The 57,671-nt window shown below is 54.2% G+C and carries 47 protein-coding genes, 2 pseudogenes and 1 other annotated feature (1 of these 50 running past the window's edge); of the genes and pseudogenes, 43 read left to right on the top strand and 6 right to left on the bottom strand.

Annotated elements, in window-relative coordinates:
* The 27 genes and pseudogenes from rsmH to ABC395_RS17665 form a co-directional block, all read left to right on the top strand.
* Positions 1-447, top strand: partial view of a 16S rRNA (cytosine(1402)-N(4))-methyltransferase RsmH gene (rsmH, locus tag ABC395_RS17795; protein ID WP_413005115.1) — the 3' portion only. The gene continues 504 nt to the left of window position 1, outside the view; the window shows 447 of its 951 coding nt (coding positions 505-951); its start codon lies off the left edge, out of view; it ends in the stop codon at positions 445-447.
* Between the two features lie 13 nt (positions 448-460).
* Positions 461-883, top strand: a complete 423-nt coding sequence (ftsL, locus tag ABC395_RS17790) for a cell division protein FtsL (protein ID WP_103993611.1) — start codon at positions 461-463, stop codon at positions 881-883.
* 35 nt (positions 884-918) lie between these two features.
* Positions 919-3,252: a penicillin-binding transpeptidase domain-containing protein gene (locus ABC395_RS17785; protein WP_413005114.1), complete on the top strand. Its 2,334-nt coding sequence runs from the start codon at positions 919-921 to the stop codon at positions 3,250-3,252.
* Positions 3,253-3,337: 85 nt separating this feature from the next.
* Complete coding sequence (locus tag ABC395_RS17780; protein WP_413005112.1) at positions 3,338-5,290, top strand: stage V sporulation protein D; 1,953 nt, start codon at positions 3,338-3,340, stop codon at positions 5,288-5,290.
* Between the two features lie 100 nt (positions 5,291-5,390).
* Positions 5,391-6,878 carry a UDP-N-acetylmuramoyl-L-alanyl-D-glutamate--2,6-diaminopimelate ligase gene (locus ABC395_RS17775; RefSeq protein ID WP_413005111.1) on the top strand — a complete coding sequence of 496 codons (1,488 nt, stop codon included), beginning with the start codon at positions 5,391-5,393 and terminating at the stop codon, positions 6,876-6,878.
* Positions 6,875-8,299, top strand: a complete 1,425-nt coding sequence (locus ABC395_RS17770) for a UDP-N-acetylmuramoyl-tripeptide--D-alanyl-D-alanine ligase (RefSeq protein ID WP_413005110.1) — start codon at positions 6,875-6,877, stop codon at positions 8,297-8,299. The genes ABC395_RS17775 and ABC395_RS17770 overlap by 4 nt, the downstream gene beginning before the upstream one ends.
* A 174-nt stretch (positions 8,300-8,473) precedes the next feature.
* The gene (gene mraY, locus ABC395_RS17765; RefSeq protein WP_413005109.1) at positions 8,474-9,436 is read left to right on the top strand and encodes a phospho-N-acetylmuramoyl-pentapeptide-transferase; all 963 of its coding nucleotides are present in this window, start codon (positions 8,474-8,476) and stop codon (positions 9,434-9,436) included.
* Positions 9,437-9,439: 3 nt separating this feature from the next.
* The gene (gene murD, locus ABC395_RS17760; protein WP_413005107.1) at positions 9,440-10,828 is read left to right on the top strand and encodes a UDP-N-acetylmuramoyl-L-alanine--D-glutamate ligase; all 1,389 of its coding nucleotides are present in this window, start codon (positions 9,440-9,442) and stop codon (positions 10,826-10,828) included.
* 108 nt (positions 10,829-10,936) lie between these two features.
* Positions 10,937-12,034, top strand: a complete 1,098-nt coding sequence (spoVE, locus tag ABC395_RS17755; RefSeq protein WP_103993618.1) for a stage V sporulation protein E — start codon at positions 10,937-10,939, stop codon at positions 12,032-12,034.
* Between the two features lie 5 nt (positions 12,035-12,039).
* The gene (gene murG, locus ABC395_RS17750; RefSeq protein ID WP_413005105.1) at positions 12,040-13,170 is read left to right on the top strand and encodes an undecaprenyldiphospho-muramoylpentapeptide beta-N-acetylglucosaminyltransferase; all 1,131 of its coding nucleotides are present in this window, start codon (positions 12,040-12,042) and stop codon (positions 13,168-13,170) included.
* A gap of 209 nt (positions 13,171-13,379) precedes the next feature.
* Positions 13,380-14,286, top strand: a pseudogene (gene murB / locus ABC395_RS17745) (UDP-N-acetylmuramate dehydrogenase).
* Positions 14,287-14,301: 15 nt separating this feature from the next.
* A complete protein-coding gene (murA, locus tag ABC395_RS17740; protein WP_413005103.1) occupies positions 14,302-15,588 on the top strand; it encodes a UDP-N-acetylglucosamine 1-carboxyvinyltransferase in 1,287 nt (428 codons plus the stop codon).
* A gap of 84 nt (positions 15,589-15,672) precedes the next feature.
* Positions 15,673-16,617 (top strand): cell division protein FtsQ/DivIB, encoded by a 945-nt coding sequence (locus tag ABC395_RS17735; RefSeq protein WP_413005101.1) that lies wholly within the window; start codon positions 15,673-15,675, stop codon positions 16,615-16,617.
* 382 nt (positions 16,618-16,999) lie between these two features.
* Entirely contained in the window at positions 17,000-18,253 is a 1,254-nt protein-coding gene (ftsA, locus tag ABC395_RS17730; protein ID WP_009671845.1) for a cell division protein FtsA, read from the top strand.
* Between the two features lie 227 nt (positions 18,254-18,480).
* Positions 18,481-19,626: a cell division protein FtsZ gene (ftsZ, locus tag ABC395_RS17725; protein WP_413005099.1), complete on the top strand. Its 1,146-nt coding sequence runs from the start codon at positions 18,481-18,483 to the stop codon at positions 19,624-19,626.
* 203 nt (positions 19,627-19,829) lie between these two features.
* Positions 19,830-20,753 carry a sigma-E processing peptidase SpoIIGA gene (gene spoIIGA / locus ABC395_RS17720; RefSeq protein ID WP_413005097.1) on the top strand — a complete coding sequence of 308 codons (924 nt, stop codon included), beginning with the start codon at positions 19,830-19,832 and terminating at the stop codon, positions 20,751-20,753.
* A gap of 29 nt (positions 20,754-20,782) precedes the next feature.
* Complete coding sequence (sigE, locus tag ABC395_RS17715) at positions 20,783-21,505, top strand: RNA polymerase sporulation sigma factor SigE (RefSeq protein WP_217557866.1); 723 nt, start codon at positions 20,783-20,785, stop codon at positions 21,503-21,505.
* A 255-nt stretch (positions 21,506-21,760) separates the two neighbouring features.
* Entirely contained in the window at positions 21,761-22,543 is a 783-nt protein-coding gene (sigG, locus tag ABC395_RS17710) for an RNA polymerase sporulation sigma factor SigG (RefSeq protein ID WP_009671832.1), read from the top strand.
* 190 nt (positions 22,544-22,733) lie between these two features.
* Positions 22,734-23,030: a YlmC/YmxH family sporulation protein gene (locus tag ABC395_RS17705; protein WP_103993626.1), complete on the top strand. Its 297-nt coding sequence runs from the start codon at positions 22,734-22,736 to the stop codon at positions 23,028-23,030.
* A gap of 187 nt (positions 23,031-23,217) precedes the next feature.
* A complete protein-coding gene (gene pgeF / locus ABC395_RS17700; protein ID WP_413005095.1) occupies positions 23,218-24,072 on the top strand; it encodes a peptidoglycan editing factor PgeF in 855 nt (284 codons plus the stop codon).
* Between the two features lie 48 nt (positions 24,073-24,120).
* Positions 24,121-24,804: a YggS family pyridoxal phosphate-dependent enzyme gene (locus ABC395_RS17695; RefSeq protein WP_413005093.1), complete on the top strand. Its 684-nt coding sequence runs from the start codon at positions 24,121-24,123 to the stop codon at positions 24,802-24,804.
* A gap of 36 nt (positions 24,805-24,840) precedes the next feature.
* Entirely contained in the window at positions 24,841-25,266 is a 426-nt protein-coding gene (locus ABC395_RS17690; RefSeq protein ID WP_009671786.1) for a cell division protein SepF, read from the top strand.
* A gap of 30 nt (positions 25,267-25,296) precedes the next feature.
* Complete coding sequence (locus ABC395_RS17685; RefSeq protein ID WP_042232483.1) at positions 25,297-25,572, top strand: YggT family protein; 276 nt, start codon at positions 25,297-25,299, stop codon at positions 25,570-25,572.
* Positions 25,572-26,351 carry a YlmH family RNA-binding protein gene (locus ABC395_RS17680; RefSeq protein WP_413005091.1) on the top strand — a complete coding sequence of 260 codons (780 nt, stop codon included), beginning with the start codon at positions 25,572-25,574 and terminating at the stop codon, positions 26,349-26,351. Before ABC395_RS17685 ends, ABC395_RS17680 begins: the two co-directional genes overlap by 1 nt.
* A gap of 109 nt (positions 26,352-26,460) precedes the next feature.
* Positions 26,461-26,946, top strand: a complete 486-nt coding sequence (locus ABC395_RS17675; RefSeq protein ID WP_103993630.1) for a DivIVA domain-containing protein — start codon at positions 26,461-26,463, stop codon at positions 26,944-26,946.
* Between the two features lie 70 nt (positions 26,947-27,016).
* Positions 27,017-27,297, top strand: a binding site (T-box leader).
* Between the two features lie 88 nt (positions 27,298-27,385).
* A pseudogene (gene ileS, locus ABC395_RS17670) lies at positions 27,386-30,149 on the top strand (isoleucine--tRNA ligase).
* A gap of 69 nt (positions 30,150-30,218) precedes the next feature.
* On the top strand, positions 30,219-30,827 hold the full coding sequence (locus ABC395_RS17665) for a DUF5665 domain-containing protein (protein ID WP_413005089.1): 609 nt from the start codon (positions 30,219-30,221) through the stop codon (positions 30,825-30,827).
* On the opposite strand, the gene ABC395_RS17660 is transcribed toward ABC395_RS17665, so the two are convergent.
* Positions 30,733-31,470, bottom strand: coding sequence for a TraR/DksA C4-type zinc finger protein (locus ABC395_RS17660; protein ID WP_413005087.1), 738 nt, complete (start codon positions 31,468-31,470; stop codon positions 30,733-30,735). The genes ABC395_RS17665 and ABC395_RS17660 overlap by 95 nt on opposite strands.
* A 143-nt stretch (positions 31,471-31,613) precedes the next feature.
* On the opposite strand from ABC395_RS17660, the gene lspA reads away from it, so the two are divergent.
* From lspA to ABC395_RS17645, 3 genes are all read left to right on the top strand, one after another.
* Positions 31,614-32,111, top strand: coding sequence for a signal peptidase II (gene lspA / locus ABC395_RS17655; RefSeq protein ID WP_413005085.1), 498 nt, complete (start codon positions 31,614-31,616; stop codon positions 32,109-32,111).
* Entirely contained in the window at positions 32,108-33,073 is a 966-nt protein-coding gene (locus tag ABC395_RS17650) for an RluA family pseudouridine synthase (protein ID WP_413005083.1), read from the top strand. Before lspA ends, ABC395_RS17650 begins: the two co-directional genes overlap by 4 nt.
* A 77-nt stretch (positions 33,074-33,150) precedes the next feature.
* Positions 33,151-34,314 carry an aminotransferase A gene (locus ABC395_RS17645; protein WP_413005081.1) on the top strand — a complete coding sequence of 388 codons (1,164 nt, stop codon included), beginning with the start codon at positions 33,151-33,153 and terminating at the stop codon, positions 34,312-34,314.
* Positions 34,315-34,392: 78 nt separating this feature from the next.
* Here the strand turns inward: ABC395_RS17645 and ABC395_RS17640 are convergent, their stop codons facing one another.
* Complete coding sequence (locus ABC395_RS17640; protein WP_413005079.1) at positions 34,393-35,649, bottom strand: N-acetyldiaminopimelate deacetylase; 1,257 nt, start codon at positions 35,647-35,649, stop codon at positions 34,393-34,395.
* A gap of 179 nt (positions 35,650-35,828) precedes the next feature.
* Positions 35,829-36,539 (bottom strand): 2,3,4,5-tetrahydropyridine-2,6-dicarboxylate N-acetyltransferase, encoded by a 711-nt coding sequence (gene dapD / locus ABC395_RS17635; protein ID WP_413005077.1) that lies wholly within the window; start codon positions 36,537-36,539, stop codon positions 35,829-35,831.
* A gap of 423 nt (positions 36,540-36,962) precedes the next feature.
* Between dapD and pyrR the strand changes: the two genes are divergently transcribed.
* From pyrR to pyrE, 7 genes are all read left to right on the top strand, one after another.
* Positions 36,963-37,514: a bifunctional pyr operon transcriptional regulator/uracil phosphoribosyltransferase PyrR gene (gene pyrR, locus ABC395_RS17630; RefSeq protein WP_103993639.1), complete on the top strand. Its 552-nt coding sequence runs from the start codon at positions 36,963-36,965 to the stop codon at positions 37,512-37,514.
* Positions 37,511-38,422, top strand: a complete 912-nt coding sequence (locus ABC395_RS17625; protein ID WP_413005075.1) for an aspartate carbamoyltransferase catalytic subunit — start codon at positions 37,511-37,513, stop codon at positions 38,420-38,422. Before pyrR ends, ABC395_RS17625 begins: the two co-directional genes overlap by 4 nt.
* Positions 38,423-38,549: 127 nt before the next feature.
* Positions 38,550-39,842, top strand: a complete 1,293-nt coding sequence (locus ABC395_RS17620) for a dihydroorotase (protein WP_413005073.1) — start codon at positions 38,550-38,552, stop codon at positions 39,840-39,842.
* Between the two features lie 35 nt (positions 39,843-39,877).
* Positions 39,878-41,056 (top strand): glutamine-hydrolyzing carbamoyl-phosphate synthase small subunit, encoded by a 1,179-nt coding sequence (gene carA / locus ABC395_RS17615; RefSeq protein ID WP_413005071.1) that lies wholly within the window; start codon positions 39,878-39,880, stop codon positions 41,054-41,056.
* Positions 41,043-44,252, top strand: coding sequence for a carbamoyl-phosphate synthase large subunit (gene carB / locus ABC395_RS17610; RefSeq protein WP_413005069.1), 3,210 nt, complete (start codon positions 41,043-41,045; stop codon positions 44,250-44,252). Before carA ends, carB begins: the two co-directional genes overlap by 14 nt.
* Before the next feature lie 121 nt (positions 44,253-44,373).
* Positions 44,374-45,108 (top strand): orotidine-5'-phosphate decarboxylase, encoded by a 735-nt coding sequence (gene pyrF, locus ABC395_RS17605; protein ID WP_413005067.1) that lies wholly within the window; start codon positions 44,374-44,376, stop codon positions 45,106-45,108.
* 51 nt (positions 45,109-45,159) lie between these two features.
* On the top strand, positions 45,160-45,801 hold the full coding sequence (gene pyrE, locus ABC395_RS17600; RefSeq protein ID WP_413005066.1) for an orotate phosphoribosyltransferase: 642 nt from the start codon (positions 45,160-45,162) through the stop codon (positions 45,799-45,801).
* Positions 45,802-46,273: 472 nt separating this feature from the next.
* Here pyrE and ABC395_RS17595 read toward each other — a convergent pair whose 3' ends face one another.
* Positions 46,274-46,780 carry a GNAT family N-acetyltransferase gene (locus ABC395_RS17595; RefSeq protein ID WP_413005064.1) on the bottom strand — a complete coding sequence of 169 codons (507 nt, stop codon included), beginning with the start codon at positions 46,778-46,780 and terminating at the stop codon, positions 46,274-46,276.
* Between the two features lie 67 nt (positions 46,781-46,847).
* Entirely contained in the window at positions 46,848-48,218 is a 1,371-nt protein-coding gene (locus ABC395_RS17590; RefSeq protein WP_413005062.1) for a dipeptidase, read from the bottom strand.
* 260 nt (positions 48,219-48,478) lie between these two features.
* Here ABC395_RS17590 and ABC395_RS17585 point away from each other — a divergent pair, with 260 nt between their 5' ends.
* From ABC395_RS17585 to ABC395_RS17560, 6 genes are all read left to right on the top strand, one after another.
* Positions 48,479-49,348 carry a hypothetical protein gene (locus ABC395_RS17585; RefSeq protein ID WP_413005060.1) on the top strand — a complete coding sequence of 290 codons (870 nt, stop codon included), beginning with the start codon at positions 48,479-48,481 and terminating at the stop codon, positions 49,346-49,348.
* Entirely contained in the window at positions 49,272-50,612 is a 1,341-nt protein-coding gene (locus tag ABC395_RS17580; protein ID WP_413005058.1) for a hypothetical protein, read from the top strand. Before ABC395_RS17585 ends, ABC395_RS17580 begins: the two co-directional genes overlap by 77 nt.
* 274 nt (positions 50,613-50,886) lie before the next feature.
* Entirely contained in the window at positions 50,887-53,994 is a 3,108-nt protein-coding gene (locus ABC395_RS17575; protein ID WP_413005056.1) for an efflux RND transporter permease subunit, read from the top strand.
* Positions 53,995-54,025: 31 nt separating this feature from the next.
* Complete coding sequence (locus ABC395_RS17570) at positions 54,026-54,418, top strand: biotin/lipoyl-binding protein (RefSeq protein ID WP_413005054.1); 393 nt, start codon at positions 54,026-54,028, stop codon at positions 54,416-54,418.
* Positions 54,419-54,518: 100 nt separating this feature from the next.
* On the top strand, positions 54,519-55,295 hold the full coding sequence (locus ABC395_RS17565; protein ID WP_413005052.1) for an efflux RND transporter periplasmic adaptor subunit: 777 nt from the start codon (positions 54,519-54,521) through the stop codon (positions 55,293-55,295).
* A gap of 26 nt (positions 55,296-55,321) precedes the next feature.
* The gene (locus ABC395_RS17560; protein WP_413005050.1) at positions 55,322-57,139 is read left to right on the top strand and encodes a hypothetical protein; all 1,818 of its coding nucleotides are present in this window, start codon (positions 55,322-55,324) and stop codon (positions 57,137-57,139) included.
* Positions 57,140-57,265: 126 nt separating this feature from the next.
* Here the strand turns inward: ABC395_RS17560 and ABC395_RS17555 are convergent, their stop codons facing one another.
* Positions 57,266-57,667 (bottom strand): 2'-5' RNA ligase family protein, encoded by a 402-nt coding sequence (locus tag ABC395_RS17555; RefSeq protein WP_413005048.1) that lies wholly within the window; start codon positions 57,665-57,667, stop codon positions 57,266-57,268.
* Positions 57,668-57,671: the final 4 nt, after the last annotated feature.

Below are 57,671 nucleotides of genomic sequence, written 5' to 3'. Positions count from 1 at the left end.
ATAGCGGGCGCGATTGTAAGAGCCAGGGCCGCCGGCCCGATCGAAACGACGAGCCAGCTCGTCGAGCTCATCAAGGAAGGCATCCCCGCAGCCGCGCGGAGAACAGGCGGACACCCCGCCAAGAGAAGCTTCCAGGCTTTGCGGATTGCCGTCAACGACGAGCTGGGGGCTTTCGAGGACGCGCTGCATCAGTCGGTGCGCTGCCTGGCTCCCGGCGGACGGGTATCCGTCATTACGTTCCATTCGCTTGAGGATCGTATATGCAAACAAATTTTTAGCAGCTATGTGGGACGGTGCACCTGCCCTCCTGATTTCCCCATGTGCGTATGCGGAAACACCGGTGTGGTGAAGCTTGTGAACCGGAAGCCGATTACAGCAGGTTCTGCTGAACTCGAACACAATACCAGAGCCAGATCAGCCAAATTACGAATCGCAGAAAAGCTGTAATCAGGAGGAACTTATGCCGGGATATATCCAAGGAAATTTAGCCGAAAAGTCGACAGCAACCAGTCAACGCGTGACCGTACGGGAAACGAAGAAAGTGATTGTCAAAAACAAGCCGCTGCCTGTTGGAGAGAAGCTCCTGTATTTGCTTCTGGTTATAGTCTGCGTACTCGTTGCGACGGGTATCGTATGGCGCTACACAACCATCTATCAGATCAACAGCGAAATTAAGACGGCGAAGACAGATATTACAACGCTCAAAGCGGAGAACGATGCCAACCAGCAGGAAGTTCAGAAGTTGAAAGACCCGGAAAGACTTGAAGCCATCGCGAAAGAAAAAGGGCTTAAGCCTGCCGGTGACGATCAGGTCAGACAGGTAACGCCTGGTTCGGGTCAAGCCTCCATAGATAAGAAAAGTTCCGTCGCGGCGGGTCGCTAGCGGACAGGTAATTTCGATTTGAGGTGGGGACGTACATGATTAAGAAAATGAAAATGCGCTCACTACTCATTGGAGGGTTTTTTACCCTTCTTTTTATTGTCTTTTTAGGCCGGATTTTGTGGATCCAGGGAGTGAGCGCCAGCAAACTTCTCACCGAAGCGGAGAAAAGGTGGGAAACGGATAGGGTCGTACCGGCCGAGAGGGGAAAGATTCTCGACCGGGAAGGCCGGATTCTGGCCGAGGAGGTTCCCGCTTATTCGGTTTCGCTGAATCCGAAAGTGATCTACCTGACAGGGCTGGCGGACGATATAGCGGCCGGTCTGACGGAGATTTTGAAAGACAACTCGGATTCACCCGACCTCTCCGGTAAAATCAAAGGTCTGGCCACGAAGAAAAGAGCGGTAGACCCCGCGGCTGCACAATCAAGTACAACGAATGCGGCCGGAGACGAGAAGAAAGACAGCAAGAAAGAGGCGAAAAAAGAGCCGAAGCCCGAGGATGCGTATCTTGTTAATGTCGAGGTCAATAACGAAGGCAAAAACATCGACAAAGCGAAGGCGGATCAGGTGCAGCAGCTCGTCAAGACGCTCCAGCAGAAATTGAATGAAAAAGATAAAAAGAAATACGGGACGCAGGCCGATGTGGGGATTTATCTTACGACCGGAAAGAAGCGTTATTACCCGGGCAATTCTTTGGCCGCGCATATTCTCGGATATACAAACCGTGAAGGCAAAGCGAGCATGGGCATCGAAGCGCAGCTGGACGACCAGCTCAAAGGAACACCGGGCTCGCTCAGCTACAACAGTGACAAGAACGGCGTCGAACTCGTTCAAAGCAAATCCGTCTTTGTGCCTCCCGTTAACGGGAATCACGTCAAGCTGACGATCGACAAAAACATCCAGTACTATATAGAGAACGCCCTTTCCAAAGTTATGGATCAATGGCACCCGAAAGGCCTGATGGCGATTGCGGCCGATCCGAAAACGATGGAAATTTTGGGGATGGCCAGCTACCCGAATTACAACCCGAATGAATTTTGGAAGGGCGGAGACCAGATTAATCACAACGTCCAGTCCCAGTATGAGCCGGGTTCCACGTTTAAGCTGGTTACGCTGGCGGCTGCCGTGGAAGAGGGAGTTTTCGATCCGGGCGCTAAATTTAAGTCGGGCTCGGTCCAAGTTCCCGGCCGAAAACCGGTTTTTGATCACAACAGAATCGGATGGGGGCCTATTACGTATCTAGAGGGACTCAAAAGATCCAGTAACGTGGCTTTTGTCAACTTGGGCTATAAAATGCTTGGTGTCGAGCGTCTGAAAGATTATATCGACCGGTTCGGTTTCGGTAAAAAAACAAATATCGATTTGTACGGCGAGGTTGCCGGCCAGACGAATCTTGCCTATGAGGTCGACTATGCGGCGGCTACGTACGGACAAGCATTGACGGCGACGGCCATTCAGGAAGCGGCCGCGTACGGAGCGATCGCTAACGGCGGTAAACTGATGTGGCCTCATGTCGTGAAGGAAATTATCGACCCGAAGACCCAGCAGCCTATTCAGAAAATAGAGCCTAAAGTCGTCGGACAGCCGGTTAGCGCAACTACGGCCAAAAAAGTCGGTGAATATCTGGAACAGGTAGTAGCGGATCAGGTTGTGGGGACCGGTAAAGACGCCTACATCGAAGGCTACCGGATCGCGGGCAAAACCGGTACCGCGAATAAGGTTATCCCCGGACAAAAAGGGTATGCCGCGAATAAGTGGGTCATTTCATTCGCGGGTTTTGCGCCGGTGGAAGATCCGCAGTTCGTTCTTATTATCATCGCCGACGAGCCTGAGCTCGGAAATAACTACCTGCTCGGCCACTATGTGGCGGCTCCGGCTTTTAAAGAAATTATGCAGAATTCCCTCCGATATCTGCGCATTCCATCCAGCAAGCAGCAGGCGCAGGTCACGCCGGTTCAGACGTCCACGCAGAAGGCGGTGGATTTCGGCAATATGACGGCGGCCCAGGCGAAAGCCGCGGCGGAACGCGCAGGGGTGGACATCGAAACCGTCGGCCAAGGGGCCAAGGTTGTAGCCCAGTACCCGAAAGCCGGCACCGAGATCGGTCCTTACCAGCGGGTATACCTTGCCATGCAGGCTCCAGCGGAAATCGCGGTACCGGATATGAAAGGCAAGGCGCTGCGAGACGCGCTTGAGCTGTGCGCGCTGCTCGGTATCCGCACCGCCAGCACCGGCGAAGGCTACGTGGTTTCCCAGGCTTTGCAGGGCGAAGGGACGGAACGCGTGCTTACGCTTCAGCTTCAGCCTCTGGGAGGAGAAGTTCTAACACCGCCGGAAGAGAAGCAGGCCGTCCCGGAAAAGTCCGAATAAGTCGGACGTGCCTGTTCTATCCCCTGCTTGTTCGGAATAGTCATGAGAAGAACAGTCATGACTTGTCTGGAAGGGGAGCGTATCCATGCGAGTGTCCAGCTTTACCGTGCGGCGCCGGTTGTTCGCCGCACTCATTTTGGGAACGGTCTTGTTCGTCGCTCTGATCATCCGGCTGGCGTACGTACAGCTGTGGCTCGGCCCCGGCTTGTCGGCCAAAGCGGAGGATTCCTGGCGGAGGGAGATTCCCTTTGCGGCCAACCGCGGCGAGATATGGGACCGCAACGGGGAGAAACTGGCGTATAACATCAGCACGCCGTCTGTAATGGCCATCCCGGTCCAGCTTAAAGATCCGAATGCAACGGCGGCCAAGCTTGCGGAAGTTTTACAGGCACCCGTCGATTCGATTTACAAGCAGATCACGAAGCGGGAGCGCATCAACGAGATCAAGCCCGCCGGACGGAAAATAACGCTGGAGAAAGCACAGGAGATTAAAGCGCTGAACCTGCCCGGTATTGTGGTAGCGGGGGATAACCGCCGCTATTATCCGTTCGGCAGTCTCGCGGCGCATATTCTCGGTTTCACGGGAACGTACAATCAGGGACTGACGGGTGTGGAGAGCAAGTATGACAAGCTTCTCACCGGTATCAAAGGCAATGTTTCTTACCTGGCAGATGCTGCCAATCGCAAAATGCCGGGTTCCACCGAACAGTATAGTGAGCCTAAAGACGGTTTGAACCTGCAGCTGACGATCGACCAGCACTTGCAGGCGGTGCTTGAGCGGGAACTGGACCAGGCTATGGTGAAATACCAGCCTAAGCATGCCATCGCTATCATGATGGATCCGAACAACGGAGAGATTCTCGCGATGGGAAGCCGGCCGACTTACGAGCCGGGAAATTTTGCGGAATATCCGGTCGAGACCTATAACCGGAATCTTCCGATCTGGATGACGTACGAGCCCGGCTCGACTTTCAAGATCATTACGCTGGCCGCCGCGCTGGAGGAGAAGAAAGTCGACCTGAAAAACGAAAGATTTCATGATCCCGGCGCGATTGAAGTCGGCGGAGCGAGGCTTCGCTGCTGGAAACGGGGCGGGCACGGGAGCGAATCGTTCCTGGAAGTCGTGGAAAATTCCTGCAACCCGGGTTTTGTCGTGCTGGGACAGCGCCTAGGCAAAGAGACACTGTTCGACTATATCAAGCGATTCGGCTTCGGAAGAAAAACCGGAATCGACCTCGGCGGAGAAGAAAACGGAATTATGTTCAAGCCTTCGCAGGTGGGACCGGTCGAGCTTGCGACGACAGCTTTCGGGCAGGGCGTCTCCGTAACGCCGATTCAGCAGATTTCAGCCGTTTCGGCGGCGATCAACGGGGGTAAGTTATTCAAGCCGCATGTCGCCAAATCATGGATTGAGCCCGAAACGGGCCGTGTGATAGAAACGGTTAAGCCGGAGCTGGTGGATACCGTAATCTCGGAAGCGACGTCGAAGCAGGTCCGCGAGGCGCTGGAAAGCGTCGTGGCGAAAGGAACCGGCGGCAACGCGTTCATTGACGGGTACCGGGTCGGCGGCAAGACAGGGACCGCCCAGAAAGTCGTAAACGGCCGATATTCTCCGAATGAGCATATCGTGTCTTTTATCGGATTCGCTCCGGCCGACAATCCGAAGGTGGTTGTTTATGCCGCGGTCGACGATCCGCAGAGCATCCAGTTCGGCGGACTGATCGCAGCCCCGCTGGTCAAAAATATTATGCAGGATGCGCTCCGGTACATGAAAGTGGAGCCGGACAAAAACCAGCTGGCGAAAAAATATAAATATGGCGAAACGCCGATTGTAGAAGTGCCCGATCTGGTGGGAGCCACCGTTCAGGATATCTACGAAGATCTGAACTCCGACTTCCTGATTGCCAAGTCCGGCACGGGAAATACGGTGATCAGCCAGGCGCCGAAGCCGGGGACGAGAGTAGACCGGGGTTCAACAATTCGTGTATACTTATCTAATCCGCCGGAAGGCGCTATGGACAAAAAAGAGGGGCGCTGATTGTTTCGGCGCTTCTTTCTTGTCAGGCTTTTGTCCATACTGATAGAAACAACACATAGAATAGCAAATGAAACGTGCCAATGGTGGGAGGCGATTTGACATGAAGCTGAAGGAATTGGCTTCTCAGCTTTTAATTTGTCAACTCATAGGTGAAGAGACAACAGAAATATCAGGCATCGCTACCGATTCCCGTCAAGTACGCCCCGGTGATTTATTCGTCTGTGTGCCCGGATTCGTATCCGACGGCCACGACTTCGCTCCTAAGGCGGTAGAGCTCGGGGCGGCAGCGCTTGTGACGGAACGGAAACTGGAGCTTGATGTTCCGCAGCTGATTGTGAAAGATGCCAGATACGCGATGTCGGTTTTATCGGCCTGCGTGTACGGGTACCCGAGCCGGAAGATGAAGGTGATCGGTATCACGGGGACGAACGGCAAAACGACGACAAGTTATCTGGTCGAACATATATTACGGGACCAAGGTTTCCGGACGGGGCTAATGGGAACGATTTCCGCCAAGATCGGTTCGGAGTTTACTCCGATGGAACGCACGACGATGGAAGCTTCCGATTTGCAGCGCACCTTCGGTCTTATGGCGGACGAAGGCACCGACTACTGTGTCATGGAAGTGTCTTCCCATGCACTTGATCTGGGCCGGGTCAAAGGCGTCCGTTTCCGCGGAGCCGTTTTTACAAATTTGACGCAGGATCATTTGGATTATCACGAAACGATGGATAAATACGAGGCGGCCAAAGGACTTTTGTTCTCGCGCATGGGGAACGAGTTTACAGGGGACGCCGGGGATAAGCAGTATGCGGTTTTAAACGCGGATGACCCTTCGGCGGATCGCCTGGCCAAATTAACCGCGGCCGAAGTCATTACATACGGAGTTAACCGGGATTGCGACGTTAGAGCATCCAACATACGCATCACGGCCAAAGGAACGGAATTCGACGTGGTATCCTTTGCGGGTACGGAGCCGATGCGCATGAAGCTCGTAGGCTTGTTTAACGTCTATAATGCGCTGGCAGCCATTTCCGTATCCCTTGCCGAAGGACTTTCTCTGTCCCAAATCCGGGAAAGCCTCGGCAGCATGCCGGGAGTGGACGGACGTATGGAGATTGTCGATGAAGGCCAGGAGTTTCTCGTCCTCGTGGATTACGCGCATACGCCCGACGGTCTCCGGAACGCGCTCGGTTCGATACGCGAATTCGCACAGGGGCGGATCAGATGCGTATTCGGATGCGGCGGTGACCGTGACCGGACGAAACGTCCTCTCATGGGGAAAGTGACGGGGGAACTGAGCGATGACGTATATGTCACCTCGGACAATCCGCGGACGGAAGATCCCGGCGCGATCCTGCTCGACATTGTTCCGGGGCTGGTTGAAGCGGGCTTGGATGAAAGCCGCTACAAGCTTCTTGTCGACAGACCGGAAGCGATCCAAAAGGCTATTGAAGAGGCAGGCCCTCACGATGTAGTATTGATAGCGGGAAAAGGACATGAAACCTACCAGGATATCGCCGGGGTCAAGCATGATTTTGATGACAGGCTGATAGCCCGTGCCGCCTTAAGGAGGCTGCATTCATGAAAAAGCTTCCTTTAACGGCTGTAGCCGAACTGGCGGGCGCGAAGCTTCTGATGCCGAAGGAAACGGAGAACGGCTCCGGCGGGATCGTGATTGACGCGGTATCCACGGATACGCGTACGATCGCGCCCGGAAGCCTGTTTGTCCCACTCGTGGGAGAACGCTTCGACGGGCACGAATTCGCGCGGGATGCCGCCGCGAAAGGCGCTTCGGCCGCTTTGTGGCTGGAAAGCCGGCAGGAAGGACGCCCTGAAGGACTGCCGCTTCTTTTAGTGGACGATACGCTCTCCGCCCTGCAGAAGCTTGCGCACGCGTACCGGAAAACATTGAACGTTAAAGTGGTCGGCATTACCGGCAGCAACGGCAAAACGACCACGAAGGATATGATGGGGGCTGTCCTCGGAACGGTATACAACGTACACAGAACCAGAGGCAACCTGAACAATCACATCGGCCTGCCGCTGACGCTGCTCCAGCTTGACGACACGACCGAAGTGGCCGTGGTTGAGATGGGCATGAGCGGGCGCGGAGAAATCGAGCTGCTCTCCGAAATCGCCGAACCGGATATCGCCGTCATTACGATGATCGGGGACGCTCATCTGTTGCAGCTCGGCTCCCGCGAGGAGATTGCCCGTGCGAAGACGGAAATTCTCAGCGGCCTGAAAGACGGCGGCACTTACGTGTTCCACGGGGATGAGCCGCTTCTGCCGCTCGTGCTTCCGGAAATGAAGCAGCCCGCCCGTTTGAGCCAGATCCGTTTCGGGCGCGGTCATACGAACGATTTGTACCCGACTTTTATTCAAATGGACGGGGAGGGCACGCATTTCTCAATCAATCCGCGGGGCTCGGAAAGCGACAAGGATGCGCAAAAGTACTACATTCCGCTTCTTGGCGAACATAATGTCGACAACGCGCTGGCGGCTATCGCCGTCAGCACCGTACTGGGAGTTCCCGATTCGGACATACGCAGAGGATTGGCCGGCATGCAGATGACGGGCATGAGAATCGAAAAGCGTCTGACCCCCGGCGGAGTGACCGTGCTCAATGACGCCTACAACGCTTCCCCCAGCTCCATGAAGGCGTCCATCCGGCTCGTCGAGCAGTTGGAAGGATATCCGCGCAAGTATGTGGTCCTTGCCGATATGCTGGAGTTGGGGGAGGATGAAATCCGGTATCACCGGGAAATCGGCGCCCTTTTGTCGCCCGGCGCATTGGCAGGCGTATATGCTTACGGGCCGCTCGGCAGGCAGATCGCGGAATCCGCGGAAGAATCGTTCGGTCCGGATCGTGTCCGCTGGTTCGAAGATAAAGCAGCGTTAACCGCCGAGCTGCACACCGCATTAAAGCCGGGGGACCTCGTTCTGATTAAAGGGTCCCGCGGGATGAAGCTGGAGGATGTGGCCGAAGCGCTTCTCGCAAAATAGGCGGAGGCGCCGCAACCTGACGGCGTCTGCCGCCGTCAGAGAAGCAGAAGAGCAAACTCATCCGGCATGGACCGGCAGCTGCTGAATCGGCGGGCTAACCGCTTGCCGTCTCTATACCCGAATCGAAACACGGAGCAGCTTTCCGGCAGGAGAGCTTGTAGGAGGATATCAAACGTGGAGTTAAAAGTGATCTTATTCACGATGGGAGTCGCATTTCTGCTCGCTCTTATCATGGGCCCTCTGTTCATTCCGCTTCTTCGGAGACTGAAGTTCGGACAGACCATTCGTACGGAAGGCCCGCAAAGCCATCAGAAAAAACAAGGAACGCCGACCATGGGCGGCATTATCATCCTGATCGCGCTCGCGATTGCGGCGCTGCGGTTTGCAGACAGCAATACCGAGCTTTGGATTTTGCTGATCGCGTCGCTCGGATACGGGCTCGTCGGTTTTCTCGATGACTATATCAAAATTGTGTTCAAGCGCTCTCTCGGACTCACGGCCAAGCAGAAGCTGATCGGCCAGCTGGTCGTATCCGCCGTCGTCTGCGTGCTGCTTGTTACGTCCGGTCACAGCACATCTTTGTTCGTACCCGTGCTGGACGTCTCATTCGACACAGGCTGGCTGTATTTTCCCCTGATGACGATCCTGATGCTCGGAGCATCCAATGCGGTCAACTTTACGGACGGCCTTGACGGGCTGCTTGCGGGTACGAGCGCGATTGCGTTCGGCGCTTTTACGATCATCGCGATGAACAATACTCAACCGGAAGCGGCTATCTTTTCGGCGGCCATGGTAGGAGGCGTTCTCGGGTTTCTTGTGTTCAACGCGCACCCGGCAAAAGTATTCATGGGCGATACCGGTTCGCTGGGAATCGGCGGAGGGCTGGTAGCCGTGGCGATCATGACCAAAGCGGAGCTTCTGCTCGCGATTATCGGCGGCGTTTTTCTGATTGAGATCTTATCGGTTGTCATCCAGGTTATTTCGTTTAAAACGACAGGCAAACGCGTCTTTAGAATGAGCCCGATTCACCATCACTTTGAACTGGTCGGCTGGTCCGAGTGGCGGGTTGTCACCACTTTCTGGGCAGCGGGTCTTGTTCTGGCGGCACTGGGACTATACATGAATGAGGTGTTGTAGCAAATGAAGCATCCGAGTGAGTACCGGGGTAAGAAAGTGGTCGTACTCGGCCTGGCCCGCAGCGGGGTTGCGGCGGCCAAGTTTTTTCATCAAATGGGAGCGGACGTTACGGTCAATGACCGGAAAACGCGAGATACGAGTCCCGAGGCCGACGAACTGGAAGCCTTGGGAATTTCTGTTGTCTGCGGGGGGCATCCGCCTGAACTGGTGGGAGAAGACACGGCCCTCATCGTCAAAAATCCGGGCATTCCTTACGGGGCGCCGCCGGTCGTCCAGGCCGCCGAGCACGGAATCGAAGTGGTGACGGAAGTGGAAGTGGCGTACCATATCTGCTCGGCGCCGATGATCGGGATTACGGGCAGCAACGGTAAAACCACCACCACGACGCTGGTCGGCCTGATGCTGGAGAAGGCAGAGCTGAACCCTATCGTGGCGGGCAACATCGGCCGGGCATTGACGGAAGCGGCGGCGGAAGCGAAACCGTCCGATTGGATGGTCGTGGAGCTGAGCAGCTTCCAGCTTAAAGGCACGCGGGAGTTCCGGCCGAAAATCGCCTGCCTGCTCAATATATACGAAACTCATCTGGACTATCACGGCTCCATGGAAGACTATGTGGCCTCGAAAGCCAAGCTGTTTGCGAATCAGAAGCAGGATGACATTGCGGTGCTGAACGCCGATGACAAGGTATGCGCGGAGCTGGCCGGTGAAGTGGCTTCGGAAGTCCTTTTGTTTTCCAGGCAGCGTGAGCTGGACAAAGGCGTTTACCTTTCCGGGGACGGCGTGCTGACTTACCGGGATGCAGAGGGCGCTACGTTCCCTATTCTACCTGCCAAAGAGCTGGGCATTCGCGGTTCTCACAACATCGAGAACGCCCTTGCGGCATCCGCCGTGGCTTTAAGCGCCGGCGCGCCGGTCGAGGCGATCGCCGACGTCCTGCGGACTTTCCGCGGCGTGGAACACCGTCTCGAATTCGTAGGAGAATTCGGCGGCACCGCCTATTACAATGATTCGAAGGCGACGAATCCGGCCGCCACGACGAAAACCGTCGAATCGTTCGACCAGAGCGTCATACTGATCGCCGGCGGTCTGGATCGCGGATCTGACTACAAAGAAATGATTCCGCTCCTGGCATCGCGCGTGAAAGCCGTCGTAACCCTCGGCGAAACGCGGGAGAAAATAAGCCGTGCTGCCCGTGAAGCCGGATTGACCGCCATCGAAACGGTCGATACTGCTAACAGCACGGAAGCGATGGGCGAAGCCGTTCGGGCTGCGAGCAAGCTGGCGGGGGAGGGAGATATCGTTCTGCTCTCTCCTGCATGCGCCAGTTGGGATATGTTTGCTTCTTACGAAGAACGGGGACGCATGTTTAAGGAGTCCGTGCATAATCTGTAAGGAACGGGTAGTCAAGCCTTCTTCGTCCGCTTCCGGATTGCGGCAGCGTCAGTCAGCCTAGTTTCAGGCTACAGGCACCCGATATTCTTATTCGTAAGAGGTGTCCCTATGGCTAAAGCGCGTTCCGCTCCGGATGTATGGATTCTGGTTTCGACTTTGCTGATTTTGACGATCGGCGTAATTATGGTGTACAGTGCCAGCGGAGTGCTGGCCTTCCGTGAATTTGGCGACTGGTTTTATTATTTGAAAAGGCAGTTGCTGTTCGCCGTACTCGGTATCGTGGCCATGTTTTTTACGATGAACACCGACTACTGGGTCTGGAAAAAGTACGCGAAGGTCGGTCTGCTCATTTGTTTCGGCCTTCTGCTGGCGGTCCTGATCCCGGGCATAGGCGTGGTCCGGGGCGGCGCACGGAGCTGGCTCGGAATCGGGTCGTTCGGAATTCAGCCGTCCGAATTCATGAAAATCGGCATGATTGTTTTTCTGGCCAAGCTGTTGTCCGACAGACAGTCCCAGATCACCCTGTTTACGAAAGGGCTGCTTCCGCCTCTGGGGCTGGTGGGACTTGCCTTCGGATTGATCATGCTGCAGCCGGATCTTGGTACCGGGGCGGTTCTGGTCGGCGCTTCCCTGCTGGTGATCTATACGGCAGGCGCCCGTATTCTTCATTTATCCTATCTTGCCATGGCGGGCGTCGCGGGCTTCGTCGGCCTGATTATCGCCGCCCCTTACCGGCTGCAGCGGATTACGGCTTTTATGGACCCGTGGTCCGATCCGCTGGGAGCGGGCTATCAGTCCATCCAGTCACTGTACGCGATCGGACCGGGCGGGCTGGCCGGACTGGGGCTCGGAATGAGCAGACAGAAGTACAGCTATTTGCCCGAGCCCCAGACGGACTTTATTTTCTCGATCATCGCCGAGGAGCTCGGTTTTATCGGCGGTGCGGCCGTCCTGATCCTGTTCACGATTCTCGTGTGGAGAGGCATGCGCACGGCTATTACGGCACCCGACACGTTCGGCAGTCTTGTTGCCGTCGGCATTGTGGGGATGATCGCCGTGCAGGTGATTATCAACATCGGCGTGGTAATCGGAATGTTTCCCGTTACGGGGATAACCCTGCCGCTTATTAGCGCCGGAGGCTCGTCTCTCACCCTGATGCTGACGTCGATCGGCGTGCTGCTCAACATATCCCGCTATTCGAGGTGAAACGAATGCGTATCGTATTCAGCGGGGGAGGAACCGGCGGTCATGTTTACCCGGCTTTGGCCATTGGGGAACAATGTCTGCGGGTCCACCCCGATTCGAAATTTTTATACATCGGCACAAGCTCCGGCCTGGAGCGCGACATTGTCGCGCGTTCCGGGCTGGATATGCCTTTTGAAGCCGTAGAAATTACAGGATTCCGGCGCAAGCTGGCGTCTCTGGACAATGTTAAAACCGTGCTTCGTTTTCTGCGCGGTGTGGGCCGTGCCAAAAGCCTGCTCCGGGAATTCAAGCCCGATGCGGTGGTGGGCACAGGCGGGTACGTTTGCGGTCCGGTACTTTATGCGGCCGCCAAACTGGGCATTCCTACGCTCGTGCATGAGCAGAATGCCGTCGCGGGACTTACGAACCGTTTTCTGAGCCGCTACGTGTCGACGGTAGCCGTCAGCTTCCGGGGAACGGAAGGAATCTTCCCGCAGGCCAAAAGAGTCGTCTATACGGGCAATCCGCGTGCCACGTCCATGGTGAATGCGGACGCGGCCCGGGGCTTCTCCTCACTCGGATTGGCGGCGGACGCCAGACTCGTTGTCGTTGTGGGAGGGAGCCGGGGAGCCAAAGCCATTAACGACGCGATGGTCGAACTGGCTCCGCTCGTCCATGAACTGCCCGGCGTGCAGTTCGTATTCGGAACGGGCCAGCCTTATTTCGAATCGACCGCACAGCGGATTCAGGAAGCGGCAGGTTCGGTTCCCGCCAATCTTCAAGTGCTGCCGTATATTCACAACATGCCGGAGGTTTTGGCTGCGTCCAAGCTTGTCGTAAACCGCGCCGGAGCGTCTACCATGGCGGAGATTACCGCCCTTGGAATTCCTTCCATATTAATTCCGTCGCCGAACGTGACGAACAATCATCAGGAGCACAATGCACGTTCTCTTTCCGACGAGGGAGGCTCCGTAACGCTGCTTGAGAAAGATTTAAGCGGCAGGGTCCTTTTCGATCAGATTAGCAAAATCATGGACGATTCCGTCCGCTGGGAACATATGGCGAAGCAGTCGGCAAGGATGGGCCAGCGGGATTCCGCCGCACTTGTCTTCCGGGAGCTGGAACGTATCGTATCCGCCGGACAGCGGCGGCCCTAGAAGGCTTCACGATCAAGCTTTTGCAGCGAACCGGATGGGCCTTTGTCACACTCTAACCGATTTAACATAAACTACACTATAACCGTGGCAGACACCTAAGGCAAAGCCGCCCGAACCGGCTCTCGCTCTCGCGGGTAACGTATAACCGGGAACCGAAGAATCCGGGTAAGGGGCTTTACAACCTTGAGTTCTGTGAAGGAGGTTTTCCCATGCACCAGTTAATTTCAGACTTGCAAGCGGCTCAGGTGGGTGAGGTCCTGGAGAACGAGAAGCTGGCACCGTACACAACCTGGAAAATCGGCGGTCCTGCCGATCTGCTCGTTATTCCGCAGGATAAACAGAAGCTGGTTGAGACGGTCCGGCTGCTCGGGCAGCACAAGGTTCCCTGGACTGTAATCGGACGCGGCTCCAACCTGCTTGTGGGGGATAAGGGGATCCGGGGCGTTGTCATTAAATTAAGCCGGGCTCTGGAGACGCTGCGTTTCGACGGCAGCACCGTCTATGCGGGAGGAGCCTACTCGTTTATCAAATTATCCGTCATGACCGGCAAGGAAGGATTAACGGGTCTCGAATTCGCCGGAGGTATTCCGGGGTCGGTGGGAGGCGCCGTTTACATGAACGCGGGGGCTCATGGTTCTGATGTGTCACGCATTCTTAAACAGGCTGAAGTGCTGCTGGACACAGGGGAATTGATCACCATGCAGAACAGCGATCTGCAGTATGCGTACCGGCATTCGGTGCTGCATACACTGCCGGGTATCGTAACGGAAGCGGTCTTCGAACTGCAGCCGGGAGACCGGAAGGAGATCGCGGGCGCGATGGCGGCGTACAAGGACCGCCGGCTCAGAACGCAGCCGCTTCAGTCTCGCCTGCGCAGGCAGCGTGTTCCGCAATCCGCCGGGCAATCATGCCGCCAGGCTGATCGAAGAGGCGGGCTTGAAGGGCACGCGGGTAGGCGGTGCGGAGATTTCTCCGCTGCATGCCAATTTCATTGTGAATACCGGAGATGCATCGGCCGAGGATGTTCTGGCCCTCATTGCTTTGGCGCAGAAGACCGTGCGGGAGAAATCCGGTGTGGAACTGCAGCCTGAGGTACTGGTGGTGGGCGAGAGGTAATTCGGAGGTGAGACATTGGAGAAGTTGGTAATCGAAGGTGGCATTCCCCTCTCGGGAGCCGTACGGATCCAAGGTGCCAAAAATGCGGCGCTTCCTATTCTTGCAGCCAGCATAATGGCGTCTGGAACCCACACGCTGCGCAATGTCCCGAAGCTGCTCGACATTGAAGTCATGCTCGGCATACTCCGTTCCCTGGGGTGCAGCGCCGAGCATAAAGAAGACACGGTTGTGGTGGACACAACCAGTTTGAACAGCACGCACGTTCCGGAAGAACTGATGAAGCAGATGCGTTCGTCCATCTTTCTGATGGGTCCTCTGCTTTCGCGTTTCGGAACCGTCCAGGTCTATCAGCCAGGCGGTTGTGCGATCGGCGAACGCAAAATCGATCTCCATCTGAGAGGACTGCAGGCTCTCGGGGTTACGATCAAGGAATCCGGGAGCACGATTATTTGCACGGCCGAGGATCTGAAAGGAGCCGATATTACGCTTGATTTTCCGAGCGTGGGGGCCACCGAGAACATCATGATGGCGGCCGTTCTGGCCGACGGGATCACAACCATCTCCAACGCCGCACGGGAGCCTGAAATCCAGGATCTTCAAAACTTCCTGAACGAGATGGGAGCGGACATTATCGGTGCGGGAACCGATACTATAACTATACGTGGCGTCCGCTCTTTACATGCCTGCACGTACCGGATCATACCGGACCGTATCGTCGCCGGTACTTTCATGGTGGCGGCAACCGCCACGAAGGGAAGCGTAACGCTGGAAGGAGTGTGCCCCCAGCATCTGAACGCCGCCATTCACGTGCTGAGACGCGCAGGTGTTCAAATTACGGTGCACGATGATATAATAAACGTGCACGCTCCGGCTCGGCCGCGTGCGGTCGAGCGTATCGTAACCGCGCCGCATCCGTCATTTCCGACAGACTTGCAGTCGCAGGTTATGGTGCTCCTTTCCCTAGCAGATGGAATCAGTATAATGAAAGAAACCATTTTCGAGAGCCGATTCAAGCATGTGGATGAACTTACCCGGATGGGAGCGGACATCCGTGTGGATTTTAACTCGGCGTTTATACGCGGTGTACCGAGGCTCTACGGGGCTACGGTCGAGGCTACCGATCTCCGGGCCGGCGCCGCCCTTGTCATAGCGGGGCTTGCTGCGCACGGCACTACCGTCGTGGAGCAAATCCACCATGTCGACAGAGGGTACGACCGGATCGAAAAAATGCTCACCCGGCTGGGTGCACGCATTCGGCGACAAGCTCCCGTACCGGACGAAGCGCCGGTTACCGGTGAATAATGCAGTGCCTCTAGTCCCTTCCTGCCAACAGGAGGGGATAAGAGGATTTTACACGTTCACAAGGTTATGCAATAGGAAGCGGGGGTGTCAGGCTTGCCAGAAGAGAATAAAGTTCCGGTGCTGCCGAACCCTAAACCGAGAAGGACACGCGCCAACCGGAAGCTGCTTACGCTCTTGTTTCTGTTTTTCGTAACGATTCTCGCCGTGCTCTTTTTCCGTTCGTCTTTGAGCCGGGTCAGTGAAATCAAGATCGAAGGCAACGAACTGCTTAGTTCCGAAGAAATCGGACAAGCCGCCGCAGTCAAGAACGGCGACCATTTTTTTGCGGTCGGGTCAGAGGGCGTACGCGAGAGGGTTGCCGCACTCCGTATGGTTCAGTCCGTTGAAGTTTCCAAGCATTTTCCGGGACAAATCAGCATCATGGTGCATGAGTATCCGCGCGTAGCGTTCCAGTTCGGCGCGGACGGTGTGAAGCAGGCGGTACTCGCCGACGGCTCCGTCGTGCCCGTCGCCAAAGAAGATATGCCGGTGGATAAACCCATTCTGACCGGCTGGACGGAGAACGATCCTAACCGCATCGCCCTTTGCAAAGCCCTGGCATCCATTCCGTCCGGGTATTTATCAGACATTTCGGAGATACGCCCGGACCCGTCGGAAGCCTACAGGGACAAGATCAAGATGTATACCCGCACCAAGTTCGAAGTCGTGACGACGGTCGGTTATCTTCCGAACAAAATTACGAACTTGTCCGCTTACATCACGAGCATGCAGGGAAGCGAAGTGAATTCGGGTATTCTGGTGCTGCTGGAGACAGACGATCACATGCCGCTGGATACGGGTTCCGCCGGTAGCAAGGGCAAGGCCGGCACGGCCTCGACCAAAAAGCCCGAGTCCACCTCAAAGCCGGACGGCAGCGTAAAACCGTCTTCCACGCCCAAGAAGAATACTCCCGGGAAGACCGAAACAGGCGACAGGGGAGACGGCAACGACGCCGTAAACACCCCGAAGGGATCATCCGCTCCCCAGTAGGTGAATCCCGCCTGACAGACCTTCTTATTTAAAGGAAGGGATTGGTAACAGGCATCTTTGCGCCCGCAATCTATGAATTTTTCAAGGGAGGAATCGATAGGGTAGCGCACTGCTTTTCAAGCGGCCGAAAGCCGAACGAAAGGCGCGTCATTCATGAATTTTTCAGGAATTTCTCAGGAAAATATTACTATCCAGTCTATTAGATTAGTGTTAGAATTGATTTTATGGTATTCTATTTTTACCCGGTCTAGCACCAAAAAAAGAGGAATTACAGCGTTCACAAAAAAAATGTAGAAATAAAGAGGGAAACCAGCCGTCATGTTGAATAAGTAGAAAGCAGACGGGCTGTGCCCTGATTTCATTTAACAGGAGGTGCCAAAGCTTGAGCAACAATGACATCATTGTTAGTTTAGACATCGGTACATCCAAAGTTCGTGCTATTATTGGGGAAGTCGTAAACGGAACCATTAATATAATAGGGGTAGGATCAGCCGACTCGGAAGGCATCCGCAAAGGTGCCATCGTTGATATCGACCAGACCGTTCAATCGATCCGATCCGCGATCGATCATGCCGAACGCATGGTGGGCATACAAATTTCTGATGTTTACGTCGGGATAACGGGAAACCATATCGCTCTTCAGGACAGCCACGGGGTTGTGGCCGTATCCAACGAAGACCGCGAAATCGGCGAAGAAGACATCGAACGGGTTATACAAGCGGCTAGAGTCATAGCGCTGCCTCCTGAGCGCGAAATTATCGGAGTAGTACCTAACCAATACTTAGTGGACGGCCAGGAAGGCATACACGAACCAAGAGGAATGATCGGGGTCAGGCTTGAAGTCGAATCCACGATTATTACCGGAGCCAAAACAGGCATACATAACCTGCTTCGCGTTGTTGAGAAATCCGGACTGAAGGTAGCAGGACTCATCTTGATGTCGCTGGCCTCCGGACAGCTTGCGCTTTCCAAGGACGAGAAATCGATAGGAACCGTATTGGTCGATATCGGAGCAGGTTCGACAACGATTGCCGTTTTCGATCAAGGCAATCTTGTCGCAACATCCACGCTGCCTATCGGCGGCGATTTCATTACCAACGACATATCCATCGGGCTCCGCACCCAAATGGACATTGCGGAAAAAATCAAGCTTAAATACGGCTGCGCGACGATTCAAGATTCCGCGCCGGATCAGGTGTTTAAAGTGAACCGGATCGGCAGCCAGGTGGACAAGGAATTTTCCCAGGTCGACCTGGCGAATATCATCGAACCCCGTGTTCAGGAAATTTTCCATCTGATTCGCGCAGAAGCCAGCCGGTTAGGATACAGCGACCCCGCCGGAGGTTACGTCCTCACGGGAGGTACCGTGTCCCTGCCGGGGACTCTTGTCATTGCACAGGAAGAGCTGGCTGCTCCCGTACGTATCGCAGTGCCCGATTATATCGGTGTACGCGACCCGGCTTACACGAGCGGAGTGGGGATCATCCAGTTTGTTTGCAAGTTTTTGCGTAACCGTCCGGTTACGGCGCCCAAGAAGCAAACGGCCAACAAACCTGCCAGTGTCAAAACACCCCAGACTGAAGCGAGCCCTGGCTGGTTCGATAAAGTCAAAAATTTCCTCAAGGAATTTATCTGACGGGAGAAGCTCTGCTGTTTCTGAAAGCATCTTTCCCGGTTATGGATACAAGTGTCCCGCCGCTGGCTCTGCATTCCGCAACCGGTGGAGGGGACACACGCACAGGCACGCTTCGAAAACGCGTTTCAGGCTTTGTGCGAGATCTTACGATTACCGTGCCGACAGGCACGTTACCCATTTTGAGCGTACAGCTCACGGAAAGTTAAGTTAGGGGGACATTGACTGCTATGTTTGAATTTGATCTGGATATGGAACAATTGGCCCAGATAAAAGTCATCGGTGTGGGCGGCGGCGGCAGTAATGCAGTTAACCGGATGATCGAGAATGGAGTGCAGGGTGTCGAGTTCATTACGGTCAACACCGATGCTCAAGCACTTCATCTGGCCAAATCGGAGCATAAGCTCCAAATTGGTGATAAATTAACGCGCGGCTTGGGAGCCGGGGCCAACCCCGATGTGGGGAAGAAAGCCGCTGAAGAATCACGCGATTTGATTATGAATACGCTCAAAGGCGCCGATATGGTCTTCGTAACGGCGGGCATGGGCGGCGGAACCGGCACGGGCGCCGCTCCGGTAATCGCTGAAATCGCGAAGGAATGCGGCGCGCTGACAGTGGGCGTTGTCACCCGTCCGTTCACTTTTGAAGGCCGTAAACGTGCCGCTCAGGCTGAGCAGGGCATCGCGGCACTCAAAGAAAAAGTGGACACGCTGATCGTTATTCCGAACGACCGTCTCCTTGAGATCGTAGACAAGAAGACGCCGATGCTCGAAGCGTTCCGCGAAGCGGATAACGTCCTTCGTCAAGGGGTGCAGGGGATTTCCGACCTGATTGCCGTACCGGGTCTTATCAACCTGGACTTTGCCGACGTAAAAACCATTATGACCGAACGCGGTTCGGCTCTTATGGGCATCGGTATCGCGACAGGCGAGAATCGTGCCGCCGAGGCCGCCAAGAAGGCCATCATGAGCCCATTGCTTGAAACCTCTATCGAGGGTGCTCGCGGCGTTTTGATGAACATCACGGGCGGTACAAATCTTAGCCTCTACGAAGTGAACGAAGCCGCGGATATCGTGGCATCGGCCTCCGATATTGAGGTGAACATGATTTTCGGTGCGGTAATCAACGAGAATCTCAAAGAAGAGATAATGGTAACCGTTATCGCTACCGGATTCCAGGACAAGCCGCAACAGCAGCAGCCTCCTCAACCGCAGAACCGGCGTCAAGGCGGTGTACAGCCGCCGCAGCAGCAGCAAGAGACACCGGCTGAAACTCAGCAGCGCGTGAACAATCTGCGGCCGTTCGGCGGACAACCGGGAGACCTGGAAGTACCGACATTCCTGCGCAACCGCGGGCGTAACAATCTCGACAAATAATTCCCTTACGGGAATGGCATAGGTGGAGAGCAGCAAGCCGAGCCCTCCTGGAAAAGCCGTCACAACTGACCTTAGGTCAGTTGTGACGGCTTTTTCTTTTCCCCACTATGCGACAAAAATAGTTGGCGGCCTCCGGCACGTTTAGACAGACTTTGAATTCGTCTTTTAATATACTAATCTCATCCGCTTGGGGGTGAGGAAAATTGGTCGTATACGCGGATCTGATTTTCCTGATGAATGTCGTCATGGATGCCGCCGTTTTACTGGTTACCGCGCGGACGCGGCGATTGTCCTTTAAACCTTGGAAACTGGCGATATCCTCGGGGCTGGGCGGATCTTATGTGCTGCTCATGTTCGTACCTTCCTTGTCGTTCTTGTTTACTTTTGCGGCAAAGATCCTCATGTCACTTTGTATGGTATGGCTGGCTTTCGGTTACGGCAGCTTACAGCGCTTTTTGCGCAACGCGGGAACCTTCTATGTGGTGAACTTTGTGGCGGCGGGAGGCGTTTTCGGCCTAAACTATGTGTTTCAAACATCGGGAGATGTGATGAACGGGATTTCGTTCAGCCAGACGGGTGCGGCAAGGTTCAGTATCCGGATCGAGACTTGGGCGGTTGTCGTGCTGGGTGCCGGTTCTATGTTACTGCACAGACTGGTGATGGCGGGAGTAAAGAAGAAGGAAGAGCTGGCCGTTCATTTGGCGGAAGTTAGCGTAATCGTGGACGGTACGGATTTCCGGTGTACAGGCTTGATCGATACGGGCAATCAGCTTTACGATCCCCTGACGCGGACCCCGGTAATGGTCATGGAGGCTTCGCAGCTCTCGAGTATGCTGCCGGAATCGTGGCTCAAACGAATCCGAGCAGCGGAAGTGGAACAAATCATCACGGCGATAGGAACGGAAGAAGACTTTGTATGGCAGGACCGTTTGCGGCTGGTGCCCTACCGGGGAGTAAACCGGAATACGCAGTTCATGCTGGCGATAAAACCCGATAAGGTGGTCATCACGTACAGCAGCGGTCAAGTGGAGACGACGAAAGTACTGGTTGGACTGGACGGAGGGCAACTCTCCGGAGACGGGGCATATCATGCCATTATTCATCCGACGCTGGTTGCTGCCGGCTAAAGAAAGGTTATGAGTGGGAGGAAGCGGTTATGCGGGTCAAATGGAAATTGCAGATGCTAATTTTTTATTACAAGATACTTATTTTTTTCGGACTGAAAGGCGAAGAAATTTATTACATAGGAGGAAGTGAAGCACTGCCTCCTCCGCTGACGCGGGAAGAAGAAGAATATTTGCTTGGAAAACTGCCCTCCGGGGACGCGGCCATCCGTGCCATGCTGATTGAACGCAACCTCCGGCTGGTTGTCTATATAGCCCGCAAATTTGAAAATACGGGCATTAACATCGAGGATTTGGTTTCCATAGGAGCGATCGGTCTCATTAAAGCGGTGAATACGTTCGATCCCGAGAAAAAAATCAAGCTGGCGACCTATGCGTCACGATGCATTGAGAATGAAATTCTGATGTATCTGCGCCGGAACAGCAAAATCCGGACGGAAGTATCGTTCGACGAACCGCTGAATATCGACTGGGACGGAAACGAACTGCTGCTGTCCGACGTGCTGGGTACCGAGAACGATACCATCTACCGCAACATAGAAGAGCAGGTGGACCGCAAGCTGCTGCATAAAGCGCTCGATAAACTGACGGACCGGGAGCGGACGATCATGGAACTCCGTTTCGGTCTCCAGGACGGTGAAGAGAAGACGCAGAAGGATGTCGCCGATCAGCTCGGCATTTCCCAGTCTTATATTTCCCGGCTGGAGAAGCGGATCATCAAGCGGCTGCGTAAAGAATTTAACAAAATGGTATAAGTCAAAGCCTATCACCTGTGTGGTAGGCTTTTTCGTGAACATTTATTGAGGTGCGGATCGTAGCGGCGAATAGTGAACGAAACAGTCTTTTTAAAAAAATTATCGGAGATTGAAAGCGAATACGAGCCAACGGCGGCAGGAGAGAGCAAGCATCCGGGCACTTGTCAAGGGGGGAGCGGTGCTCTTCAAGGCGCATAAAAACACCGGTCGCGGAGATAATTAACAGTAATGTTTCTCCTTGGGAGGTAAATCACCGTGACCCGAAATAAAGTCGAAATTTGTGGTGTCGATACCGCCAAACTTCCTGTTCTGACGAATGTGGAAATGCGTGAACTGTTCACCAATCTGCAGACGAAGAACGACCGATCCGCAAGAGAGAAACTGGTCAATGGCAACTTGAGACTGGTACTCAGCGTGATTCAGCGTTTCAACAACCGCGGCGAGTTCGTCGACGATCTTTTTCAAGTAGGCTGCATCGGCCTGATGAAAGCGATCGATAACTTCGATCTGGGCCAGAACGTGAAGTTTTCAACGTATGCGGTGCCGATGATCATCGGAGAAATACGCAGATACCTGCGGGATAACAATCCGATCCGAGTCTCCCGGTCTTTACGGGATATTGCTTACAAAGCGCTTCAGGTCCGCGACAGTTTAACGAACAAAAATTCACGCGAGCCGACGATTTACGAAATTTCCGAAGTGCTTAACGTGCCCAAAGAAGATGTGGTATTTGCGCTTGACGCGATTCAGGATCCCGTTTCCCTGTTTGAACCGATTTATCATGACGGCGGGGACCCGATTTATGTGATGGATCAGATCAGCGATGAACGTAACAAAGACATGTCATGGATTGAAGGAATCGCATTGCGGGAAGCGATGAGAAAGCTCGGCTCCCGTGAAAAGATGATTTTGTCCATGCGCTTTTTCGAAGGTAAAACCCAGATGGAAGTCGCCGATGAAATCGGAATTTCGCAGGCGCAGGTTTCAAGGCTGGAAAAATCGGCAATCACCCAGATGCAGAAACATGTCAAAAGCTGATTAGTCTCCCGCCCGCCGCATTTTACTTGCACGCACATCAATCGAAAGCCCGGATTCCGGGCTTTTTGTTATGTCTTCATTTCCGTTTAGACGACATAAGGGGCTTTTCTTGGTTTGGCAGGACATTTTGGCCCGGACCCTCATATACTAGAATAAACGGGCGAATAACCTGAAAGCGTGGGGTAAGCAGATGAAAATATCCGACTTTCAAACGAAAGACGTTATCAATATTGTGGACGGTAAAAAACTGGGGCAGATCAGCGATTTGGAACTTGAGCTCCGCCAGGGCAGAATCGATTCCATTGTCGTTCCGAACAGCAGTAAATTTTTCGGTTTGTTCGGAGGAGGAACGGATCTTATCATTCCCTGGAAAAATATTGTTAAAATCGGAGCCGATGTCGTTCTCGTCAAGCTGGATGAAGCCAAAACATACCGGGCCGTCGAGGAGAGCGATTCCGTTGATTACAACCGCAGTTCCCGCGGGTAATAGAAGAGGATAAGAAGAAGTACAGCCACGAGTCAGGGCGCTTCGTTATATAGAGCGGAAACCAGGGAACAAAGCGCCTTTTCCGTGTGAGGCCGGTCCGCCAATTTTTGTCGTCTTATGACCGGTATGGTAAACTGAACAAGCAGAAAAGGCCGCTGTAGGCCGGGGGATACGGAGGGGACAAGCAGTGGAACCGTTTGTACACAAGAAATCAAATTCCGGTGAGCCGGAGCTTTTTATATTGGAAAGTCTTCAGGAACGTTTTCCGTTCGTTCAGGCGGGATTTACGTCGCGGCACGGGGGAGTGAGCTCAGCCCCATTCGATTCGCTTAATCTGGGCCTGCACGTGAACGATGCGGACGAAGATGTGATCGAGAACCGGAGGAGGCTTGCGGCAGCGCTCGGAGTCCCTTTTGAAACGCTCACGTTTGGCGAGCAGGTGCACGGCAAAGAGGCGGTGGTCATCGAAAAGGGGCAGATGGGAAGCGGACGATTGTCACGAGCCGAAGCGATTCAGAACAGGGACGCTTTCATAACCGCCGAAAAGGGGGTCATGCTCTGCGCCCTCTACGCGGACTGCGTTCCGCTTTATCTGATCGATCCGGTGAACCGGGTTGTAGGAATCGCCCACGCCGGCTGGAAGGGAACGGTGCTGAATATCGGCGCGGCCGCGCTCGCTTCCATGACCCGTTCTTTCGGGAGCAGGCCGGAAGACGTGCATGCCGTTATCGGCCCCTCTATCGGCGTCTGCTGCTATGAAGTGGACGATTATGTCGCGGGCCGCGTTTATGAGAGTCATCTGGATACCGGTATTTCCAAAAAACAGACGGAAAGTGTCGTTATCCCTCGTAAAGAGGGCAAATATCAGTTAAATTTACGGGAATGCAACCGACAATTTCTTGAGAAAGCAGGAATTTTGTCGTCGCATATAGAAGTAACTGAGTTATGTACGAGCTGTTCGACCGATTTGTTCTTTTCCCATCGCAAAGAAGGGGGCTCAACCGGTCGTATGGCAGCCTGGATCGGCCTCAGAAAAGACTGATCGGGCTTTGTTGACTATAGACAGCATGGAGGGAGTGAACCGCTGCTGATGAATTTGCAGGCGCGTATTGAAGATGTGCACCACCGCATTGAGGCGGCTTGCCGGCGGTCCGGCCGCAGCCCTGAAGACATAAACGTGATCGCGGTTACGAAATATGTATCTCTGGAAGCCACGCGCGAAGCTCTTGACCACGGGTTAACACAAGTGGGAGAGAACCGCTGGCAGGATGCCAAAGAGAAATGGGAAGCTCTCGGTGAACGGGGAGACTGGCATTTTATCGGGCATTTGCAAACGAACAAGGTGAAGGACATCATAGGTAAATTCGCGTATATCCATTCTCTGGATCGTGTCTCGCTGGCCAAAGAACTGGAGAAAGAGGCCGCCAAGCGAGATCTTTCCGTCAAATGTTTCATACAAGTGAACGTTTCCGGCGAAGAATCCAAATACGGGCTTTCCCCGGAAGAACTGGAATCATTCGCAGAAGCTTCCAGTCAATACCCGCATCTTGAGATCGTCGGTTTGATGACGATGGCGCCGCTGGAGGCCGAAGCGGAAGCGACCCGGCCCGTATTCAGGAAGCTGCGCGAGCTGAGGGACGAGCTCAACGCGAAGCATATTCTGCCGGAACCCGTGCGGCATTTGTCCATGGGCATGTCGGGAGATTTTGAAGTGGCGATCGAAGAGGGCGCAACTTGGGTGCGTTTGGGTACCGTACTTGTCGGAAAGTCTTGAATCAATACCATCTTGTCCACAGAGGAGGAGCGTCGGATGGGCGTTATGAATAAATTCATGAATTTTATCGGACTGCAGGAAGAAGAAGAGGTTGTAGAACGGGAAAGAATTGTAGAAACTCCGGAAGAACCTGAAACCCCGGTGCAGGAACAACGTACGAAACAGAGTAAAAATAACATTGTGAGCATTCATTCGCAGAAAAACAGCCGTGTTGTGCTGCACGAGCCTCATTCGTTCGACGATTCACAGGAGATTGCGGACCATCTGCGTTCCCGCCGGACCGTCGTCGTAAATTTGCAGCGGGTTCGTCCCGAACAAGCGGTAAGAATTTTCGATTTCCTGAACGGGACCGTTTACGCGCTGAACGGATCGATCTCCAAGATCGGGCCGAATATTTTCTTGTGCGCCCCGGATTCCGTAGAAATTCAGGGATCGATCTCGGATTTTTTGCATGAAGCTTAGCATTGGACAAAAAGGTTGAGGTGAAAGCGGTTGGTCATGAACATTTACGGGTTAATCGATACATTGGCCCAAATTTACTTTTATATGATTTTCGGTTACGTGCTGCTTTCCTGGTTTCCGAATGCACGTGAGAGCTTTATCGGCGAACTGCTGGCGAAACTCGTGGAGCCGTATTTGAGCGCATTCCGCCGTTTTATCCCGCCGATCGGCCCGCTTGATATTTCTCCGATCGTTGCCATGGGCGTATTCTGGCTCGTCGTCGCAGGACTTAAAGTCGTGGTCGGCTACATTGTGGGGATATTCTAGTGGCTAAAGAAATCTACGGGCATTTCCATCCCGATGAACATGCTTTCGTGGACCGGGCGCAAGAATGGGTCGAGAACGCCGCTCATCACAAAGTGAAACGGACAGACTTTCTCGATCCCCGGCAAGCCTTTATCCTTCGTACGCTGGTCAACCGCAATCCCGACGTAAACTGCCGCCTCGATGGCGGGTACCCGGAGGCTGAACGGCAGAGGGCGATTCTAGGACCGGATTACCTCGATCTTTCCGGCGAAGACATGGGACTGAGAGTGCTGTCCGTAGAATCCGGCGACAGCAAGTTCCAGTCGCTCAGTCACGGCGATTATATGGGAGCGATTCTGGGACTCGGCATGAAAAGGGACAAGGTGGGGGATATTAACGTATCCGAACAGGGCTGCCATTTCGTCGTGGCGGAAGAAGCGGCCGACTATCTTCATCTCCATTTCAGCCAAGTGCATCGCGTCCATGTGACAACGGAAATTTTACCGATCGATCGGCTGAAGCCGTCTTCGGTCAAACTGGAGGAAATGACGCTTTCCGTGGCTTCCCTCCGTCTGGACGGAATTGTAAGCGATGTATTCAAATTAAGCCGGGCCAAGGTTCTCATTCCGATCGGAGCCGGCAAATGTAAAGTGAACTGGAAGCCCGAAGAGAATCCGAGCGTCCCCCTGCAGGAAGGCGACGTCGTTTCTTTGCAGGGCTTCGGGCGTTTTCGTGTCCTGGAAATAGAAGGAGTGACGAAGAAAGGCAGAACGCGCATGAAAGTGGGCAAATACGTTTAACCTATTTTTAAGTGCGAGGAATAAAGGATTTTTCGCTTTTCTGTCGAAATTCTATTTCTTAACGAAACCGTACAAACTCTCCACCGGTTAACATTCTAGGAGGTGCACCATGCCCTTAACACCACTCGATATACATAACAAAGAATTTGCGCGCTCTTTCCGGGGCTATGACGAAGATGACGTGAACGAATTTCTGGACCAGGTCATCAAAGACTACGAGGCCGTTATCCGTGAAAACAAAGAGCTGCAAAACCAAATTCTGGCGCTCCAGGAACGGCTGGATCACTTTTCCAATATTGAAGAAACGTTGAGCAAAACGATTATTGTCGCGCAGGAAGCCGCCGACGATGTGAAGAACAACGCGAAGAAAGAAGCGCAGCTCGTCCTCAAAGAAGCGGAGAAGAATGCCGACCGGATCATTAACGAATCGTTAACGCGATCCCGCAAAATCTCGATGGAGACGGAAGAGCTCAAGAAGCAGGCCAGCATTTACCGCACACGCTTCCGCACTCTGCTTGAAGCGCAGCTGGAGCTTCTTCAGGACGAAGCCTGGAAGACGCTCGACCACGACAAGGTGCTTGAACTCGAGAAGTAGACGTTCAACACGGCCGGGTTTCATTGACTACCGGACCTGGATTCGATATACTTCGGGTAACTGAATCTTTCGTAAAGCGATGACTGGGCCAAGTAGTCCGTACAGCAGTGTCAGCGAGTTAGGGTGGGTGTGAGCCTAATCTCTGCAGCGGACGAAAATCCCCCAGGAGCGTCTCTTGAAAAGCGAAGTAGGGAGCATCGGGTAATTCCGTTATCGATTCGTCGAGTGAGACTGGCAACCGGTCGTCATTTCTTCCATGCGGAAACTTCGTTTTCGGATGCGGGGACGATGACAGCGTGCCGGAACGGTCTAACAAGGGTGGTACCGCGAGCTTAACTTCTCGTCCCTTTTGGGATGGAGAAGTTTTTTTGCATTTTTAGAGAGTAAGGGAATTTATCCCGGAAGGGATCAGCGTACTAAGACTAGGGAGTGAATGGATTTGGATTACGGAAAAACATTGCAGCTGCTCAAAACCGATTTTCCGATGAGAGGCAACCTGCCCCAGGCGGAGCCTAAAATGCAGGCGCATTGGGAAGAAAACGACATTTATGCGAAGGTGCAGGAAAGCCGTAAAGGGCGGGAGAAATTCATTTTGCACGACGGTCCTCCGTATGCCAACGGGGACATTCATATCGGTCATGCGCTGAACAAGATTCTGAAAGATATTATCGTGCGCTTCAAAACGATGCAGGGCTATGATGCGCCGTATGTCCCCGGCTGGGATACGCACGGACTGCCGATCGAGCAGGCTATCGCCAACAGCGGCAAAGTGGACCGCAAGAAAATGTCCGTTGCCGAATTCCGTAAATACTGTGAAGAATACGCGCTTCAGTGGGTAGAGCGGCAGAAGGAACAGTTCAAACGTCTCGGAATCCGGGGAGACTGGGACCATCCGTACATTACGCTGCAGCCGGAATATGAGGCGGAGCAGATCCGTCTTTTCGGCGAGATGGTGAAAAAAGGCTATATCTACAAAGGCTTGAAACCGGTATATTGGTCCCCGTCTTCAGAGAGCGCTCTGGCAGAAGCGGAGATCGAGTACAAAGAAAAAACGTCCCCGTCCATTTACGTCGCTTTCGATGTAGCGGACGGCAAAGGCAAGCTTCCCCAGGATGCCGCCTTCGTCATTTGGACGACGACACCTTGGACGCTTCCGGCAAACCTCGGTATTTCCGTTCATCCGGACTTCACGTATGCGGTCGTGCAGGTAAACGGCAAGAAGTACGTGCTGGCTGAAGGACTCCTCGAATCGGCCGCTAAAGCAATCGGATGGACGGACTACGATATCGTATCCACGGTTAAGGGCAGCGAGCTGGAGAACGTGACCTGCAAGCATCCGTTCTACGATCGCGATTCGCTTGTGATGCTGGGCGAGCACGTTACGCTGGAAGCCGGTACCGGCTGCGTTCATACCGCTCCGGGTCACGGTGAGGACGACTTTATCGTCGGGCAGAAATACAAGATCGGCGTTCTTTGTCCGGTGGACGATCAAGGACATTTCACGGCGGAAGCGCCGGGGCTGGAAGGCGTTTTTTACGAAAAAGGCAACAAAACGATTCTGGAATGGCTGGAAAACAGCGGGCACCTGCTTCATGCTTCCTCCATTAATCACCAATACGCGCATGACTGGCGTACGAAAAAGCCGGTTATTTACCGGGCGACGGAGCAGTGGTTTGCGTCCATCGATAAATTCCGCGGCGAAATGCTGGAAGAGATCAAGAAAATCAAGTGGACGCCGGCTTGGGGTGAAATTCGTCTTCACAACATGATCGCGGACCGCGGTGACTGGTGCATTTCCCGCCAGCGTGTGTGGGGCGTGCCGATTCCGATTTTTTACTGCCGCAGTCTGCAATCATCCGATCGTGAACGATGAGACTATCGAGCATGTGGCGAACCTTTTCGAAAAAGAAGGCTCTAACGCGTGGTTCACGCTGACGGAGAAAGAGCTTCTGCCGGAAGGTCTTTCCTGCCCGGAATGCGGCCATGGGGAGTTCCGCAAAGAAACGGACATCATGGACGTCTGGTTCGATTCGGGTTCTTCCCATGCCGGCGTGCTGGCCAAGCGTCCCGAACTGCAGTGGCCGGCGGATTTGTACCTGGAAGGCTCCGACCAGTACCGCGGCTGGTACAACTCTTCCCTGATCACGGGAGTAGCGGTCAAAGGACAGTCCCCGTACAAGGGAATTCTCAGCCACGGCTTTACGCTCGACGGAGAAGGGCGCAAAATGTCCAAGTCGCTCGGCAACACCGTGGATCCGAGTCAAGTGTGCAACAAACTTGGCGCCGACATTTTGCGTCTGTGGGTTTCTTCGGTGGATTATCAGTCCGACGTCCGGATTTCGGACAACATTTTGAACCAGATCACGGAAGTGTACCGTAAAATCCGCAACACGCTCCGCTTCCTGCTGGGCAATTTAAGTCACTTCGATCCGGTTAAGGACCGGGTGGATTTCGCCCATATGAGCGAGCTGGACCGGTATGCGGTTATCCGTCTCAACCGGATGACGGAGAAAGTCATCAAAGCCTACGACGCGTATGAGTTCCACGTTGTTTATCAAGCGGTCCATCACTTCTGCGCCGTCGAGATGAGCTCGTTTTATCTGGACATCATCAAAGACCGCCTGTACGCGGACGCGGCCGGCGATTCCGCCCGCAAAGCTTCGCAGACAGTCCTCTACGATGCATTGCTTGCTATCACGAAGCTCATTGCACCGATTCTGCCGCATACGGCCGACGAAGTGTGGAAGTACATTCCGGGTGTGGAGCTGGACAGCGTACAGATCAGCGAACTGCCTGAAGTCCGCACAGATGTATATAACCGGGAGCTGGAGCAGAAGTGGGACGGCTTCCTGAACATTCGCGATGAAGTGCTGAAAGCGCTGGAAGAAGCGCGCAAGAACAAAACGATCGGCAACTCCCTGAGCGCTGCGGTTGATTTGTACCCGAGCGATGCGGCTTTCAAACTGCTTAGCGGTTTTGACAAACTAGACACGCTTTTCATCGTCTCGGCCGCAACCCTGCATGATCCGTCGGAGAAAGCGCCGGAAGGAAGCTACGAGGCAGCGGATCTTGCCGTGCAGGTGTCCGTTGCCGAAGGCGAGAAATGCGAACGCTGCTGGATAGTCACACCGGAAGTTGGGCAGAACAAAGAACACCCGACTCTGTGCGCCAGATGTGCGGAAGTGGTTTCCCACCTCGAATAACGCTGTCCGGGTAACGGAATTCGCCGTCATGCGGAGATAGGGGATACCAAATCTGCAGGAGCGGTTTCCATGGATAACCTGAACGAAGAACGGAACGATCGGAACAACCCCGCTAAAAACGGGCTACCGCCGGATTCACAAGCGGAGCTCAGGGATTCGGATTTGCCGGTCCAGGACGCTCTTACGGAAGACGAGAAAAATCGGCTCATTCATCATATCCATGAGAAAGTGACCGAAATCGCGGCCCATATCGAACGGACGCAGATTGCCGATTATGTGGCGCTGATGAATAAGCCGCGCAAGCTGATCGTCGGGAACCTTATAGCGGGAATTTCCCGGGGAGTCGGGCTCGGTCTCGGCATTACGGTTTTCGCCGGCACTATTCTTTATGCTCTGAAAGCACTGGGCGCTCTGAACCTGCCTATTATCGGCGAGTATATTGCGGACCTTGTGGAGTATGTCCAGTTTCAGACTGGAAGGGCGCCGGTTTTATTGAGCCGGTTAGGCGGAAACCGGGAAACCGGGGAGCCGGGAGCCGGGAGCCGGTCCGTCCCCTTACAAAGGAAAACGCAGAGCCGCTTGTTCAGCTCTGCGTTTCTTCCGATGTATAATCGGGCTCAAGAAGTGGATCTCCTTCTTGATTATCCATATAGGACCGATACGCTTTGTTGCGAATAACGGATACATGATTGCCGTAAATATCGGTGGCAAGAAAGCTTTCGAAGGGCTCGACATACCCGTCAAGCTCATCTGCCTCGACATACATGGAGTTATAGTCGCCGATGTTCGGATCTTCCGCCAAGGCGGGCGAGTTGGAATTGCCCCAGCTTTCCACGATCTGCCAGGCATCTTCGCCGTCAAACTGGTTTTGGTCGGAGCGTTCGTCCAGACTGGTCCGTCCGAAAGGCGGGGCGAGAAATTCTTCTTCGACCGGTCTTCTGTCGGAAGCATGCCGGTTGGGCACATGTTCCAGGCAGTACTGGGTTGTCGGAATAGCACTCAGCCGCTCGTAAGGGATGGTCCGGCCGCACTCGATGCAAATTCCGTAGGTGCCGGCAGCTAACCTTTCCAGCGCGAGATTGACCTGATCGAGGTGACGCTCGGCGTTTTCCAGCAGAGCGATGTCTTTTTCCCGCTCGAACATTTCCGTGCCTATATCGGCGGGATGATTGTCGTACGTGGACAGCTCTCCGGTGTTTTCTCCCATGGCCTGGGACATTCCGAAGTGTTCGTCTAGCTCCAACTGCTCTTTAAGTTCTTTTTTCTCGATAAGAAGCTGCTGTCTGAGCCGATCCGTTTGATCGGATGTCAGGATATGCATAGGGGTACATCTCCCTTCGGAAGGTGGCCTGCAGCAATAGGGTTTACGAACGCTCTCTTTTTTAGTGTGGAAAATGAAAGCACCTCAGCCAAACGTTTAACGGGCGACACGCGACAAGCCGTCGTCAGAGGAGGAATCCCGTTTTGTATTATTATTTACTTGCACTTATCGTGTTTTTGATTGATCAGGGGACCAAATGGCTCGTGGTTAAAAACATTCCGCTTCACGACTCCATTCCGGTGATCGGCGAGTTTTTCCAGCTCACCTCACACCGCAACCGCGGCGCCGCCTTCGGAATTTTGCAGGACCAGCGCTGGTTTTTCATTCTGATAACCTCGGTGATCGTAGTCGGAGTGGTTTTGTATCTCAACAGGACCCGTAAAGCCGGGCAGAAGCTGATGTCGTTGGCGCTCGCTCTGCTTTTGGGAGGCGCGGTAGGGAATTTTCTGGACCGTCTTCTTTTCGGCGAGGTTGTCGATTTCCTTCAGCTGCATTTTCAGTTTTCCTTTTTCGGCAAAGCGGTTGACTACATTTATCCGATCTTTAACATTGCGGACTCCGCTATCGTCATCGGCGTCATTCTGATTTTTATCGATTCGATCATCAGCTGGAAAAATGAAAAAAGAGGGACGGCATCATGAGCGAACAAAACAACTATGATTTGGAACCAAACGGAATGGATGAAACGGAAAGCGAACCGACGCGCTGGCAGGTTGAAGCGGAGCAGAACGGCGAAAGAATCGACAAGCTTCTGTCCGATGCACTGGATGGAGTATCGCGTACGCAAATCCAGCAGTGGATTAAAGACGGCCATGCCCTGGTGGACGGCCGGAGCGTAAAGCCTAACTACAAGCTGTCCGAAGGACAGGTCATCGACCTGGCGATCCCGGACCCCGAGCCGCTGGATATTGCCGCGGAGAACATTCCGCTGGATGTCGTTTACGAAGACGGGGACGTCGTCGTGATCAACAAGCCGCGCGGGCTGGTTGTGCATCCGGCTCCCGGTCACTACAGCGGTACGCTGGTGAATGCGCTGATGCATCACTGTAAAGATTTGTCGGGCATCAACGGCGTCATGAGGCCCGGAATCGTCCACCGCATCGACAAGGACACTTCGGGACTGCTGATGATCGCGAAAAACGATCAGGCCCACGCCAGTCTGGCCGAGCAGCTTAAGGAACACAGCGTGACGCGCAAATATGTGGCGCTTGTCCACGGGAACCTGCAGCACGACCACGGGACGATCGATGCTCCGATCGGCCGCGACAGCTATGATCGGAAGCTGTATACCGTAACGGACAAAAACTCCAAACACGCGGTGACGCATTTTGCCGTACTGGAGCGGTTCGACGGTTATACGCTGGTGGAGCTTAAGCTTGAAACGGGCCGGACGCATCAGATCCGTGTCCATCTCAAGTTTATCGGACACCCGCTCGTAGGAGACCCGTCTTACGGCCGCAGCAAGGGGATGACCATGGACGGTCAGGCGCTTCATGCGCAGATTCTCGGATTCACACATCCGCGGACAGGGGAACGGCTCGAGTTCGAGGCGCCGATTCCGGAGGATATGGCGGATCTTCTTCACCGTCTGCGCAATCTGTAAGGTAGTTCAGGGACAGGCGGAAGCCGGTCCCTCTTTTTTAAAACTAAGCGAACCTTTGGAGAGGGGAAGCATTCCGCATGGAACCAATCATTAATCCGCAGGTAAAAGAAATTCAAATTTCGGGTATCCGTAAAATTGCGAATAAAGTCGCGGCGATGCCGGACGCGCTGGCTTTGACGATGGGGCAGCCGGATTTCCCGACGCCCGCCCACATTGCGGAAGCGGCGCAGAAAGCTATCCAGGCAGGAAGAACGGTGTATACGCCGAATGCGGGGCTTCCGGAACTCAGGAAAGCCGCGGCCGACTTTGTCGGTTCCAAATACGGGCTGTCCTATGACGGAGACAGCGAAGTCATCGTGACGACGGGAGCAAGCGAGGCGCTCGACATTACGCTGCGGACTATTCTGACACCGGGGGCGGAAGTCATTTTGCCGGGACCGATTTATCCCGGTTACGAACCGCTGATTCGTCTGTGCGGCGGGGTGCCCGTATATGTGGACACGCGTCCTTACGAGTTCAAAATGACCGCAGCCGCTCTGGAACCTCATTTGACGGAGCGTACGCGCTGCGTCGTTCTCGGCTATCCGAGCAATCCGACGGGGCAGATCATGACGGAGGCGGAACTGAGCGAGCTGGCGGCTCTGCTGGAAAGCCGGAACCTCTATGTCATTTCCGACGAAATATACAGCGAGTTGGTCTATGGGGCGGAGCACGCTTCGATAGCCTCCCTGCCGGGCATGAGAGAGAAGACGATCGTGATCAACGGACTGTCGAAATCCCACTCCATGACCGGGTGGCGGATCGGCTTTACGTTTGCCCCGGAAGCTTTGACCCGGCACATGGTCAAAGTGCACCAGTACAACGTCACCTGCGCGAGTTCTATTTCGCAGTATGCAGCAATCGCGGCACTCTCCGCGGGCCGTGACGATGCTCTTCCGATGCGGCAGGCTTACGAGAAAAGACTGGAGCATGTGTACGGCCGACTGCAGGCGATGGGACTGGAAGCGGTCAAACCGCAGGGCGCTTTCTACCTGTTCCCGTCGATCGCCCGGTTCGGGCTCGGCTCGGAGCAGTTCGCCTACAGGCTGCTGGATGAGCACCGGGTCGCCGTCGTTCCCGGTGATGCGTTTTCGCCGCTGGGCGAAGGCTACATCCGGCTGTCGTATGCGTACTCGCCGGAAGTGCTCGACGGGGCGCTGGACCGGCTTGAAGCCTTCGTCCGCAAACTCGACCGGAGCTGACGCCGTTCCGAACGCCGCTAACAAAAAATCCCCTTTATCCGACCCGCCGCGAGGCAGAGGAAGGATAAAGGGGATTTTTTAAACGGACTGTCCGGATTTCCAGCGGAGATAGCTGTCCACCGTCCGGATGGCTATACCGATGGCTCTTTCATCGGGTTCTATGCGGGCATGATGCAGGCCGTAAGGCGTTTCGGCACCCAGCCAGAACATAAAGCCCGGGATTTTCTCCAGAAAATAACCGAAATCCTCTCCGGTCATCGCCTCGGTACATTCGTACAGGCGGACGGGGATCTGCGGCTCCGACCAGGAAGAAGAGTCTTCCGCCGGTGCCTGACCGATAACGGCCGAAACCGGGACACCGGCGGTGCCGGTCACGGATTCGTCAGCCGGGGAGCCGCCGGCTCCAGCGGCTGTTTCCGTTTTTTGCAGCCAATCCATAAATTCAAGCGTCAGCGCTTCGTCGTTATACACTTGAAGATAATTGGAGCCCCAATCTATGGACGCCGTGCAGTCGAATGAAGATTCGATACCGCGGACGATTCCTTCGATTCTCGATTTAATCAGCAGCATGGATTCGGCGGAAAGGGTGCGAATCGTTCCTTCCAGCCGGGCGTTTTCGGCGATGATGTTCTGCTTGGTGCCCGCACTCATTTTGCCGATTGTGACAACGGCCGAGTCGAGAGGGTTGATATTGCGGGACACGATAGAGTGGAGCTGTCCGACGAGCTGTGAGGCTGCGACGACCATGTCGTTGGAGAGATGAGGATATGCCGCGTGGCCCCCCTTGCCCTTAAGGTCGATAAACAGCTCGGACGTGTTGGCGAACAAGATGCCGGGCTTGACGGCGATAGTGCCGACGGGATATTCCGGCGCGATATGAAGGCCGAGCATCTGCTCCGGCATCCAGTCCTTCAGCTCGGCGGACGCCAGCATAGGGAGCGCGCCCCCGGGGCCTTCTTCCGCAGGCTGGAACACGACGACGAGATCGTCTTTCATCGGACGCTGCGCGAACTGAGTCACCAGGCCCGCGCCGATGGACATATGCACATCATGCCCGCAGGCATGCATATATCCGGGATGTTCGGACTGGAACGCGTAGTTCGTTTCTTCCGGAATCGGAAGGCCGTCCATATCGGCCCGGTACCCGAACCTTTTCACAGGATTCGTGCCTTTGAGATACACGAGGATACCGGTGCGCCATGTACGGATTTCCATCCGTTCCTGTGGAAGAGTTTCCAAATAATCGAGGAGCTTGCGCTGGGTTTTAAATTCCTGGAAACCCGGCTCGGGAATCCGGTGGAGCTCGCGCCGCAGTTCAATAAACGGGCTGGTCACAGTGGTTCTCTCCTTCTTTCGCTTAAATGTAAGTCCGCAGGATTGAAAAAGGGCCCGGCGCCGGAAGCGCTGGGCCAAAACAGCAGCGGCAGTCCGCCTGCCTTCAGGAAGGATGCGCGCGTGCCGGTGTTGTTCTTTTTATGTACTGGCGGAACGTGAACGTAATCCCTGCGGAGGTTCTACAGCTCGCGGAGCTCTTTCAAAATTTCCGTTTTGGATTTCGTTTTGTCGTCGACTTTCTTGATGATGCGGGCAGGCGTACCGGCTACGACCGTAAATTCAGGTACGTCTTCCACCACGACCGCACCCGCGGCTACAACGGAACCTTGACCGATGCGCACGCCTTCAAGGATAACGGCGTTTGCACCGATCAGCACATCGTCTTCAACCACGCAAGGCTGTGCGGAAGGTGGTTCGATCACTCCGGCTACAACCGCTCCGGCGCCGATATGGCACATGTTGCCGATTTGAGCGCGTCCGCCTAGGATGGCGTTCATGTCGATCATCGTGCCTTCGCCGATGGAAGCACCGATATTGATTACCGCGCCCATCATAATGACGGCGTTGTTGCCGATGGAGACTTTGTCACGGATGATGGAGCCGGGCTCGATACGCGCGTTAATGCCTTTCAGGTCTAGAAGAGGAATGGCGGAGTTGCGGCGGTCGGACTCGACCACATAATCTTCTATGTTCTGCTGATTGGATTCGATAATGGCCTGGATGTCCGTCCATTCGCCGAACAGGACGCCGCTTTTACCGGAAATGAAGGATTGGATGCCCGTTCCGAAATCAACGGCTTCCAGGTTTCCTTTTACATATACTTTCACGGGTGTCTTCTTTTGGCTTGTCTTAATAAACTGGATAATTTCTTCGGTATTCATCTGTGTCATACTTCCACTCCTCCTGGGGTACTTTATCTTTATCATCATAGCAGATGAAAAGCGCTTACGCGATAGATTGTCCGAAAAAACGACAGGATACGCAGGACCTCCACAAAATAATAGGGTCAAACACCCCTAGACGTCTGCAAAAGAATGTTTTTTTGCGGTTGACTTCTTTTGTCGAAAGTGGGATAATGGGCTTCAAGTGAATAGGGTACCTTTAAAATCAGTCCAGAGAGGCTGGCAAGGTCAACGTTTAAGCAGGAGCAGACTCCGGGGGAGAGCGAAGTGCGGCGATTAGCTGCAACTTCCTCCGGTTCCAAGTACCCGTCTGTTTCTGCACATGCGCTAACCTTCTTGCCTTCTGAGCAAGGAGGTTTTTTTATGGCCGAAATTCGAGAAACACGTACCCGACAGAAGGAGGCAGTCGACATGAGCGAACACATGCATGTACTGCTGGATGAAATGGCGGTAAGAAGGGCTCTGACCCGGATTGCCCATGAAATACTGGAGAAAAACAAAGGGGTCGGCAACTGTATGCTGATCGGAATCCGTACACGGGGCATTTATCTCGCCCAGAGGGTGGCGGAAAGAATTCAGGAAATCGAAGGCGTCCCGGTTCCGGTCGGGGAGATCGATATCACTTCCTACCGCGACGACCGGGTGAAGGTACGGTCCGTGGAGACGGTCGCCGGCGGAGATAACCTGAACATTCAGAGCAAGAAAGTCATCCTGTTCGACGATGTGCTCTTTACGGGCCGTACGGTGCGGGCCGCGCTGGACGCTCTGATCGACCTCGGAAGACCCGAGATGATCCAGCTTGCGGTACTCGTGGACCGGGGACACCGGGAGCTGCCGATCCGGCCCGATTATGTGGGCAAGAACGTGCCGACCTCGAAGCTTGAGAAAATCGAAGTTCACCTGACAGAAGTAGACGAGCATGACCGGGTGGTCATTATACAGCAGCAGAGGGGGAACGAATGATGGGAGCCGTCAAAACACGCACAGCGAATCACTTCATCGGACTGAAAGGAGTCAGCGCTCCTGAAATCAAAGGAATCTTGGATCGTGCGGATTTCTGGGAAAATCATCCCGATAAAGTGACGAACCGGTTGAGGGGAACTTTTGTTTCGAATCTTTTCTTTGAAAACAGCACGCGGACCCGCTTCTCTTTTGAAATGGCGGAGAAAAGACTGGGAGCGGAAGTGCTGAATTTCTCCGCGGCGGAATCGAGCGTACAGAAAGGCGAGTCGATCTACGACACGGTCCGGACCCTCGAGTCGATGGGAATCGACGCGGGCGTAATCCGGCTGAAGCCGGTCGGTCTGCTGGCCGAGCTCGCGGAGAAAATCAGCGTCCCCCTGATCAACGCCGGGGACGGCAACAACGAGCATCCCACGCAGGCGCTGCTCGACCTGTACACCATGCGCCGCCACTTCGGCGAACTGCGGGGGCTCACGGTCTCCATCATCGGCGACATTCTGCACAGCCGGGTAGCCCGCTCCAACTTGTGGGCGCTCCGCGAAATGGGAGCGAACGTCAAGTTCTGCGCTCCGGCGAACATGCAGGCGCCCGAACTGGCCGCTTACGCTCCTTATGTATCAATGGAAGAAGCGCTGCAGGCGGACGTCGTCATGATGCTCCGGGTCCAGCTGGAACGGCACGAGAAGGGCATGATCTCTTCCGCGGAAGAATACCGCGCCCAATACGGCCTCACGATGGAACGGCTGCAGCAGATGCCGGCGCACGCGATTATCATGCACCCGGCTCCGGTCAACCGGAACGTGGAGCTTGACGACGAGCTGGTGGAACACGCCCGCTCCAAAATTTTCACCCAGATTCATAACGGCGTACCCGTCCGCATGGCCGTAATCGAACGGACACTCAGCTAAAGCGGTTCATGAGGGAAACGTAAAACCGGCCACAAAGTGAAAACGGCGTGGACGAATGGAACAAAATTCAGAAGCGGCAAACGGCGAGAGCAGCTAACCGCTTTTCTATAGAGGAGAGGGAAACGGCATGGGAATGTGGATTTTAAACGGAAAAATGCTGGATGCCTCCGGTAAGGAAACGACCGGTCATGTGCTGGTGGACAACGGCAAAATCGCGGCGATCACAAACGGGGAGGAGCTCCCCGACACAACTGGACACGAGGTTATAGAAGCGGAAGGCAAGCTTGTATCTCCGGGTTTTATCGATATGCACGTGCATTTGCGCGAGCCGGGCTTCGAACACAAAGAAACGATCGCCAGCGGCACGCGCTCCGCGGCACGGGGCGGTTACACCACGATCGCTTGCATGCCGAATACGAAGCCGGTAATCGATACCGTCGAAACGGTTAAGCTCATCCAGGGGAAGGCGGAAAGCGAAGGGAACGGCGTGAAAGTTCTTCCTTACGGATGCATCAGCCGCAACCAGCTCGGCCGCGAACTTACCGATTTCGAAGCCCTGAAAGACGCCGGAGTCGTGGCGTTTACGGATGACGGAGTCGGGGTGCAGAGCGCCCAGATGATGAAAGACGCGATGAAGCGGGCGGCTGAACTCGGCATGCCGATCGTCGCCCACTGCGAGGACGAGACGCTGGTAGCCGGTGCTCCGGTTTCCGAAGGGACCTTTGCCGATAAGAACGGGTTGAAGGGGATTCCGAACGAGTCGGAGGCGATTCATGTAGGCCGCGATATCCTGCTGGCGGAAGCGACGGGAGTACACTATCACGTCTGTCATGTAAGCACGGAGCAATCCGTACGCCTGATCCGTCTGGGCAAGCAAATCGGCGTAAAGGTGACAGCCGAAGTTTGCCCGCATCACCTGCTCCTTTCCGAAGAAGATATCCCGGGGATGGATGCCAACTGGAAAATGAACCCGCCCCTGCGCTCGAAGCGGGACGTGGATGCGGTAATCGAGGCGCTTGAGGACGGAACCATCGACATCATTGTGACCGATCACGCGCCGCACAGCGAGGAAGAGAAGGCCAAAGGCATGCAGCTTGCGCCTTTCGGAATCGTAGGTTTTGAAACGGCCTTCCCGCTGCTGTATACAAAGTTTGTCGCGACAGGCAAATGGTCGCTGGGCTTCCTGATCGAACGGATGACGTCCAAACCGGCCGAAGTGTTCGGACTGGAATCCGGACGTTTGCAGGTCGGAAGCGACGCGGATCTTACGCTGGTCGATCTGGAAACCGAAAAAGAAGTGGATCCGGCGTCATTTTTATCCAAGAGCCGCAACACACCGTTCACTGGCTGGAAGCTAAAAGGCTGGCCGGTGCTGACCATGGTCGGAGGCAAAATCGCCTGGACGGAAACAAACGAATAGACAACACGAAACATATAGAGAAGGAGCTGAGGGGCATGAAGGCAAAAGCAAGACTGCTGCTGGAAGACGGAACGCTTTTTACGGGTAAATCGTTCGGGGCCGAAGGGGATTCGGTCGGCGAAGTAGTATTCAACACGGGAATTACAGGTTACCAGGAGGTACTTTCCGACCCGTCCTACTGCGGACAAATCGTGACAATGACCTATCCGCTGATCGGGAACTACGGCATCTCGCGGGATGATTTCGAGTCCGTGAGACCGTTTGTACACGGGTTTGTCGTACGCCGGCACGAAGAGGCGCCGAGCAACTGGCGCGCGCAGTATACCTTGGGTAACCTGCTCAAAGAATACGGCATTATCGGCATCAGCGATATCGATACGCGCATGCTGACCCGTAAAATCCGCCATCACGGCGTTATGAAAGGTCTGCTGACCACTTCTGACCGCTCGGTTGAAGAATTGAAGAAAATGCTGCAGACGACTCCGCTTATGACCACACAAGTATCGACGGTATCGACGCCGCATGTTTTCAGCGCGCCGGGCAACCGCGAGCGTGTAGTTCTTGTGGACTACGGAGCGAAAAGCGGAATCGTCCGCGACCTGACGAAGCGCGGCTGCGACGTGGTCGTCGTGCCTCAGGACACGACGGCGGAGCAAATCATGCGCCTGGCGCCGGACGGCGTCCTGCTTTCGAACGGCCCTGGGGACCCGAAAGACGTCCCGCATGCGGTAGAAACCGTCCGCCAGCTTCTGGGCCAAGTGCCTGTCTTCGGAATCTGCCTCGGTCATCAGCTGTTTGCCCTGGCCTGCGGAGCGGATACCGAGAAGCTGAAGTTCGGTCATCGCGGCGGCAACCATCCGGTGAAAGATCTCATTTCCGGACGCTGCTACATCACTTCCCAGAACCACGGTTATACCGTTAAAGAAGAATCCATCGCCGGTACGGAGTTGACCGTTACTCACATTAACAACAACGACCGTACGATCGAAGGACTTAAACATAACAAGTACCCGGCATTTTCCGTCCAATATCACCCTGAAGCGGCTCCGGGACCTTTCGATTCGAGCTACTTGTTCGACGATTTCCTGACGATGATCCGCTCGCATCATACCGATAACCCGAAGGCTCCGCGTCAAGCGCAAATGCTTGCCGCCTGGAAAGCCGAGCAGTCTGACAACAAGTCGAAAGGAGAACTTCACTATGCCCAAAAATGAGAAGCTCAAAAAAATTCTGGTGATTGGATCCGGACCGATTGTCATCGGCCAGGCTGCGGAGTTTGACTATGCCGGCACACAAGCGTGCCAGGCTCTTAAAGAAGAAGGCTTTGAAGTTGTCCTGATCAACAGCAACCCGGCAACAATCATGACCGATACAAACATGGCCGACAAAGTATACATCGAGCCGATCACGCTTGATTTCGTTACCCAGATCATCCGCCAGGAGCGCCCGGACGGACTTCTTCCGACACTCGGGGGACAGACGGGACTGAACATGGCAGTGGAGCTTGCACGCGCAGGCGTTCTGGAACAGGAGAACGTGAAACTGCTGGGCACTCAGCTCACCGCTATCGAGAAGGCCGAAGACCGCGACTTGTTCCGCGATTTGATGCGCGAACTGGAACAGCCGGTACCGGACAGCGTCATCGTAACGACAGTGCCGGAAGCCGTTGACTTCGCCAACGAAATCGGCTACCCGATCATCGTTCGTCCGGCTTACACACTCGGTGGTACGGGCGGCGGGATCTGCCACAGTGAGGAAGAACTGGTGGAAACCGTAGCATCGGGTATCCGCTACAGCCCGATTTCCCAGTGTCTCGTCGAGAAAAGCATCGCGGGCATGAAAGAAGTCGAGTACGAAGTCATGCGCGACGCCAACGATAACTGCATTGTCGTCTGCAACATGGAAAACTTCGACCCGGTCGGCGTTCACACGGGAGACAGCATCGTTGTGGCTCCGAGCCAGACGCTCTCGGACCGCGAGTACCAGATGCTCCGCTCGGCATCACTGAAAATTATCCGCGCGCTGAACATAGAAGGCGGATGTAACGTCCAGTTCGCCTTGGACCCGTTCAGCTTCCAATATTACGTCATCGAAGTAAATCCGCGTGTAAGCCGCTCTTCGGCGCTCGCATCCAAAGCGACGGGCTACCCGATCGCCAAGATGGCGGCCAAAATCGCAGTCGGCTACACGCTGGATGAGCTCGTAAACCCGGTTACCGGCCAAACGTACGCCTGCTTCGAGCCGACGCTGGATTACATCGTTTCCAAAATTCCTCGGTGGCCGTTCGATAAATTCATCAACGCCAACCGTAAGCTGGGAACGCAGATGAAAGCGACGGGCGAAGTAATGGCCATCGGCCGTACTTTTGAAGAATCGATTCACAAAGCGATCCGCTCCCTGGAAATCGGTGTACACCGTCTGTTCCTTAAGGAAACCGATCTGCTTGATCAAGAAACTCTTGAGCTGCGCCTGCAGAAGCCGGACGACGAGCGTCTCTTCCTGCTGGCCGAAGCTTTCCGCCGCGGTTATACCATCGAGCAGCTTCAAGACTTGACCAAAATCGACTGGTGGTTCCTGCACAAGCTGGACGGGATGATCCGGTACGAGCAGGAAATCGCCTCGGAACAGTTCGATAACGAAGTGCTTTACGACGCCAAACGGATGGGCTTCACGGATCGTGCCATCGCCGAAATCCGCAGCCTCGCGGGCTGCAGCACCTTCACAAAAGAAGCGGAGATCCGCGAATACCGTCTGAACCAGAACATCAAACCGGTTTATAAAATGGTTGATACCTGCGCCGCGGAGTTCGAAGCGACTACACCTTACTACTATTCCACTTATGAGATGGAAGACGAAGTACTGGAAACCGAGAAACAAAAGGTTATCGTTCTCGGCTCCGGGCCTATCCGGATCGGTCAAGGAATCGAATTCGATTACTCTACCGTCCATGCGGTATGGGCCATCCAGGCTGCCGGCTACGAAGCGGTTATTATCAATAACAACCCGGAGACGGTTTCCACCGACTTCAACACGTCGGATCGTCTGTACTTCGAGCCGCTCTTCTTCGAAGATGTGATGAACGTTATCGAACGCGAGAAGCCGATCGGTGTTATCGTTCAATTCGGCGGTCAGACGGCGATCAACCTGGCGGCTCCGCTCTCCAAAGCGGGCGTGCACATTCTGGGCAGCGATCTGGAAAGCATCGATAAAGCCGAGGACCGCAAAAAGTTCGAAGCTCTGCTCCGCAAGCTCGATATCGCACAGCCTCCTGGCGGCACGGTTACTTCCGTGGACCAAGCGGTAGGAACGGCTGCTCAGTTCGGCTACCCGGTACTTGTCCGTCCTTCCTACGTGCTCGGCGGCCGCGCCATGGAAATCGTCTACTCTGACGAAGAACTTCTCAGCTACATGGAATATGCGGTTAAAATCAACCCGGAACACCCGGTACTGATCGACCGCTATATGCTCGGCAAAGAAGTGGAAGTCGATGCGATCTGCGATAAAGAAACGGTGCTCATTCCGGGCATCATGGAACATGTAGAGCGTGCGGGAGTTCACTCCGGCGACTCTATCGCGGTGTACCCGCCGCAGTCGCTTTCGGATGCGATCAAAAATCAGATTATCGAAATCACGACTAAAATCGGTCTGGAACTCCAAGTGGTCGGTCTGGTTAACATCCAGTTCGTCATCCATAACGAGCAGGTATATGTGATCGAAGTAAATCCGCGCTCCTCGAGAACAGTTCCGTTCCTGAGCAAAGTGACGAACATTCCGATGGCCAATGTGGCTACACGTGTAATCATGGGCCAGAAACTTACCGAAATGGGCTACCAAGGCGGCCTTTGGCCGGAAGACAGCTTCGTATCGGTTAAAGTACCGGTGTTCTCCTTCGCCAAACTGCGCCGCGTAGACACGACACTCGGACCCGAGATGAAATCGACGGGTGAAGTTATGGGACGCGACGTCAACTTTGCGAAAGCACTTTACAAGGGCCTTATCGGTGCGGGAATGAAAATTCCGGCCGCCGGAGCCATCATCGCTACCGTAGCGGACAAAGACAAGGAAGAGGCCGTGGAAATTTTCGGCGGATTCCAGCGTCTCGGTTACAAAATCATCGCGACAGGCGGTACGGCTCAAGTGCTCCAAGCCGCCGGCGTTCCGGTCACGACCGTGAACAAGCTGAGCGAAGGCTCGCCGAATATTCTGGATCTGATCCGCAGCGGAGAAGCTCACTTTGTCGTCAACACCTTGACGAAGGGCAAAACGCCTCAGCGCGACGGATTCCGCATCCGCCGCGAAGCGGTAGAAAACGGTGTCGTCTGCATGACCTCGCTCGACACGGTCCGTGCCCTGCTTCATATGCTTGAAGCGATCAACTTCTCGTCGCGCTCTATGCCGGTATACGCGTAAGCGGACGAGTTTCAAACCAATCAGGGGATGTGCGCATAACTGGCCTGCAAAGGCCGGAAGCGTAACATCCCCTCCTTATGAACACCTGCAAGGAACAGCCATTTGGGAGGAGAATGCTGAAATGGAAACCGCAAGAGCACAGTCTGCCGGACGGATTATGGTAGCATTGGATTTCGCGTCGGCAGCCGAGGCTGACACGCTCATTCAGGAACTCCGGGGAATCCCGTGTTACATGAAAGTGGGGATGCAGCTGTTTTACGCTGCGGGACCCCATTTCGTAGCCCGTTTGAAGGATGAGGGCTATAACGTATTTCTGGATGTGAAAATGCATGATATTCCGAATACGGTAAAAGGCGGCTCCGAAAGCGTGACGCGCCTTGGGGTGGATATGTTCAACGTCCATGCTGCCGGAGGCATCAAGATGATGGAAGGCGCGCTGGAAGGCGTGGACAAAGCAATTGGCGGAGGCGGGGGTAACCGTCCGCAAGTCATAGCGGTTACACAGCTGACAAGCACGAGCCAAGCGATGCTGAACGACGAAATCGGCATTGCCGGCCGGGTCGAGGAAGCGGTTGTCCGTTATGCGCGTCTGACTCGTCAGGCGGGTCTCCAGGGTGTCGTCGCGTCACCGCTGGAAGTGTCAGCCGTTAAAGAAGCCTGCGGCGCCGGTTTTATTACGGTGACTCCGGGAATCCGGCCCGCCGGAGTAGCCTTGGGCGACCAGACCCGGGTTATGACGCCTGCGGAAGCTTTCCAGGCCGGAACGGATTATGTGGTCATCGGCCGCCCGATAACGGCCGCACCGGATCCGCGCCAGGCGCTGGAACAGATTTTGGATTCACTGGAGCTAAAATAAGATTCATCCTATACATGCAAAACCTTAACCACAGGAACGGAGTGATTGGACATGAATACAGCGCAATCGACAGAACGTGAGATAGCGGCTTCCCTGCTTGAGATCGGAGCGGTAGCTTTGCGTCCGCACGAGCCTTTTACCTGGACATCCGGAATCAAATCGCCGATCTACTGCGATAACCGTCTGACGATGTCGCACCCGGAAATCCGCGATGCTATCGCAGAAGCGTTTGCGGCCAAAATCCGCTCGGAATATCCGCAGGCCGAAGTAATCGCGGGTACGGCGACGGCCGGTATACCGCATGCGGCGTGGGTAGCCCAGAAGCTCGGGCTTCCGATGATCTACGTGCGGGACAAGGCCAAGGGCCACGGCAAGCAGAATCAGATCGAAGGGGCTCTGGCTGCGGGGCAGAAGGTTATCGTCATCGAAGATCTGATTTCGACGGGGGGCAGCTCCCTTAAAGCGGCGCTGGCCGTAAACGAAGCCGGCGGTCAGGCGCTGGGAGTTTTGGCCATTTTCTCTTATCAACTGGACAAAGGCATTCAGGCGTTCGCCGAAGCAGGTATTCCGCTGGACACGCTGACCAACTATTCCAAGCTTCTTGAAGTAGCCGTGGAACAAGGGGCCATCGCACAGGATGATCTGGAGCAGCTCCGCTCCTGGCGTCAGGATCCGGCCTCCTACGGCGTTTAAAGCGGCAAGATAAGCGGCAATGCGAACAGGTACGGCGGGACCGCGGGCGGAGATGCCAACGGTTGTGAATATCCGGCGTCAGAATAGCAACAAGGCTGACGTATGCCGGATCGCTCGCCGATGTCCGTGCGCCTGTCCACCGGCCCGCTGTAGCTAGAAGTTGCCCCATGAGGGCCGAATTTTGAGATGTTTCCGCAAAGATAAAGCAGCGGAAATTCCGGCGGCGCTTATCTTTAATGTAAGAACATCACGCGACGATACCGTTTACCGGGAGCTGCGCGCGATATGAAATCCGTTCCCAAACGAAAAGACCTCCATCCGTCTGTTGCGGCGTTGGAGGTCTTTTTTTGTTTTATGCGCTAAGATCACCGTAGCTGCTTTCTTTGTGACCGCAAAAGCTTAGCCGGTTTCACGGTTGACAGGTGTCATGGAAGGGGCCCCGGCGCCGGGACACCCGTTTGGGCTGCCGGACTCAGCCTACGCGCTTGCCCATAATAATCAGATCCCGCTCGATTCCGTCCAGTTCCGCGATCCGCGGGAGCTCGGCCCATTTGGCGAAGCCGTAACGGTCGAAGAGAGCAAGGCTATGCGCGTTATGCCCGAAAATGAAACCGAGCACGGTTTTGATGCCGAGCTCCGGACAGGCGGCGATTGCTTTTTCCAGAAGGTAGCGTCCCAGACCGCGGCCGCGGCATTCCTCGTCGAGGTAAATGCTCACTTCTGCGGTACCGTTGTATGCAGGCCGCCCGTAAAAAGACTGGAAGCTCAGCCAGCCCCAGATCTTGCCGTCTTTTTCAAGCACCCAGATCGGGCGGGTTTCCGGATTGTGTTCGGCAAACCAGTTTTCCCGGCTCTGAACGGTCACCGGTTCAAGATCGGCCGTAACCATTCTTCCCGGAATGGTTGAATTGTAAATGTGTACGATGGCGGGAAGATCCGCCGGTACGGCATCTCTAAGCTTGTAAGTGTCCTGCTGCATACCTGTTCCTCCGTTTTCGGGTGCGATGCCTTCATTTTATCACGGTTAACGGGGCTAAGCCGCATTTTTATCGGTCCGCCAATTTTCCCCAGAAGCCGCAAACGGCCTGCAGGCCCTTATCGAAGTTATCCAGATCGAAATGCTCGTTGGGAGCATGGAGATTTTCATCCGGGAGCCCGAAGCCCATCATAACGACGGGAGCTTGAAGCAGGCGCTCGAAAACATCCACGATCGGGATAGAGCCGCCGCCCCGGGTAAGCGCCGTTTTCTCTCTGTAAGCCTCTTCGAGTGCCGCAGCCGCAGCGACCATAACCGGATGGTCGGCCGGCGTCAGGAAGGGGTTGCCCTGCAGCACTCTTTTGACCGAAACTTTCAAACCGGCAGGCGTGCGGGCCGCCACATGACGTTCGATCAGCTCGAAAATCTCTTCGGGGCGCTGATCCGCAACGAGCCGGCAGGCAATTTTGGCGGACGCGCGCGCCGGAACGATCGGTTTAATGCCTTCTCCGGCAAAACCGCCGCTTATGCCCGTCACTTCCAAAGTCGGCCGTGCCGTCGTGCGTTCGGTGAACGTATATCCTTTCTCGCCGTAAAGCTCGGAAAGACCCAAATCCTCCAGGATCTTGCGCTCATCCTGCGAGACGCGTGCCAGCTCGCTGCGCTCCTGCTCCGTCAGTTGGATAACGCGGTCGTAAAAGCCTTCCACCGTGACACGGCCTTCTTCGTCGTGGAAGGAATCCAGCAGGCCTGCTAGCGCATGAACGGCATTCGGCACGCCGCCGCCGTACAAGCCGGAGTGGAGATCGTTTCTGGCCGCGAGCACTTCAATCTCGACTCCGGCGACGCCGCGGAGGCCGTAAAGCAGAGCGGGCTTGCCTCTCTCCAGCATCGGGCTGTCCGAAATAACGATCGCGTCCGCTTTAAGCTTCTCCGCATGCTCTTCTACGAAGGGGGCGAGGGAAGGGCTTGTAATTTCTTCTTCGCCTTCGAGAATAAATTTAATGTTGAGCGGCAGACTTCCGACGGCTTTGAGGAACGTTTCCGCGGCTTTGACGTGGATCCAGAACTGAGCTTTATCGTCCGTCGCTCCCCGCGCATAAATTTTACCGTCCCGGATGACGGGCTCGAACGGTTCCGAATGCCATTCGTTCAAGGGATCGGCAGGCTGGACATCGTAATGGCCGTAGACGAGGACGGTCGGTTTGCCCGGGGCATGCAGCCAGTCTCCGTACACGATAGGCAGTCCTGCCGTCGGCATGATCTCGACATGTTCAAGACCCGCACGAGTCAAGGCGCCGGACAGCCATTCCGCGCAGCGGTGAACGTCTTCCCTGTGCTCGGATAAGGTGCTGATGCTCGGAATTCGGAGCAGCTCTTTCAGTTCTTCAAGATGGCGTTCTCTATGCTGGGACGCATATGATTCGGTTTTGGATTTCATGATGACAAGACTCCTTTTTTGACAATGGGTTAAAAAAGCTATCCTCATAATTTCCCCATTTTCGCTTAAAATCCTGCAAATTGTTTCAATAAGGAAAGCTGCCGCCGGAACGGGGGGAGAAAAAATAATTTTTTGCCTAAAAAGAAACTTCCCCGGGATTCAATCGTCTTACTAAGTGGAAACAGGATGGTAATCTTTTCATCCAGACTCCGGCAACAGACTTGCCGGCTGTAGTTAAATCATGGGTTGAGGTGGAAAATATGCGTAACAAAATGGCAGCCCGTGCGACCGCATTGGCGCTGATTCTGACATTAAGCACAGGAGGAGTACTTGCGGCAACCCCCGCAGCGGCGGCTTCCGGACAACCGGCTCTCGGTTCGGTGGCGGCAGGCGGTTCGGCCTCGTTCGAGCTTCAGAACATCCAGCTGCTGCCGGATCAAAACGGCAATATCGTCACGTTCACGGTCGGCGTCCATAACAAAGGCGCTGCGGATTTACCTCTTGTGGACTACTGGGTCCGGCTCAAAAGTAAAACGGGCCATACATACACGGTGCGCTTGATGCCCCAAGACAAAGATACGAACAAAATCGGTGCCCGTTCTTCGGGGCAGGTGTCATACTACGCCAAAGTCGGGAGCGGAGAAAAGCTTCAGGATCTGCAGGTTCAGTTTATCAAGTGGGATTTCAGCCAGCCGAATTCCGAGCGCGTTCTCGGACAAGTTTCCGTGCCGGCTTCTTACACGGGCGTAACACCGACGGGGCAGAATGCCGACTTCCAGGCGGGCGGCAGCGAACTGCGGGCATCCACGGAGAAGTTTACAAACGGAAAGAACGAGAAATATTACTTGCCCGCGATAAGTCTGCAATTGGAGAACATCGGGGGCGCGGCGGTTACCCTGCCGGAAGTCCAGTTTTCGGTCCGTACGCCCGAAGGGCTTTTGTATCCGCTGGATGCGAAGAATGCCAAGGATTTGAAGATCAGCCCGAAGGAAACGAAAACCGTTCAGCTTTCGGGGGCTATTCCGCTCAAAGCCGGAGAGAAAGGCTGGGAGCTTGTTATCACCCGGATTCATCCCGAGACTGAAGTTCAACACGCTGCTGGCGGCTTACCAGCTTCCCGCCGTCAGTAAACCTGCCGGCGGCGAGGCCGGCAAGGAAACGCAGTTTATGAACAAGTCCGGACTTTATACGGCCAAGCTGGGAGGCATCTATCGTCTTCCGTGGGAAGACCAGGATATTTTGACCGCTAACGTCACGCTGTCGAACAAAGGGGATCAGTCGCTTCCCATACCGGATATGACGGCTTACTTCCTGCTGGATAATGCCGTGAAAGTGGAGGCCAAGCTGGTCCGCACGGGCAAAGTGATCGGTATCGATCCGGGCGCCTCTCTTTCCGTCGAAGCGCTTGGTAAAATCCCGTATACGTATGCGTTTAAGGAAGTAAAACTGGTCATCCAGGAAAAAGAAAGCGACACGCAGGTGAACGATCTGCTGGAGCTTACCGCCAAGCCCGATCTGCAGCAGCTGCCGTTTGTGGGACTGGGCGAGAAATACGCCCGGGAAGAAATCGGCCGCAAAGCGCAGTATACGGTTGCGGAGATCAATTCCTACGAGGGCCTGAGCGGAAGCATCGTTTCGGCCGAGCTGGAGATTGAAAATGCGGAGAAACGGTTTGCGCCGGTCACCGGCTTAACCGCTCATTTTCAGCTGAAAGACGGCACCGTATTCCCGGCTTCCGTATCCGAGATCAAGAAAACGGTAGCGCCCGGAGGCAAGGCGAGACTGAACGTGTGGGCCGCACTGCCCAAAGGCACGGATATGGAAAATGTCCGTCTGCTCATCGGTGATTCCGTGACACTGGGAACCGGAAACGGCAAGCAGGAAGAAAACCAGCAGAACGTTAAAACGGATGCTTACGTAAGACCCGTGACGTTCGCGCTGCCCAAAGAGAAGAAGGATGTCAAGGACAAGCTGAAAGACATCACTCTGTTCCCGTATACGGTGTCCATGAGCCGGATCAATACGTCCATCAACAACGATGTGTTTACCCTTAAATTCGATTACGATATCCGCAAGCAGCTTTTGACCGAAACGGCACCCGAAGGACATAAGCTCGTTCTCGTATTTGAAGATTACAAAGGCAGCAAATCGTTCGAGAAAGCATATGAGCTTAAAAATTGGGAGCCTCACGACGGCAAATCGGCCGAACAGGTAACCGACAACGAGCTTAGAATCGGCAAAAAAGAAAACTTCACTATCCAGATTCAGGACGCGGATCTGATTTACAAGCAGCGGTTCCTCGATAAATTTCATCTCAGCGTCTATCATGAGTTCCAGGGACAGCGTAAGCTGCTGGCCAAACAGAGCTTTACTTGGTTTACGTATTCGGACTAATTTTATTGAGATTACCGGGTTTGCGAGGCAAAGTTCCATCTTCGGATGGAACTTTTTTCATGTTTATCCGTAACTGTTGAAGTGGATATCTCTTTTTCGTCGTCAAAACGGTAGGAGGCAGCGAAAGGCAGTAAAGAGCATGAGAAAAAAATCATTGCAAAAAAAATAAGCCAGTTTATATTTTTTTAACCTTTACCGTTTATGATGGGAAAAGAATGGGTACAGCTGCCAATTTTCAGAGAGATTGTTCAATCGGTGCGGAGGAGTAGAGTGGATGAACAAAATGACTAGTTTTTCAATGAAAAACGTGGCGGCGCTTTTTATTATAATGCTGCTGGTATTTGCAGGCGGCATTTTCGCCACGACTAAACTGAAGGTGGAAAGCATGCCGGATATTTCGTTTCCGATGGTTGTCATTTCCACCCAGTACACGGCACCACCGAAAGATGTGCTTGACCAGATTACAAAGCCGCTGGAGAAAGCGGTCGCCGGTTTTGACGGCATCAAAAACATATCGTCCACGTCGAGCGATAACTATTCGCAAATTACGATCGAACTCGACCAAGACATCAAGCCGAAGAATGCCAAGCAGGATCTCGAAGCGCTGGTTTCGAACGTCAAGCTCCCGCAGCAGGCTGAGAAGCCTAAGGTACTGACGGAAGGATTCTCGTCCCAGCCGGTTTATTACCTGGCGGTATACGGCAATGACGGCATGAATCAGACGGAGCTTGATAAAATTTACAAAGATACGATTTTACCGGGCTTTAATACAATCAAAGGGATCGACCATGTCGACTCCGTCGGCAACCAGGAAGCGACTCTTTCCATTAAGCTTAATGAAAACACGATCAACAGCTATGGATTGACGCCGACGGATGTCTCAAACAGCATTCGGGCGGCCTTGTCCGCAAGCCCTGCGGGAACCGTTGAATTTAACGGCACGACCCAGATGGTGCGGGTGACGGGCCAGATCGATACGATTTACAGTCTTGACAACCTTACGCTCACGACGCCGAATGGCAGTGTGCTCCAGCTTAAAGATCTAGGCAAAATCGAAGCCATCAGCGAATCCCAGTTTATCACCCGTCTGGACGGCAAACCGGCGATCGGCGTTCAGCTGTACAAAACGAAATCGGCCAACGCGGTAAACTTTGCGGACGAAGCCGACGCTTTGATGGCAAACTGGGAGAAAACCCTGCCGGGCGTGAAATTCAAATCCGTTTATAATTCAGCGGTGGAAATCAAAAAGTCGATCCATGGCATGGTGCAGGAAGGAGGCATGGGCGCCCTTCTCGCTTCGGTTATGATTTTGCTCTTCCTTAGAAATATTCGGATGACCCTCATCGTTTTGGTCTCGATTCCATTATCCATTCTGATTACGCTCTTGATGATGGTGCCGCTTAATATTTCACTCAACATCATGACACTCGGCGGTATGGCTATCGCGGTCGGACGGGTCGTGGATGATAGTATCGTCGTTATCGAAAATATTTACAGCCAGCTTCAGAAAGCCCAGGAACGCGGAGAATCCGTCATCAAGCTGGCTACCGCTCAAGTAGCCTCGGCGATTACCTCTTCGACGATCACAACCGTCGGCGTATTCGGTCCGATTGCATTCGTAAGCGGAGTTATCGGAGAAGTGTTCCGTCCATTCGCGCTTACGCTGGTCGTCGCGCTCCTGTCCTCGCTTCTCGTGGCACTGACGGTCATTCCGATGCTGGCTAAACTGCTGGTGCTGAAAAGCAAAAACCTCGGCAACCACGACGAGAATCACGTCGGCAAATTTGCGATGGTTTACAAAAGAGCATTGGAGTGGTCCCTGAACAACCGGATCAAGACACTTTTGTTCTCGGGAATTCTCTTCGTTGCCTCGCTGGTGCTGATCATACCGCAGCTTGCCGTATCGTTCATGCCGGAGGATCAATCGGCCCGGCAGATGATTTTCCAGATCAAGATGCCGAACGACACATCGATCGAGACGATGGATGAAAAGTCCAAGCAGCTCGAGCAGATGATGAGGGAAGCGAAAGACGCTTCGGGCAACCCGCAGTTTACATACAATGAGTCTATGGTGGGCTACGCATTCAGCAGCGATGTATCGCCGTACCGGACGATGATGTTTACCGAAGCGAACGAAAACAGCAACGCCCAGCAGGTCTTCAATGCTTACAAAGAGAAAATCTTATATGAACTTCCAAAAGGCTCCGAAGTCGACGGTTCGCTGATTGCCGCAGGCGCGGGCGGAAGCAGCACGGATTTCTCTTACGCCCTGAAAGGCGAAGATATGCTGTACCTGAAACAGGCAGCCGCCCAGGTTAAAGAGAAAATGAAGGAGTTCCCCGAGCTGTACGAAGTTAAGGACAGTCTCAGCGATTCCAAGACGGAAGTCGAAGTCACCGTCGACCAGAACAAAGCGCGTTTGTACGGACTTAGCTCCGCCCAGGTGCTTGAAATGGTCAACTCTTGGATCGGAGTCAGCAAACTCGGCGACTTGAAGTTTGACAACGTTACTTATGAGACCAAAGTGGAACTTGATCCCCAGTATAAAAATTCGGTGAATAAAATCGGCACGTTTCTGCTGAAAACTCCGACGGGGCAGACGGTCCAACTGAATGAAATCGCGAAAATCACGCAGATTGATGCTCCTACAGCCATTACCCGTGAAAACCAGACACAAACACTGAAAGTAACGGCAAAGATCAACAGTGCGGATAAAGGCGGTGTCAGCGGGAAAGTGGCCGCAGCTTTAAACGCGCTGGAGCTTCCTTCCAGCGTAAGCCGTGAAGTGAAAGGGGTGTCCGACGATATCGCTTCCGGGTTCTCGGAAATGTTCGCCGCCATGGGCGCATCCATCTTTATCGTCTACCTGGTCATGGTTCTCGCGTTCGGGAACGCCAGCGCTCCTTTTGCCATCTTGTTCTCGCTGCCGCTGGCGGTTATCGGCGGATTGTTCGGTCTCCTGGTCACTGGAGAATCGCTTAACATCACTTCTCTCATCGGATTCCTGATGCTGATCGGAATCGTCGTGACGAACGCGATCGTTCTGATCGACCGGGTACAGCAACTGCGCGAGCAGGGAGTCGAGGTCAGGGAATCCCTTATCAGTGCGGGGATGACTCGTCTTCGTCCCATCATTATGACTGCGGGAGCGACTGTGTTTGCGCTTATGCCGCTTGCACTCGGAATGTCCAAGGGGACCATTATTTCCAAAGGATTGGCGGTCGTCGTTATCGGCGGGCTTGTCACTTCCACAGTACTTACACTCGTTGTCGTACCTATCATTTATGAATTGATCGAATCCTTTAAACGCAGAAGCTCGAACGCGTTCCACCGTAAACCAAAGAAAAACAAGGTGGATGCGGTCCCTGCGGCAAAATCCTGAGTCAAGCAAAGAGAAGAGGAGAGTACAACTGATGAAACGTCCTTTAGCTACGATCGTTAAGCAGAGCACGAAACTGGTAGGCATTGTCGCCCTTACTACGGCCCTGGCCGTCGGCTGTTCGAACAAACCGCTGGCTGGTCCTCAGGACAGCACGCAGGGCCAGGAATCTCAGATTAAGGCGGTAAAAACCGTCAAAGTGACGAAAGAAAAAATATCGGACCCGCTTGAGCAGGTTGCCAATGTCATCTCTTCCGTCCAGCTGGATGTTATTTCGAAAACAGGCGGAGACGTCCAGCAGGTATACAAAAAGCGGGGCGACATGGTTAAGAAGGGCGAGCTTCTGTTCCGCATAGACCCTTCCGATCTGCAGTCTGCAGAAGGAACAGGGACAGCTTGGCATCAAGAGCGCCCAGGCCCAGCTTAAGCAGGCCAAAGAAGAGCTGGCCAACGCGAAGACCGACCTTGACAACAATATCGTCAAAGCCGAGCAGGGGATCAGGGACGCCGAGAAGAATTTTAATAAAATGCGCAACGATTACGATGAGGGCACGATCACAAAGATCCAGCTGGAGCAGGAGGAAACGAAGCTCAACAGCCTTAAACTTGATCTGAGTACCCTGAAGCAGAAGCGTAAAACGCTGGACAACACGGATTCGCTGGCCGCTGCCCAAGTCGCGATCGAAACATCGGGTCTGAGTGTCAAGAAAGCGGAACGCGATTTGGAAAATACAGTGGTAAAAGCACCCGTGAGCGGAGTGCTTACGGATTTTCCGGTTGAATCGGGGATGACCGTTGCGCAGGGGTTCAAAGCCGGAGTCATCCAGCAGCTGAATCCGATTCTTATTAAAGCCGATTTGACGGAAGAAGCCGTTAATCTGGTGCGTGACAAAAAAGAACTGAGTTTCTATGTGCCGGGCACGACAGAATTAACGAAAGCACCGATTAAGTATATTTCGGATGTGCTCGATTCACAGACGAAAGCTTACACGCTGGAGCTGGAAGTTCCAAACGCCGATCAAAAGCTGAAGCCCGGACAGAAAGTCCAGCTTCAACTGACCGACGAGGCGGAACAGACGGTTACGGCTATCCCGACGCTTAGTATCGTGAGGGAGGGAAGCGAATCTTTTGTATTCGTCCTGAACGGAGACACCGTTGAGAAACGCAAAATTCAGCTCGGCCGTTTGAAGGAAACGATGCAGGAAGTGATTTCCGGCGTAAACGAAAACGAGCAGATCGTTATTTCCGGCCAGCATCAGCTGAAAGATAAAGAAAAAGTCACGACAGCAGCCGCAGCTAACTAACAAAGGTACACATGGAGGAGAATACCGTGAAGAGCCAATGGAAAACTACCGTATCGTCCGTCTTTCTGTCCGCCGCTCTGCTCGCAAGCGCCGTTCCGGCACTTGCGGCAGAAGCGGGAAAGCCAGCACCTGCACAAGCATCGCCTTCAGCGCCGACCGCTTATAAATTAACGAACGATCTGCAGGTTGAAATGAAAAGTGTCTTAAACGAAAAAACAGCGGACGGGACCCGTCTGGGTGCCGTCGTCCGCATGAAAAACACCAGTTCGAAAGTTGTGCGAGTACCCGAGTATGAAGTGCGTATGAAGACTAAGGACGGCGTTGAATTCCGTCTGCAGGCAAGTCTGGGAAGCCCCCGCTCCATTCAACCCAAATCGCAGGTTGAGCTCAGCTACCTGGCCACGGTTGACAGCGGAGAAGGCGTAGAACTGAGCGAGCTTCGCTGGGTAGACATCGATGTTTACGTGTATCCGAAAAAAGAAACGCTTCAGCTCAGTGTTCCCGTGAGCGATCTTGTATGGAACGGAACGGAAACGTCCGAAATTCCTTCCGCATCCGTGAAGAAGTGGGGAGAAGCTTTCACCATTCCTACTCTGCATACGCCGCTGGAGTTCAAAACCACGAATATTAGCCGTGACACGGTCGGCACGAAAACGAACTCGGTCATTCAGGTGCTCGTAACGAACCCTTCGACCAAGCGCCAGACTCTTCCGGACATTGCCCTGGAAGGCAAAAGCGGGCTGCAGACGTATGACAGCAACCGGGCCGAATCCACCCTTTCGCTTGAGCCGGGCGAAAAGAAATATATTCATTTTGTCATCCCTACCGAACTGAATACGGAGCTGGAAGCTCTTAATGTGGTCACTGCGGAGAGATATATTGACGCGCAGGAGAAGCCGGTCACGTACAACGTGGGCCGCGTTCATATCATGCTGCCGGCCAAGCAGGCCGATGCCCTGCCGGTACAGGGAGCATACGCTTTCGGTGACGCCATGAAGATGGACCCGCTCAACGGACTGATTCACCCGAGTATGGACGTTGCTCTCGTGGAGCTTCACATGGAGCAAAACGAGGATGACGCCTTTAATACCGCTATCGCCAAGTTTAAGCTGACGAACAAATCCGGCGGTCCGCTGAACGTTCCTGCGTTTGCGACAGATCTCGTGAGCAGCGACGGCTATACGTACAACGGAAACAGACAGGGAACGACGACTCTGCGCGTGCTTCCTAACGCCTCCTATGTCGTAACTTACTCGTATGTAGTTCCGGCTTCCGAGTCGGGAGAAGGGCTGAAGCTTGCCTTGTATGAAACTCACGGAACAGCCGCCGCTGCAGGAGCGGCACAAGCTGCCGGCGCCAAGTCGCAAGACTCGAAGGCGCAAGAGGCGCAGGGAAGTGCGGCGGAAGCGGGGGCTACGTATAAATCTCTTCTGACGGCTTACAATGTAAAACTTCAGCCGCAGCCGGAATCGAAGAATGAACTCAAGCTGTATCCTTTGACCGTGAAAGTGAACAACTGGGAAATTTCGGCGATGTTTAACCAGCAGCAGAACTACAATTACCGCCTGAAGCTTCTTTTGGATATCGAACAAGAGAAAGACGTCCTGCTTGATCGTACATTCTCCCAACTGCAATTTGATATGTATGATAACGGCGGTACCCTTATTAATTCGGTCAAAAGCCCGTTTGTAGGAGAAAATAAACTGCAAAAAGGCGCTAATGTCATTAATTTTAATGCGGATTCCATGCAGTTGGATTTCCCTGTTACCGTTAAAGTGTATGAATCCTTCGTGAACGATAAAGGGGAGACGGCGAAGCGTCTTCTGACAACCTTTAAACAGTAGCCGGAAGCTCGGCGGCTGTGGCGGAACGGGCCGTGCATGTATGGCGGTCCTTTCGCTTCCTATAACCCAAAAAAAGGCCTCTCCGGTTTAGCCGGAAGGCCTTTTTCTATTAAAGTAAAGCGTTCGTTACCCTTGAAACGGGAATGAGCGGATTACGGACCATTCGCCGTTTGCCTGCTTGCCGAGCAGATGAATGCTGTCCACCTTGAACGAAAAATCCACAGGTGTGTTTTTTACGCTGGCCAGTACGTCGTGCAGCTCATCGGCTCCCAATTTCTGACCGATCGTCAGATGAGGGTGATAGCTGTAAGCCTTTTCCGTTTCCGAGAGAGGGCCCGCACAAAGCTTATCATGAAGATCGATGACCGGAACCACCTGCTCCAGCGCCAGATAGATGACATTATTGACCGGAAAATAGGAACTGAACCGGTTGAACGTAAGTTGGAACGGGGATACGGTGCGGCTCAAATCTTCCAAATGACTGACGGCAGTCTGCAGACTGCTCTTCGGTCCAATCTTCTTTCTCACGAAC

Origin of the sequence: Paenibacillus canaveralius, from assembly GCF_047238265.1 — a bacterium.
GTDB lineage: Bacteria > Bacillota > Bacilli > Paenibacillales > NBRC-103111 > Paenibacillus_F.
Note: the sequence above shows the minus strand (reverse complement) of the source record. Positions and strands in the feature narration are given on the sequence as shown.

What these genes read in the sequence shown, in the direction of transcription:
- sigE (WP_217557866.1), top strand. Translation starts at nt 20,783, where the DNA reads ATGCGGGTCAAATGGAAATTGCAGATGCTAATTTTTTATTACAAGATA.
- ABC395_RS17570 (WP_413005054.1), top strand. Translation starts at nt 54,026, where the DNA reads ATGAAACGTCCTTTAGCTACGATCGTTAAGCAGAGCACGAAACTGGTA.
- ABC395_RS17775 (WP_413005111.1), top strand. Translation starts at nt 5,391, where the DNA reads ATGAAGCTGAAGGAATTGGCTTCTCAGCTTTTAATTTGTCAACTCATA.
- ABC395_RS17675 (WP_103993630.1), top strand. Translation starts at nt 26,461, where the DNA reads ATGCCCTTAACACCACTCGATATACATAACAAAGAATTTGCGCGCTCT.
- carA (WP_413005071.1), top strand. Translation starts at nt 39,878, where the DNA reads ATGAAGGCAAAAGCAAGACTGCTGCTGGAAGACGGAACGCTTTTTACG.
- ABC395_RS17650 (WP_413005083.1), top strand. Translation starts at nt 32,108, where the DNA reads ATGAGCGAACAAAACAACTATGATTTGGAACCAAACGGAATGGATGAA.
- ABC395_RS17660 (WP_413005087.1), bottom strand. Translation starts at nt 31,470, where the DNA reads ATGCATATCCTGACATCCGATCAAACGGATCGGCTCAGACAGCAGCTT.
- carB (WP_413005069.1), top strand. Translation starts at nt 41,043, where the DNA reads ATGCCCAAAAATGAGAAGCTCAAAAAAATTCTGGTGATTGGATCCGGA.
- ftsL (WP_103993611.1), top strand. Translation starts at nt 461, where the DNA reads ATGCCGGGATATATCCAAGGAAATTTAGCCGAAAAGTCGACAGCAACC.
- ABC395_RS17770 (WP_413005110.1), top strand. Translation starts at nt 6,875, where the DNA reads ATGAAAAAGCTTCCTTTAACGGCTGTAGCCGAACTGGCGGGCGCGAAG.
- ABC395_RS17690 (WP_009671786.1), top strand. Translation starts at nt 24,841, where the DNA reads ATGGGCGTTATGAATAAATTCATGAATTTTATCGGACTGCAGGAAGAA.
- ABC395_RS17595 (WP_413005064.1), bottom strand. Translation starts at nt 46,780, where the DNA reads ATGCAGCAGGACACTTACAAGCTTAGAGATGCCGTACCGGCGGATCTT.
- ABC395_RS17625 (WP_413005075.1), top strand. Translation starts at nt 37,511, where the DNA reads ATGATGGGAGCCGTCAAAACACGCACAGCGAATCACTTCATCGGACTG.
- ABC395_RS17575 (WP_413005056.1), top strand. Translation starts at nt 50,887, where the DNA reads ATGAACAAAATGACTAGTTTTTCAATGAAAAACGTGGCGGCGCTTTTT.
- ABC395_RS17645 (WP_413005081.1), top strand. Translation starts at nt 33,151, where the DNA reads ATGGAACCAATCATTAATCCGCAGGTAAAAGAAATTCAAATTTCGGGT.
- ABC395_RS17665 (WP_413005089.1), top strand. Translation starts at nt 30,219, where the DNA reads ATGGATAACCTGAACGAAGAACGGAACGATCGGAACAACCCCGCTAAA.
- ABC395_RS17785 (WP_413005114.1), top strand. Translation starts at nt 919, where the DNA reads ATGATTAAGAAAATGAAAATGCGCTCACTACTCATTGGAGGGTTTTTT.
- pyrF (WP_413005067.1), top strand. Translation starts at nt 44,374, where the DNA reads ATGGAAACCGCAAGAGCACAGTCTGCCGGACGGATTATGGTAGCATTG.
- ABC395_RS17620 (WP_413005073.1), top strand. Translation starts at nt 38,550, where the DNA reads ATGGGAATGTGGATTTTAAACGGAAAAATGCTGGATGCCTCCGGTAAG.
- pyrE (WP_413005066.1), top strand. Translation starts at nt 45,160, where the DNA reads ATGAATACAGCGCAATCGACAGAACGTGAGATAGCGGCTTCCCTGCTT.
- ABC395_RS17695 (WP_413005093.1), top strand. Translation starts at nt 24,121, where the DNA reads ATGAATTTGCAGGCGCGTATTGAAGATGTGCACCACCGCATTGAGGCG.
- ftsZ (WP_413005099.1), top strand. Translation starts at nt 18,481, where the DNA reads ATGTTTGAATTTGATCTGGATATGGAACAATTGGCCCAGATAAAAGTC.
- murD (WP_413005107.1), top strand. Translation starts at nt 9,440, where the DNA reads ATGAAGCATCCGAGTGAGTACCGGGGTAAGAAAGTGGTCGTACTCGGC.
- ABC395_RS17590 (WP_413005062.1), bottom strand. Translation starts at nt 48,218, where the DNA reads ATGAAATCCAAAACCGAATCATATGCGTCCCAGCATAGAGAACGCCAT.
- murG (WP_413005105.1), top strand. Translation starts at nt 12,040, where the DNA reads ATGCGTATCGTATTCAGCGGGGGAGGAACCGGCGGTCATGTTTACCCG.
- ABC395_RS17585 (WP_413005060.1), top strand. Translation starts at nt 48,479, where the DNA reads ATGCGTAACAAAATGGCAGCCCGTGCGACCGCATTGGCGCTGATTCTG.
- dapD (WP_413005077.1), bottom strand. Translation starts at nt 36,539, where the DNA reads ATGACACAGATGAATACCGAAGAAATTATCCAGTTTATTAAGACAAGC.
- ABC395_RS17780 (WP_413005112.1), top strand. Translation starts at nt 3,338, where the DNA reads ATGCGAGTGTCCAGCTTTACCGTGCGGCGCCGGTTGTTCGCCGCACTC.
- spoVE (WP_103993618.1), top strand. Translation starts at nt 10,937, where the DNA reads ATGGCTAAAGCGCGTTCCGCTCCGGATGTATGGATTCTGGTTTCGACT.
- ABC395_RS17565 (WP_413005052.1), top strand. Translation starts at nt 54,519, where the DNA reads ATGCGCAACGATTACGATGAGGGCACGATCACAAAGATCCAGCTGGAG.
- pyrR (WP_103993639.1), top strand. Translation starts at nt 36,963, where the DNA reads ATGAGCGAACACATGCATGTACTGCTGGATGAAATGGCGGTAAGAAGG.
- ABC395_RS17705 (WP_103993626.1), top strand. Translation starts at nt 22,734, where the DNA reads ATGAAAATATCCGACTTTCAAACGAAAGACGTTATCAATATTGTGGAC.